Below are 48,799 nucleotides of genomic sequence, written 5' to 3' on the forward strand. Positions count from 1 at the left end.
GAGGCCCAGGGAACCCCCTCCTTCCCCTGGTCGTCGAGGGCTGGGGGGGCCCGGGAAATTGGGGGGGTCCGTCCTTGGGAACCACCCCCTCGACCGCCCCCCTCGCCGCTTGTCCGTCGCTACGCGCGCCGCATCGCCGCTGTGACCTCCTCGGCGCCGGCGGCCAGCAGTTCACGGATCTCCGGGCGGTGGTGGCCGGTCGCCCACTCCGCGATCCGGATCATCTTGTCCGCCGTCGGATTGATGTGGTGGGTGTCGGGGTCGTTGAAGCCCAGCGCGGGCAGCATCCAGTCCGACTCGCGCACCCGCTGCTCCAGCACCGCCGCGGCCTCCTCGGCCGTGGTGCGCCCCGCGTCCACGGCCTCGCACAGCTCGGTGAGCTCGTCGAAGGCCTCCTTGTAGAAGTCGAGCGGACACCACAGGCCGGGGTACGGGGTGTCGTCCAGCGCCTGGCAGTGGGTGTCGTCGCCGGTCTCCTTGGTCTTCGTCAGCGCGTTGAGGATGCGCTTGCCGCCGATCACGCTGGCCGAGGCCCAGATCCGGAACACCGAGTTCCACAGCGGGTAGTGCGAGAAGGAGATGAAGGAGTTGTTGACCAGCTTGTCGTTCCAGTCCAGCAGGCCCTGCTCCAGCCGCTCCACGTACCCGAAGCGCTCGACCGCGAAGTCGTCCTCGCGCAGCGCCGCCATCAGCCGCCAGGACAGCGCGTTGATGATCTCGCAGGTGTTGGACAGTCCGCGGGAGAACAGCGGGTCGATGAAGCCGGCCGCGTGCGACATCAGGCACCAGCGCTCGCCGACCGTGCTGGTCGAGGAGTACTGCATCCGGTCCGTCCGGACCCACTCGCGCACGCTGCGGGCGCCCTTCAACTGCCGCTGCACCGCCGGGAAGCGCTCCACGTGGGACCAGAACTCCTCCTCGGCCGTCAGGTCCGGCCGGGCGGGGTACTTCCGCTCGTCGAGCTGGATGCCCACGCTGCACAGCGGGTTGGTGGCACCCGGGTGGTTGTTGAACGGGATGACCCACATCCAGCCGCGCTCGAAGATGTGGTGCATGGTCCCGTCGTTCCACGGCACCGGCGGCCGCAGCTCGGCGGGCGTGTCCACGTGGTCGTCGATCGCGTCCACCCCGACCATGTGGGTGAAGATCGAGCGGGCGTGGTGCTTGAGCCGGCTGGGCTCCTCGCGCAGCCCCAGCTGCCCGGCCAGCGGCGAGCGGAAGCCGCTGGCGTCGACCAGGTAGCGGGCCCGGACCGTGCTGCCGTCCGCACCGGTCACGGTGACCCCGGTGTCGTCGAACTCGATGTTCTCCACCCGGAAGTACTGCCGCGCGTCGCAGCCGTAGCGCACGGCGGCGTGGAACATGTACGCGTCGGTGTCCTGCCGGAAGAAGTGGGCCGCGTTGCCGACGATCGCGGGGATGCGGAACTGGCTGGTCTCGTGCGGGTCCGGCTCCTGGCCGTCCTGGTGGAACATGAAGCCGAAGTTGCTCTTCTGCCCGTGCGCGCTGCTGACGTTGGCCAGGACGTCCTGGAAGCTCGCCAGGTTGGCGATCTCCGGCACGCCGTACCGGTCCGAGATCAGCCGCAGGACCACCAGCGTCTGCCCGATGGTCGACTCGCCGACGGCGAACCGGGGATGGTGGGCGCCGTCGAGCAGCATCACCCGGAAGCCGTGCTTGGCGAGGATCGAGCCGAGCATGGTGCCCGACAGGCCGCTGCCGATGATGGCGACGTCGTACGGCTGTCCCGTCCGTGCCGTCCGCCCGGTCTGCTGTCCCTGGTCTGTGGTCATGTCGAACTCCCTTCCTGTCAGGCCGACTTGACGCCGATGGCGAAGTGGTCGCGGGTGATGGTGTCGGAAGCGGTGATCCGGTCGACGGTGAAGCCGGCCTCCACCAGGTACGCGCGGGCCTCCTGGAGCGAGTAGGCCCCGGCCTCGTCCCGGATCATGGTGTGGTTGATCCGCTGCAGGAGGACCTCAGGGTCCCGCTCGTCCGGGTCGATCATGGCGTCGTACAGCACCACCAGCCCGCCCGGACGCACCGCCTTGTGGGCGCGGCGCAGCAGTTCCCTGCGGTCGGCCACCGGCCAGTCCGGCAGGACGTGGCCGAAGACCACCACGTCCGCCTCCGGCAGGTCGGTGGCGAAGAAGTCACCGCCGTGGAAGGCGACCCGCCCGGCCGTGCCGGCCTCGGCCACCAGCTCGTCGAAGAGCGGGCGCAGCGCCGGCAGGTCGAAGACCGCGCCGCGCAGGTGCGGGTGGGCGGTGGCGATCCGCGAGGCGACGTTGCCGCGCCCGCCGCCGACGTCCACGAAGGAGGTGTACCGGCTCCAGTCGATCTCGCGCGCCAGCTCGTCGGCGGTGAAACCGTTGTGAGCGTCCATGTGCAGCATGATCTGCCTGGCGCGGTCGAGGTCCTCGTACTGCTTGGGGTAGGCCAGCTGGCCCTGCGCGGCCACCGCCGACTTGGCCCTGCCGTCGCGCAGCGCGTCGGTCAGCTGCGCCCAGGCGTGGTAGTGCAGCCGGGCGTGCTGGCGGGCGGTGCCGCCCAGGTAGGTGCCGCCGGGGAGCAGGAACTCGCGGGCGAGCTCCGAGGTCCGGTAGTGCCCGTCCCGCTCGTCGAGCAGTCCGAGGCCGACCAGGGCGTCCAGGAAGTCCTTGAACAGCCGGTGCCGCACGTCCAGTTCGGCGCGGATCCGGTCGACGTCGGCGGAGCGGTCGGCGAGCAGCTCGAAGAGGCCGAGCTCGACCGCGCTCTGCAGCGCCTTGGCCTGGAAGTAGGCGGTGTTGAGTGCGACGATCCGGCGCGCGCGGGCGGCGGCGCTCTCGGTGGTCGATGTCATCGTGCGTCCCCTCTCGGTGAGTTGGTGAGGTTCAGGCCGCCGGGCCGAACCAGGTGGCGGCGGCGTGGTGGAGCCCGTCGTGGCGGGCCGGGTCACCGGCCCAGGCCACGTAGCCGTCCGGGCGGATCAGGTAGGCGGTGGCCGGCTCCGGCCCGGCCCCTTCGGCGGTCAGGGTGTCCACCCGGTCCGCCCAGGCGGCCAGCGGCGAGCCGGCCGGGGCCGGCTCGGGGAGCAGCAGCAGGCCGCGGGCCCCGGCGAAGCAGTCGCTGATCCGCCGCGGGCCGTCGGCGGTGAGCAGCTCGGCGTCCGGCATCCGCCGGCCGACCAGCGGGTGGTCGCCGGTGCGGTAGGTGACGTCGAAGCCGGAGAGCAGGCCGGCGATGTACCGGTTGGTGTCGGACAGGGCCATCAGCTCGCGGAAGGTCTGGCGCAACGCGTCGTACCGGGGGTCCGGGTCGATCAGGACGGCCTGGGTGCGGGTGTTGCGCACCACGCCGTCGGCGACCGGGCGGCGCTCGCTCTCGTAGCTGTCCAGCAGGTCCTCGGTGCCCTGGCCGCGGACCATGGCGGCGAGCTTCCAGCCGAGGTTGACGGCGTCCTGGACGCCGAGGTTGAGGCCCTGGCCGCCGGCCGGCAGATGGATGTGCGCCGCGTCGCCGGCCAGCAGGACGCGGCCGTTCCGGTAGGCGTCGGCCAGCCGGGAGACGTCGGTGAGCCGGGACAGCCAGGTGACGTCGTCCATCCCGTGGTCGCTGCCGGTGTGCTCGATCAGCGCGGCGCGCATCTCCTCCTCGGTGACCGGCGCGTTGCGGTCGGGGAACGGCTCGCCGAACCAGGCGATCGTCGCCCGGTAGACGCCCGGCCGGTGCTGGAACGCCCCGAACCAGGAGCGCCGCCCGGGGTTGAGCAGGCCCACCGGGCGCATCGGCCCGAGGCCCTCGCCGCGCGGCAGCTCGCCGTTGAAGCGCATGTCGCCGATGAGCGCGTACATGTGCGGGTCCTGGCCGGTGAACCCGATTCCGGCCCGCTTGCGGACGGTGCTGCCGCCGCCGTCGCAGCCCACGAGGTAGCGGGCCCGCAGCGGGCCGGTGCCGGTCTCGACGGTCACCCCGCCCTCGTCCTGGGCGAAGCCGGTGACGGCCGCGCCGCGCACGATCCGTACGCCGAGCTCGTGGGCCCGCTCGGCGAGCAGTTCCTCGGTGCGCAGCTGGGGCACCAGCAGCACGTACGGGTGGCGGGTGTCGAACTCCTCGAACCGCATCGGCACGCCCAGGCTGGCGAAGTTGCCGCCCTGGAGCATGCCCGCGCCCTCCTTGAAGCGGTCCAGCAGCCCGCGCAGTTCGAGCAGTTCCACGGTGCGGCCCTGCATGCCCATGGCCTTGGAGTGCTTCTCCGGTTCCGCGCGGCGCTCGACCACCACCGTCCGGGCTCCGCCCAGCGCCAGTTCACAGGCGAGCATCAGGCCGGTCGGCCCCGCCCCCGCCACCACCACATCGCAGTCCAACACGACCTCCGCTCTCGGTCCGGCACGACGGGCTCACGCTGTCAGCCGGACTTCGAGCCGGAATCCAGCGGCGGTCGCCGCCCGGGCGGCCGGCACCAAGGCGGCTCGAAGCGAGGTGCCTACCGTCGGCGGGGACCTGACCCACCGACAGAGGACAGTCATGCCATTCACCGCGAACGAGGCCGCGTACCTGGCCTCGCAGTCGCTCGCCCGTCTGGCCACCGTGGACGGCCGCGGGCAGCCGCACGTCGTCCCCCTGGGCTTCCACCACAACGCCGAGCTCGGCACCGTCGACGTGACCGGGCGCGGCATGGCCCGCAGCCTCAAGTACCGCCACGTCCAGGCGCATCCGCGGGTCTCGCTGGTGGTGGACGACGTGGTGGACGCGGAGCGCTGGGTCGTCCGCGGGATCGAGATCCGGGGCACCGCGGTGGCGCTGCCCAGCGGCGGCAAGGAGATCCTGCCGCACGTCGACGACGAGCTGATCCGGATCACCCCGGAGCGGATCGTCTCCTGGGGCATCGACTCCGACTGCCAGGCGCCGCCGCTGGCCCGCAGCGTCGTCGGGAACGGGGCGGGGGCATGATCGAGCGGCTGCCGAAGTTCCCCTGGGACGTCCTGTTCCCCTACCGCAAGCGCGCGGCCGCCCACCCGGACGGGCTGGTCAACCTGGCGCTCGGCGACCCGGTCGACCCGACCCCGCCCGCCGTCCGCGCGGCCCTCGCCGCCGCGGCCGACGCGCCCGGCTACCCGTCCACCGAGGGCACGCCCGCACTCCGGGCGGCCGCCGCGGCGTGGCTGCTGCGCCGCGAGGGGGTGACCGTCGAGCCGGACGCCGTGATCCCGGCCGTCGGCACCAAGGAGCTGATCGCCTGGCTGCCCACCATGCTGGGCCTGGGCCCGGGCGACGTCGTCCTCGTCCCCGAACTCGCCTTCCCCACCTACGAGGTGAGCGCCCGGCTGGCCGGCGCGACGCTGGTCCGGACGGACTCGCCGCTGAACTACGACGGCCCCGCCCCCCGGGTGCTCTGGCTGAACTCGCCGTCCAACCCGGAGGGCCGGGTGCTGGGCACCGCCGACCTGGGCGCGATCGTCGAGTGGGCGCGCGAGCGGGGCACCCTGGTGGTGAACGACGAGTGCTACCTGGACCACGTCTGGGAGGGCGAGACCCGCTCGGTGCTGCACCCCGAGGTCAGCGGCGGCAGCCACCGGGGCGTGCTGGCCGTGCACTCGCTGTCCAAGCGCTCCAACCTGGCCGGCTACCGGGCGGGCTTCGCCGCCGGTGACCCGGACGTCATCGCGACGCTGCTGGAGGTGCGCAAGCACGCCGGCCACATGGTGCCCGCCCCGATTCAGGCCGCGATGGCGGCCGCGTTCGGGGACGACTCCCACCTGGCGCGGCAGCGCGAGCACTACGCCCGGCGGCGTGAGCTGCTGCGCAAGGCGCTGGTGGACGCCGGGTTCCGGATCGAGCACTCGGCGGGTGCGCTGTTCCTCTGGGCGACCAGGGACGAGCCGTGCTGGACGACCGTCGGCGCGCTGGCCGATCTCGGCATCCTGGTGGCGCCCGGGGAGTTCTACGGTGCGGCGGGCGCGCGGCACGTGCGGGTTGCCGTCACCGAGACCGACGAGCGGGTCGAGCAGGCGGTGAAGCGGCTCGCCGAGGGCTGCTGACGCGCTGCCCCGATGTCCGATGTCCGATGTCCGATGCCCCGTCGGCCGTGTGCCGGCGGGGCGTCGTGGTGTCCGGGTGCGGTGCCGCCCGGGCGCCGCGCTGTTCGGGTGGTCCGGTGGACGCGCGGGAACCGCCAACGGCCGCCGGCCCCGAACTCGTCCGGGGCCGACGGCCGTTGGGGATGGAGGGCCGGTCAGCCGGTCCGCTCCGGCACCACGCTCTCGACCAGGTGCAGGTAGGAGTTGACCGGACGGACCTCGGCCCGGGTCAGGCCCGCCTCCTCGACCAGCGAGACCAGGCCGGCCCGCGTGTGCTTGCGGCCACCGACGTTGAGCAGCAGCAGCAGGTCCATGGCGGTGGTGAACCTCAGCTCCGGGCTGCCGTCCACCAGGTTCTCGACCACGATGACCCGGCTGCCCGGCGCGGCCGCCCGTACGACGTTGCGCAGCGTCAGGACGGTGCTCTCGTCGTCCCACTCCAGGATGTTCTTCAGCAGGTACACGTCGGCCGCGACCGGGATCTCCCGACGGCAGTCGCCGGCCAGCAGCGTCGCGCGCCCGGCGAGCGCACCGCCCGGCCGCAGCCGCGGGTCGGCGCCGGCCACCACGTCGGGCAGGTCCAGCAGGGTGCCGCGCAGCCCGGGGTTGCGCTCCAGGAGCGTGGCCAGGACGTGCCCCTGGCCGCCGGCGATGTCCACCACCGTGCCGACGCCGCTCAGGTCCAGCCGGTCGGCCAGCGAGAGGGCGGAGAGCCGGCTGGACTGGGTCATCGCCCGGTCGAAGACCGCCGCCGACTCCGGCGAGTGCTCGTGCAGGTGGTCGAAGAAGTCCATCCCGTGCAGCTCGGAGAAGACCGCCTTGCCGGTGCGCACCGCCTCGTCGAGGTGCCCCCACAGCTCCCAGGTCCATGGCTCGGTGCCCCAGAGCACCATGTCCTTGAGGCTGCGCGGGGTGTCCTCGCGCAGCAGCCGGGAGGCGTCGGTGTGCGCGTACCGGCCGTCCGGCTGCTCGGCGAAGATGCCGTAGCAGGTGAGCGCGCGCAGCAGGCGCCGCAGGGTGTCCGGGTCCGCGTTCACGGCCTGGGCCAGCTCGGCCGCGCCGGCGGGCTCCTCGGTGAGCGCGTCGGCCAGGCCCAGCCGGGCCGCCGCCCGGACGGAGGCCGCGCCGGCCGCGCTCAGTGCGAGCTCGCGCAGCCGGATCACCGGCTGAGGGATGATGTCGCCGCTCGTCGTCATGGTCTGCTCCTCGTCCTCTGGGGTCAGGCGCCGTGCTGCGCGATCAGGTCGAACGGGGCCGGCTCGGCCTGGGCGAGGCCCATCACCTTGCCGACCCGCGAGCGGAACTCCGGGGAGGCGGTCGCCGCCTTGTGCGAGGCCACGTCGTCCCACTCGGCGGTCTCGACGTACACCGAGGCGTCCGCCGCCGACCGGTACAGCCGGTGCGAGCGGAACCCGGGCCGGGTGCTCATGAAGTCGCTGATCTCACCGACGAGCGTCTCGAACTCGGCGACGTCCCCGGTGACGGTGAAGCGGTTGATGAAGGTGAACACGGTTGTCCTCCGGTGATGGTGCGGGTGGTGCGGGTCAGATGGAGCGGAACAGCCGGTCGCGCAGCTCGCGCCGCTGGACCTTGCCGGTGGGGGAGCGCGGAATGTCCTCCACCAGCCGCAGCTGCCGCAGGTGCTCGTAGTAGGGGAGCCGCGCGTTGGCGAACTCGGCCAGCGCGGCCGGGTCGACGCCCTCGCCGCGCGGCACGACGAGCCCGACGGCGACCGCACCGCTCAGCTCGTCGGGATGGTCGAAGACCACGCAGTCGGCGACGGCCGGATGGCGCATCAGCACCCGCTCGATCTCGGTCGGCGACACCAGCCAGTTGTCGCACTTGAAGACGTCCTTGATCCGGTCGACGACGAACAGCCGGCCCGCCTCGTCGATCCGGCCGACGTCGCCGGTGCGGAACCAGCCGTCCGCGTCGACGGCGTCGGCGGGCGCGTCGCCCAGGTAGCCCAGCATCAGCTGCGGCCCCTTGACCTGGATCTCGCCGCGCTCGCCGATCGGCAGCACCGTGCCGGTGCGCACGTCGACGATCCGGCAGGCCGTCCCGGCCACCGGCGGCCCGCTGGAGCCGACGGTCGGCCCCTCCGGCAGGTCGAAGTGGGTCGATGGGGAGGTCTCGGCGAGGCCGTAGCCCTGGACCACCGGGACACCGAAGTGCTCCGACAGGGCCACCGTCGTCCGGGGCGGCAGCGCCGAGCCACCGGACAGCACCGCGCGCAGCGACGGGATCCGGAAGCCGGGCAGGCGTTCGTCCCCGGCGAGCCGGGACAGCCGCACCGGCAGGCTGTACAGGTGCGAGGCCCGCCAGGTGCGGGCCAGCCCCACCAGCGCCTCCCGGTCCTCCTCGGGGTGGAGCACGTGCGTCGCGCCGGCGGCGAGTGCGGTGTTGAGGTGCATGAGGTGGAACGAGGGCAGGTTGTTGAGCGAGACGGAGTCCGCCGCCAGCCGGTGGGCGTGCGCCGACTGCGCGGCGTTCACCAGCAGGTTGCGGTGGCTCAGCCGCACCGTCTTCGGCGCGCCCGTGGTGCCGCTGGTGAACTGCAGACAGGCGGTCTCCACCACCTCGCCGGCCGGGACGGCGGCCCGCTCCAGCCCGCCCAGGACGGGCGTGCCGTCACCGGCGTCGGCCGTCACCACGAGCCGCCGCAGCAGTGGCAGCCGGGGGCGCAGCGCCGTGATCCGCCGGTGCATCCGGGGTGACAGCACGGCCGCCCGCGCCCCGCAGGAGTTGAGGACGTGCACCAGGGTGTCGTCCGGGACGAGCGGGTTGAACATGGCGCTGGTGTTCCCGGAGCGTGAGACGCCCAGGAACGTGACCGCGAACTCGACGGTCAGCTCGGCGGCGACGGCGATCACCGTGCCGGGGCCGCCGAAGGCGCCGCGCAGCGCCTCGGCGCACTCGGTCGCCCGCTGGTCCAGGCCCGCGTAGTCGAGCACCAGGCCGTCGGCGACCAGGGCGGGGTGGTTCGGGGTCCGTCCGGCGGCGCGCCGGAGCAGGTCGTCGATCCGGGGCCCGCCGATCAGCTCGGCCACGCCGTCCAGGGGCGGACCGGAGGTCGTACTGTCCCGTGGGAGGTCCACGGTGGCCTCCTCTCAGGCGGGCAGGTCGTCCCGGTACACCTGGCGGTGCCGGATCCTCAGCTCTCCGGCCACCCGCACCAGCCGGTCCTCGCAGCTGCAGCTCAGATGCACCGCGGCCGAGCCGCCCTGGGGCGTCGCGACGATCAGGGCGTACGTCCTGGCCAGCACGGTGCCGTCCGGCTGCTCGTCGACCTCCAGCATCCCGAGCCAGTGCCGGTGCCGGACCCCGGCGGCGGCCAGGCGCTCCGCGGCCTCCCGCGCGCCCTGCTCGATGGCGCTGCGCCCCTCCTGCGGATGCGGGCGGGCGTTGGCGGCGAACACGCCGTCCTCGGTGAAGGTCGCGGCCCACTCGGTGACCTCGCCCTCGTCCAGATGGCGCATCTGCCGCCCGTAGAAGTGCTGGACCTCCTCGTAGAGCGATCCGGTCATGCTCCGGGCCTCCTCGATCAGTTGGGTGGTTGGGCAGCGCCGACGCTCCCACCCCCGTTTCGAATCCCGTTGGAGCCCGCGGCGTGCCGGGCCCGCTCGAAGCGCAGTCGAAGCCGGCCGGGCAGGGTCGGGCCAGGGCTCGGAGGACGGGCCCGGGATTCGCGAGCGAGACAGGAGATCGATGCGATGAGCACGGTGACAACCGGCGAGGTCGCCCTGGTGACCGGGGCGACCAGCGGAATCGGACTGGCCAGCGCTGTCCGGCTGGCCCGGCGCGGGCTGCGCGTCTTCATCTGCGCCCGCACCCCGCAGGCCGTGGCCGAGACGGTCACCCGGCTGCGCGGCGAGGGCCTGGAGGTGGACGGCCTGGCGGCCGACGTCCGCTCCCAGGAGGACGTCACGAAGGCGGTACGGGCCGCGGTGGACCGCTTCGGCCCGATCGGCGTGCTCGTCAACAACGCCGGACGCAACGGCGGCGGCGTCACGTCCACCATCACCGACGAGCTCTGGCAGGACGTGATCGAGACCAACCTCACCAGCGTCTTCCGGGTCACCCGCGAGGTGCTCACCACCGGCGGCATGGAGGCGGCCGGCCACGGGCGGATCATCACCGTCGCGTCCACCGGCGGCAAGCAGGGCGTCCCGCTCGGGGCCCCGTACTCGGCCTCGAAGGCCGGCGTCATCGGCTTCACCAAGGCGCTCGCCAAGGAACTCGCCGCCACCGGAACCACCGTCAACGCGGTCTGCCCGGGCTACGTCGAGACCCCGATGGCCGTCCGGGTGCGCCAGGCGTACGCCGGCACCTGGGAGACCACCGAGGAGGACGTGCTCGCGCGGTTCGAGCAGAAGATCCCGCTCGGCCGCTACTCCACCGCCGAGGAGGTGGCCGGCATGGTCGACTACCTGACCACGCCTGCCGCCGCCTCCATCACCGCGCAGGCGATCAACGTCTGCGGCGGCCTCGGCATCTACTGAGCCGCATCCCACTCACCCCGCAGACGGAAGGCCGGTCCGCCACATGACCACCACCCAGCACACCACGCACGAGATCGACATCGAGGCCCCCGCCGACGTCGTCCACGCCGTCATCGCCGACGCCGAGGCCTGGCCCCGGCGTTTCACGCCCACCCTGCACGTCGAGCGCACGGAGCTCGCACCCGGCGCCGAGCGTCTGCGGATCTGGGCCCGGGCCAACGGCGAGGTCAAGCAGTGGACCTCCCGCCGCGACCTCGACGCCGACCGCCGCCGGATCAGCTTCCGCCAGGAGGTCTCCTCGCCCCCGGTCGCCTCGATGGCGGGGGAGTGGCAGGTCACCGAGCGCCCCGGCGGCGCCACCCTCACCCTCACCCACGAGTTCAGCGCGCTCGACGGCGACCCGCAGGGACTGCGCTGGATCACCGAGGCGACCGACCGCAACAGCCGCAGCGAACTCGGCAACATCAAGTCCCTCGCCGAACGCTGGACCCAACTCGCCGACCTGGAATTCGAGTTCGAGGACTCGGTGCTGGTCGACGCCGCCCCGGACACGGTCTACGACTTCCTCCACGACGCCGCCGCCTGGCCCACCCGGCTGCCCCACGTCGCCCGGCTCGACCTGCGCGAGGAAGCCGGCGGCATCCAGCACATGGTGATGGACACCCGCACCGCCGACGGCTCCGAGCACACCACCGAGTCCGTCCGGATCTGCTTCCCGGACACCGACATCACCTACAAGCAGCTGCGCACCCCCTCCATGATGGCCGCGCACACCGGCCGCTGGACCGTCGAGCCGACCGAGCACGGCGTGCGGGTCACCTCCTGGCACGCCGTCGTCCTCAACCCGCAGGCCATCCCCGCCGTCCTCGGCCCGGACGCCACCACCGCCACCGCCCGCCGCTTCATCCGCGAGGCCGCCGGCGGCAACAGCCGCGCGACCCTCGGGCTCGCCAAGCGGTTCGCCGAGGAACGCCGTGGCTGACCCCGCCCCGGCCGTCCTGATCGCCGGAGCCGGCCCGGTCGGCCTCACCGCGGCGCACGAACTCGCCCGGCGCGGCGTACCGGTCCGGCTGATCGACGCCGCCTCCGGCCCGGCGACCAGCAGTCGCGCCCTGGCGGTGCACGCCCGGACCATGGAGGTGCTCGACCAGATGGGGGCCGTCGACAGGCTACTGCCCCTGGGCCGACGGATCACCCACTTCACCATGCACCGCCGCGGCCGCACCCTCGTCCGCTTCGACACCAACTACCGCTCTCTGCCAACCCGTTACCCATTCAGCCTGATGGTGGACCAGGTGGTCACCGAGCAGGTGCTGCGCGAGCGCGTCGCCGAACTCGGCGTCACCGTCGAATGGGGCGTCGAACTGACCGCCCTGCACCCCGAGGCCGACGCCGCGCTCGTCACCCTCCGCCATGCCGACGGGCGCACCGAGGAGACCCGGGTGCCCTGGCTGATCGGCGCCGACGGCGGCCGCAGCACCGTGCGCAAGCAGCTCGGCATGCGCCTGATCGGCGACGCCTCCCAGGTCTGGCTCAACGCCGACGTCACCCTCGACGCCGACCTGCCGCCGGACAGCAACCACCTGCTGCACACCGACCCCGGTACCCTGCTGCTCGTCCCGTTCCCCGAACCCGGCAAGTGGCGCGTGGTGGACACCGTCGACACCGATGGAGCCGACGACCCCGAGCTGGTGCGGAGCCGCCTGGCCGGCAAGATCGGCCGGGCACTCGGCCGCCCCGTCGAGGTCGGTACCCCCACCTGGCTCTCCGTCTTCACCGTCCAGCAGCGCCAGATCACCCGGATGCGCGAGGGCCGCTGCTTCCTGGCCGGAGACGCCGCCCACGTGCACAGCCCGGCCTCCGGGCAGGGCATGAACAGCGGCATCCAGGACGCCTACAACCTCGCCTGGAAACTCGCCGACGTGATCCGCGGCCACGCCGGACCGGCACTCCTCGACAGCTACGACGCCGAGCGCGTCCCGACCGGAGCCGTCCTGCTCCGTTCCACCCGGACGGCCACCGCCCTGGTCTCGCTGCGCACCGCCCTGGCCCCGGCCCTGCTCACCGTCGGCACCGCCGCACTGCGCCGGATACCGCCGCTGCGGCGCACGGTCGAGGGCCGGATGATCCGCGGCTTCTGCGGGCTCGCCCTGGCCTACCCCGACAGCCCGCTCACCCGGCCTGACCCGGCGTCGGCCGGCCGCCTCGCCCCCGGCGACCGGGTGGGCTGCGACGCGGCGACCGCGGCCGGGCACCCCGGCTGGTCCGCACTCTGCGCCGAACTCGCCGACCCCCGCTGGACGTTGCTCGCCACCCCGGCCGCCGCCGGGCAGACCGGGCACCGGGAGGCACTCGCCCGGGTGGAACGGCTGCTCGGCGCGGCCGTCTCCGTCCACACGGTCGCCGACCCCGGCGGCCCGGGCGACCTGCCCGACCCCGACGGCATGCTGCGCCGCGAACTCGGCCTGGCACCGGGCGAGTTCCTGCTGATCAGGCCGGACGGCCACCTCGCCGCGCGGGACCGCGGGCCGGACCGCTACCTCGACGTCCTCCGGGCCTGCGACCTGCTGCCGGAAGGAGCCGCGCATGCGCATCATTGATCTCTCCTCGAAGATCGACGGCAGCGCCGGGGAGATCGTGCTGCTGCACACGGGCGCCGACCAACGCGCGGGGACGCCCGAGTACTTCACCCGATTCGCGGGCCTGGACGGGGAGGCGACGAACCTCCTGCTCGACCTCGGGGTGCGGCTCATCGGGACGGACGCCTTCGGACTGGACGCTCCGTTCACGCACATGCTCTCCGAGTTCCGGCGCACCGGGGACCATTCCGTGCTGTGGCCCGCGCATTTCGCGGGGCGTCAGCGGGAATACGGCCAGATCGAGCGATTGGCCGATCCCGGCGCGCTGCCCGTGCCGGCCGGATTCACCGTGCAGGCATTCCCGGTCACAATCGCGGGGGCGGGGGCGGGTTGGACGCGAGCGGTGGCGCTGCTCGACTGAACCGCGGAATCGCGGTGACGGCCGAGGGCCCGACCACTGGAGCAGTGGTCGGGCCCTCGTGGCGTTCCGTCAGATCCGGCCGAACGCCCGCAGCATGTACTCCTTGCGGTCCGCCGGGTTGAGGTCGGTGCGGCGCCGGCTCGGCACCGGGCCGACGGCCGGCTGGAAGCTGTGGAACCGTGTCACCAGCACGCCCTCGCCCTGGCTCAGCCCCGGCAGCCGCTGCTCGAACTCCTGCACGGTGCGGGCCGGAATGGTCCCCTCCACCAGGCAGCTGCTGCCCTGCCCCCGGGTCGTCTCCGGGGTCGCACCGCACTCCACCAGGTTCAGCAGGACGGTGCTGGCACTCTCGGCCGGCACCTCCAGCTCGAACCGGTTGACCGGCTCGAAGACCTGCGTGCCCGCCTGCTTGAGCGCGTTCATCAGCACCAGCGGGGTGAGCTTGCGGAAGTCACCCGCCGCACTGACCGGGCTGGCGAACCCGGAGTGGGTCAGCGTCACCAGGATGTCCAGCACCTCCCAGCCGTTCAGCCCCTGCTGCAGGGTCGCCCGGGCGGCCTCCTCGACGGCCTTGTGGAAGGCGTGCGGCAGCGAGCCGAGCTCCACCGACCGGCGGAAGACGATCCCCGAGCCCGGCTCCCCGGGTTCGACCCGCAGGCCGATCGTGGCCCAGAAGAAGGTCTTGCTCCGGTAGTCGATCTCCTCCACCGACTCGCCGACCCCGATCGGGCGTTCGACGCAGATGATCCGGGTGCCCTCGAAGACCACGTCCAGCTTGTAGTCGTCGGCGAGGGTCGCCGCGATGACCTCCTTCTGCACCTCGCCGTAGAGCGAGACGGAGATCTCCTGCTCCTCGTCGTCCTTGCGGACGTTGATGAACGGATCCTGGTCGGCCAACTGCAGCAGCGCGTCGTAGAGTTCGGGCATCGCACCGGGCCGGGCCGGCCGGATCACGGTCTCCAGGCTCGGCGGCGCGAACAGGTGCTCGCCGTCCAGCCCCTCGCCGGAACCGAGCTGGTCGCCGATCCGGATGCCCTTGAGCCCCCAGACCTTGGCGATGTCACCCGCCCGGGCCTGCTCCTCCACCACCGCGGAGCCCCGGTCGAACACCTCGACCACGGTGGTCCGGCAGGGCAGTTCGACGACCGCGCCGTGCTGGTCGCGCCGGAAGACGGACACCTTCGACCGCGGCCCCAGCGTGCCCGTCCGCAGCCGCACGTAGGCGACCTTCTCGCCCGCCCAGCCGCGTTCGATCTTGAACACGGTGCCGTGGAGCGTGCCGTCGGCGCCGCCGTGATTGACCGGAAACAGCCTGGTGATCCCGTCGACGAGTGCGCCGATGCCGGCGTCGGCCACGGCCGAGCCGAAGAACACCGGGTGGACCTGTGCCCGGCGGGCCTGCCGGGCCAGTTCCTCGGTGTAGTCCCGTGCGGTCAGGGACGCCTCGTCGTCGAGGTAGCGGAGCAGGAAGTCGTCGCTGTGCCCGGCCAGGATGTCGGCCAGTTCGGAGGCGAACTCCGGATCGTCCGGCCCGATGGTCCGGGTGATCGCGCGTGCCTCGGGCGTGCCGAGCCCTTCGACCCTGGTCAGCGGCACGACGGTGGTCGAGAGCTCGGAGCGGATCTCGTCCAGCAGATCGGCGTACCGGGCGCCCATGCGGTCGATCTTGTTGACGAAGAGGATCACCGGCATGCGCATCTTGACCAGCGTGCGCATCAGCAGCCGGGTCTGCGCCTGCACGCCTTCCACGGCCGAGACGACGAGCACCACGCCGTCGAGCACGCCGAGGGCCCGTTCCACCTCGGAGATGAAGTCCGGGTGGCCGGGAGTGTCGATGAGATTGACCTTCACGTCGCCGACGGTGAAGGACACCACCGCGGAACGGATGGTGATGCCGCGCTGGCGTTCGAGTTCGTGCGAGTCGGTCTGGGTGTCGCCGCGGTCGACGCTGCCGACGCGGTCGATGACGCCGGCGGTGTGCAGCAGTCGCTCGGTCAGGCTGGTCTTACCGGCGTCGACATGCGCCAGGATTCCGATGTTCACGCTTGACAAGACGGAGTTCCCCTAGTTCTTCGGTCTTCGTACGGATAACCGGAGCAACGCGGATCTTTCGGGGCACGTCCTTCTCCTTGCGTGTCTGGCGGCGGCACGTCCTGATGGTCCAACCGGCCCTAGTCTAACAGAACTTGACGGATAGGCAGCCGATCGGCGGGGGTCGATCGGCGGGGGGTGTTTCCCTCGGGACAGTCCGGCTGGCCGATCTGGAAATGCGCAGGTGCCACCTGGGAAATGCGGCGCTGCCACCTTGTACGGACTCCTCTTGAGGCCCGCCGGAAGCCCGGATATACCTGGGTTCGAGGAAATGTCCGGCCGACATCGGAGGCATGATGAAGTTCAACATCCTGGGCCCGCTGGAAGTCCTCGACCGGGGAATTCCGTGCACCCCGAGCGCGCTGAAGGTCCGCTGGACGCTGGCGATCCTGCTGATGAGCGCGAACCGGATCGTCGACCTCGGCCTCATCATCGAGGAGATCTGGGGCGGCAGCCCGCCGCGGACAGTGGTCACCACCGCACAGACCTACATCTACCAACTGCGCAAGCTCTGTCGCCCCCAGGGGCGTGACGTCATCCTCACCAAGGCCCCCGGCTACGTGCTGCTGCTGGGGGAGGAGGAGCTCGACGCCCAGGAGTTCGAGCGCCTGCACACCGAAGGGGACCGCCTGCTGGCCGCCGGCCACCCCGAGGCCGCCGCGGAACGGCTGCGGCAGGCGCTGGGCCTGTGGCGGGGCGCCGCGCTGGCCGACATCCCGGTGGGCGGCGTGCTCGCCGGCCACGTCGCGGTCCTGGAGGAGATGCGCCTGCGCGCCCTGGAGCACCGCATCCTGGCCGACCGGCAACTCGGCCGCCATCGCGAACTCATACCGGAGCTGAGGCTGTTGACGCTCCACCAGCCGCTCAACGAGTGGTACCACGAACAGCTCATGCTCGCTCTCGACGCCGCCGGGCGCCGCAGCGAGGCGCTGCACGTCTATCGCACGCTCTACCGCAGGCTCGACGAGGACCTCGGGATCACCCCGTCGCGGCCGGTGCGGGACCTGCACAACGAGCTGCTGAGCGGCACCGGGCCCGCGCGGCAGCAGTTCCGGACGGCTGCCGCGCAGGCGGTGGAGCAGGGCCTGCGGGCCCGGTCGGCCTAGGGCAGGGCCTCAGTGCGACCGGGCCGGTCTTCCTGCGGTCGGGCCGGTCCTCCTGCGGTCGGGCCGGTCTTCCTGTGGTCGGGCCCACTGCCCGGGCCCGCTGGTCGAACCTGCTGGTCAGGCGGGCCCGGTCAGGCCCGGTGGCCCGCCGGCACCAGCATGGCGGCGGCTCGGGCCTTGTTGACGGCGTCGATCCGGGAGACCGCGTTGAGCTTGACGAAGACGTTCCGGAGATGGCGTTTGACCGTCCCGGGCGAGATGCAGAGCCGCCCGGCGATGTCCGAGTTGCTCAGTCCGTTCGCGACCAGCCCCATGACCTCGCGCTCCCGGCCGGAGAGCTGCCCGCCGCGCTGGCCGGCCATCCAGCCGAGGCCGGAGCGCGAGGCCATGATGTACACCCGCTCCCGGTCGGCGGTCAGGCCCCGGATCACCGGGCACAGGCACTCGCCGGCGGCGTCCTCCGTCAGGTAGGCGCTCACCCCGGAGTTGAGGTACATCTCCATCTCGCCCGGGTGTTCCTGGCGGCTCAGCACGACCACCCGGGCGCCCCGGTCGAGCAGCCGCCCGAGGGCCCGTTCGGTGTGGGCCGCCGACTCGCCCGCCCCGTACACCACGACGTCCACCCGCTGCCCCGCCAGGACCTCCAGCGCCTCGTCCACGTCGCCCACGGCGGCGTGGAGGGCGAGGTCGCTCTCGGCGGACAGCAACGCCCGGAGCCCCGTGCGCAGCAGGACGTTTCCCTCGACGACCAGAACCGTCGGACGGGTGTTGACAGGTGACACGATTGACCCCCGGTGGCGATAGGCACGAACGACCGACGAGCGGAGCGACCCCGGTCTGCCGGTCAATACGGCGCGATGGACGCTCCGGGCCCTGAAACGGGTGGCGGAAAGGCGATTCCCCTTCTCCGGATATCGACTCGGAGCGTCCGCGGCCCGGCGACGGGCGGCGGAACGACCGCGCCGAAGCCCTCCGGCGGCATGGTGGGCCGTGAACGAATTACGGACGGTTCCGACGGCCGGGCCGGTCTCGGTATTCCGGTGCCGGGTGGGACGATATCCGGTCGGGCGGGGCCCGCACCCCGCCGCTCGGCGGGGGCGGCCTGGGGCGCTCGTGAACGCGGCGGTGACCGTCGTGAACTGCACTGTTGTCAAGCCGCCGGCCGCAGGGGCGGCGCGGACCGGCGTGGCCGTGCCCGGAGACGGGCGCGGGACCTGTGGCCGGCCGGGGAAAGCAGCCATTCGTAGTCCTCCGGTGTGGGGGTCGATGGATGTTCGCGTTCGGGAGTAAATGGCGCGTCCGAGCGGTTTTTGGACTACCCCGCGCACGGCCGGACGTGGGATGACACCTCGCCGGCCGTGTCCGCAGCCGGTCGATCGAGCCCGCCGTGGAGGTGGCTCGATTTGACCGTGCGGGCTGAGGAGAACCTAACCTGATTCTTACTTTCGGCCCAAGGGCGGTTTTTCGCCGCGCGAACGCGACTAGATCACGGGACGATCTCGCCGGCCGTGCACGAAGGCGTGGCCCGCAGGAGCATGCCGGCCACCGGTGTTCGGCGACCCCGGCACCGGGGAAGGCGAGAACGAACGGTCGCCGGAGGGCCGGCGGCGCCCCCGCCCGGCGGCCCGAAACGATCGTGCCCACCACCGGCCGCACCGTCCCGCGCGGCGAGCCCGGTGAGCTGTGCACCCGCGGCTACTCCGTCATGCCCGGCTCATGCTCGGCTACTGGGACGAGCCCGAGCGCACCGCGGACGCCGTGGACGCGTACTGCGCCGGGCGGCCGGCCCACGTCGAGGTCCCGCGCTACGTGCACGTGGTCGAGGAGTTCCCGATGACGGTCACCGGCAAGATCCGCACGGTCGAGATGCGCGAACAGGCGCTCCGCATCCCCGGCCCCTGACCCGCCCGAACGCCGACGGCCCGCCCCCTGCCCCGGGGACGGGCCGCCACCGTTCGCTGCTCGCGCCTCAGTACCGGGCGCCCCACTCCCGGTCGGTGGAGACGATCTCGCGGCCCAGCGGCATCAGCGAGATCGGGATCATCTTGAGGTTGGCCCAGCCGAAGGGGATCCCGATGATCGACAGGAACAGCGGGATGCTGGTGATCAGGTGCCCCAGCGCCAGCCACCACCCCGCGAACACCAGCCAGATCACATTGCCGACGCAGGACGCGGCCCCGGCGTCCGGCCGTTCGACGGCGGTCCGCCCGAACGGCCACAGGATGAAGCCGGCGATCCGGAACGAGGCAATGCCGAAGGGGATGGTGATGACGAGTACGCAGCAGATGATTCCGGCGAGCACGTAGGCGAGAGCCATCCAAATGCCGCAGAAAATCAACCAGATGACATTGAGGATGAATTTCACTGCGCTCATGCTCGGTACCTTCTCATGGCTGGTGGTGTTGAAGTACGACCCTGCCATGCCCGCCGGCGAGCGTGTCTACGCCCTTAGGGGTGGATCCTCAGGGATCGATCCGGGTTGCCGAGCCGGAGATGGGCGCTTGGGCGCTCCTTCGGGCTCACCGCCCGCCGAGGACGGCCAGGTGCCCGACAGCCGACGTCGAAAGACTGTCGAGTATTGCCTCCCCCCTTCGTTGCGGTGCCGAGTGAAGGCGAGCCGATGATGCCGCCCTCGGCCTCGAAGCGTCCGGTCGGGCCGCCGACCACCTTGGAGCGGCCGGGCCGGTACTCCTCCAGGAAGAGCACACAGTTCTCGGACACGGTGAACAGCGGGTCGTCCTTGATCTGGTGGGTGGACGGCGTTGTCCACGACGCCGCCGGACGCTCCCCGGCGGGTCACGCCCGGCAGGGCCCGGCAGTTGGGCTACATCCAGCTGGCACGTGCGGGGACCTGGTCAGGTACGTCAGGGCTGCGGGGTCGGGTCCGTGCGCCCCGGAAAGGTGTACACCGCCTTGACAATGTCGGAGATCAGGTAACTGCCGTCCGGCTGGCGTTGGAGCTGTAGACGCGCAATCGGAAATTCCCTGGGTGTCTGGTGCCAGCCGTTGTCCGCCGCATAGGCGCAGACGATGCTTGCTTCCAGCCTGACCAGGTCGCCGGTGAGCTCATGCGGGTCGGTGTGGCCCTCCTGGGGTCCCACGGTCGCGTTCATGACCACGGACCAGCCTCGCCGTGCGGTCACCTCGGCGGGCCAGGCCGCGCTGTCTCCCGTGCACGCGTTCAGCCCTCCGCCGGCAGCTGCCAGTTCGGGTGTCAGATATCTGCGGGCCCTGTTCAGAACTGCCGCCGGCCCGGTGTCTCCGCGGGCCACGTCGAAGCTCCCCGAGGTGACCACCCAGGCCGTCGCGACGGACTCCGCGTCGTGCTGGTCGACCGTCAGCGGCGGGGTTTGAGCGACAGGGCGCTCCTTGGGTGGCACCGGCGGCTCCTTCATGGGATCGCCTCCCGGTACGGAGGAGAAGGTGTAGCCGGCCGGAGCGACGGCCACTGCGGTGCCCGGGATTTCCGTCTCGTCCTCGTCGAAGCACGGGTTGCAACGGACGCGTTCACCGGCGCCCGCGCGGTAGTCGGTCTCCCAGCCTCTCCCGAGGGTGTTCAGCACGGTGCCGCGTTCCATCCGCACTCCGGAGATGTGGAACGGGCGGTCGCCGTCCTTGAGCGTCCAGGTGTGATGCTTGCCGTCGAGGGTGCCCTCGACCGTGAGCACGTAGTCGTAGCTGTGCCGGGTCGCGAGCACGGTCAGGCTGATGATCTCCGGCTTCTGGTTCTCCAGGTAGAGGTACTTGTCGGTGAAGTACGGGGCGAAGGACACCGGCCCGTTCGCCGCGATCAGCGCGATGGGGTCGGTGGCGTCCAGGTCGACGCCCATGTCGATCTTCTTGCCTTCCCCCTGGCCGGTGCAGTCCACGACCGTGCCGGGCACCGGGTCGTAGGGCCGGCCCACGACCGTCGCCCGCACCTGCTCGATCGCCACGGTGTGGCCGGCGCCGACCATCGAGACCGAGAGCGACGAGGCACCCACGTCCGTGCCGCCCTGCGCGTGCGACCAGGCTCTGGCGGCACCGCAGTCGGTGACGACGGGCAGCTCGGTCGGCATGACGGTCTTCGGGACGATGGCGGTCGTGTTGGCATCGCCGTGTTCGGGGTCGTAGCGGGCGCTGAGCCCGGGCCCGCTGTTCCCGTCCGTTCCGTGCAGCGCCCAGTACGTCGTGCCGGCGACCAGCAGTGCCAGGACGCATGCCACGACCACCAGCAGGCGAGGGCGGGGGCGCAGGCCCGCCAGCATGGAGACGACGCCGCCCATGAACACGTTTCCGTGGATGGTGCTGTGGCTGATCTCGTTCCGCGTGTCACGCTGATCGCCCAATCCACCCACCCCGTCCGCCCGATCCGCGTCAACCACAGTGCAGCCCCCAACGAGCAAAGGGAAGACCCCGTCCGGGGCCTGCGGTGTTTCAGCGGACAGCACCGGCCCCGGTGGCTGCCGGTCCTCGCGGATCTCGAAGGTCATTGCACTCTCCGACTGGGGCGTTGCAACGATCCCCAGAACTCGAGCCCGTGTCGGCGAGGGGCTTTCGTCGCCGAACCGTGGACGGCGCCCTGGTCGGCCACCATGTTCACTGAGCCCCCGGTCTGCTCCCTGGTGACTGGCGGATGACGACGAAGCGCTGCCCGCGGTGACGTCGACCCGCAATGCCTGTGCCGATCAGGTTCATGCAAGGAATGAACGTGTTGATGCCTCATGGCGGTCACCTTCGGTCATGGCAGGATTCTCGACCGATGGCGATACGGGGAGCAGGGGCGTGGCAAGTCCGGTGATCCCGCGAGTTCGCTGGTCAGGCAATGCCCGGGAGACCGAGCGGGCGGGTGAAGGGCTGGTAGGGCGCGGATTGTTCACCGGTCTCGACAGCGCCGAAGAGAACGTCAGACGTGCCCGCGCAGCCGGACCAGGACCGTGTCGCCGGGCAGTGAGGCGAGGTAGGCCTCACTGCCCGGCCACACGGTGGGCCCCGGCCGTTCGTGGGGGCACTGGCTCGGGTCGCAGGTGGCGTGCACAGCGTTGCTGCCACCCTCCAGCCACCAGCCGTCGAGGGTGAGCACGTCAGTGCTCGGCGGGTACGGCGAGGTGAGCCGGCGGATGTAGGCGTCGCGGTCGCCGTCGTGGGTGATGACGGGGTGTTCCGAGGGGTTGGGGAAGCTCAGGTTGCCCCGGCGGAGGCTGTGGGGGTGGTCGAGGAACGCCCTCAATCCGCTCGGCGACCTGCGCTGCCCACTCCATCCGGCCATGCCCGGAGTGAGCAGTGGCGGGAGCTGGTCCCGGCAGGGGGTCAGTGCGCGTCGCGGCAGCCGCCGGTGGGGGTGCAGAGGGTGAGGGTGAGCGGGCGGCCGGTCGGGGGGATCCGGTAGTGGTAGGTCGCGAAGGTGACGAGGGTGCCGGCGCCGAGGTCGAGGGTGCGGCGGCGGACGGGGCTGACCAGGTGGTCGGGGTCGCCGGAGACGGTGATGTCGCCGACCTGGCCGCGGTAGGCCGTGAAGGCGTAGGAGTCCACGCCCGCTGTGGTGTCGGCGGGCATGGGGGTGCGGGGCAGGAGGTCCGCGATCGCGGCGTACCAGACGGTGGTGGGCGTCACGCCCGCGTGGTTGACGACGGCGTAGCAGACGTCGAGGTTGTCCGGCAGCCAGAGGGCCACGGCTCGGGCCTGCCCGTCGGTGTCGAGGACCACCATGGTCGTCAGGGTCGGCTTCGGGCACTGCGGCGGCAGGTTGAGCCCGCCCACGAGGTCCGCGATCCACTGGGCGGAGGGCGGGGCGGCCTCGGGGAGCGGTACCGGGTGGCGGAAGGTGCCGGGGTCGAGGGCCGGGTCGCAGGCGGTGGCCGGGCCGAGGGCCGTCACCAGTGCCAGTGTCGAACAGAGCGCCCCGAGGCGGCGTCGCATCGTGTCCCCTCCTCCTCCCGGTACGACGGGTGGGCCCCAGGATGCGCCCGGTTCCGGGCGGCGACAAGGTTCTGGGCGGCGACAAGGCTGTGGGCCGCCCCGGAGTCCTGCCGCCGCCCGGAACCGCGTGGGTCAGGCCGGGCGGGGGAGGTAGGCCAGGCCGTGGGCGCCGGGCTCGGCCTGCTTGGGGACGGTGAGGCGGGTGACGGGGGTCAGGGTGTCGAGGTCGATGACGTCGACGGTGGAGGAGACGACGGAGGCGACGTACCCGATCCGGCCGTCGGGGGAGGAGGTGATGGTCAGCGGGAACTCCCCGATCTCGACGGAGCCGAGCTCCCGGTGGGTGGCGGCGGAGAAGACGGTCAGGCGCCCCGGGGTCTGGTGGCCGAGTGGAGAGCCGGGGCCGGCGGTGGCGTGGATCTCGCCGGCCAGGAGGCGGCCGCTGCTGGTCAGGTGGACCGGCAGGACGGCGGAGCCGGTGGGCAGCACGTCGACCACGGAGGTCGTACGGGTGTCCAGGACGCGGATGCCGGGCACGGCGTCGGGCTTCCCGGCGAAGCCGAGGTAGGGCCCGCCGACGTACACCCGGGCGCCGTCGGCGGAGACGGCCAGGCCCTCGCTGCCGGGGACGGCGACCTTGGCGGTCAGCGTGCCGCGGTCGAGGTCGACCACGGAGACGTACGGGGCCTCCTTGTTGGTGGCGTAACCGGTGCGCCCGTCCGGGGAGATGGCGAACCAGTGCGGGCCCGGGGCGTCGGTGTCGATCCGGCCGAGCGGGCGGCGGGTCGCGGTGTCGACGACGACCACGCCGCCGGGGCGGTCCGCCGAGGCCTCGACGCTGACGTAGAGCCGGCCGCGGACCGGGTCCAGGGCCAGGCCGTGCGGGCCGTGCTCGGGGGCGAGGTCGATCACCTCGACGATGGTGCGGGTGTCGGCGTCGATGACGGTCAGTTCGGTGCTGTGGCCGTCGTGGGCGTTGTAGTAGCCGGCGCGGTACGCACTGGTGCACCAGAGCAGGCGCTGCGTCGGGTCGAAGCACAGCTCGTGCGGCTGGGCCGGGACTTCGACGGTGTCGAGCAGGGCGTCGGTGCCGGCGTCGAAGAAGGAGACGGTCGGGCCGCTCTGGCTGACGACGGCGAGGACGTCGCCGGCGAGGTGCGCGCGGGCGTCGAGGTGGGCACGGGGGTCGAGGTCGGCGCGGGTGTCGAGGGGGGTGTTCGGCACGGGAACTCCTGGTATCCGGTCGGGGTGTCGCTGCGGCCGTTGTGGCCGCTGTGTCCCGATGTCCTTCGGGAACGGTTCCACTGTGCTCGCCCGAGGCCGCTCGAACCATGCAAGGATCGGCATCGGATCATTGCCCGGCCCGCAAAAGTGCAGCTCAGGAGCGATCGATGGACCTCAACCTGCTGCGGGCGCTGGACGCCCTGCTCCAGGAGAACAGCGTGACCCGGGCCGCCGAGCGGCTCGGCACCTCGCCGGCGGCGGCGAGCCGGATGCTGGCCCGGCTGCGCCGCGCGGTCGGCGACCCGCTGCTGGTACGGGCCGGGCAGGGGCTGGTGCCGACCCCGCGGGCGCTCGAACTGCGCGAGGAGGTGGCGGAGTTGCTGCGGGGGTGCGACAACGTGCTGCGGCCCGGGGCGGGTTTCGACCCGGTGCACCTGGAGCGGACCTTCACGGTACAGAGCACGGACGCGGTGCTGGTCCGGGCGGCCGGCCGGCTGACCGGGCGGATCCGGGCCGAGGCCCCGGGCGTGGACGTGCGGTTCCTGCCGGAGTCGCTGGAGGGCGGACCGGGCCTGCGCCAGGGGCAGGTGGACGTCGAGGTCGGCGTGCTGGGGCAGTTGGATCCGGAGATCCGTACCCGGTCGCTGGTGACCGCGCCGGTGGCCGGTGTGGCGCGGGCCGGGCACCCGCTGTTCGAGGGGCGGATCACCGCGCGGCGGTTCGCCGCCGCCGACCACATCGGCGTCTCGCGGCGCGGCAAGCGGCTCGGGCCGATCGACGCGGCGCTGGCCGAGCGCGGCCTGCGCCGCCGGGTCGCGGTGGTGGTGCCCAGCCACACCGCCGCGATGCTGCTGGCCCGGGACTCCGACCTGGTGACGCTCGGGGTCGCGGACTGGCTGCCGGAGGCCTTCGAGGCGCTGGGCCTGCGCACCTTTCCGATCCCGCTCGAACTCCCGCCGCTGGAGCTGGGGATGGCCTGGCATCCGCGCAACTCGGTCGATCCGGCGCACCGTTGGTTCCGCGCGCACCTGGCGGCGGCGGTGCGGCAGGGGCAGGGGCAGGGGCAGGGGCAGGAGTAGCAGCGGGAGCAGGGGCAGGAGTAGGAGCAGGGGCAGGGGCCGCAGCCGCTGAAACGGCTGCGGCCCCGGATCGCCCGTGAGGCCGAGGGGCCGAGGGGCTGAGGGGCCGAGGGGACGGCCGCGTCACTTGCCCGCGATGACCTGCCCCATCGCGGCCAGCGTCGGCGAGCCGTTGTTCCAGTAGTCGGAGTGTCCCGCGTCCGGGTCGGTGGGCAGGATGTTCGCGCCGAACTCGGGAGTGGTGGTCTGGCGGCCGTGGATCAGGTGGTGGTCGCCGTCACCGAAGCCGAAGTCGGACTTGACGTTGTCCCAGGCGTTGTCCGCCAGCCCGCCCGGGTCGATGGCGCTCGCCATGCCGATCATGTCGGCCTGGCTCTGCGCCGCGTACACGTGCGACGGGTCGATGCGGAGGTCCTTGGCGGAGTCGACGCCGGCGCCGGGGCTGGCGATGAGGACGACGTTGTCGACCGGGAGCCCGTGGTCCTTCATGGTGTAGCCGATCGTCGTGGTGCCGTAACTGTGCCCGAGGATCGTGTTGTTGGCGATGGTCCCGTTGTGGGTGGCGTGCAGTCCGTTCTCGAAGCCGACCAGCTTGTTCTCGGCGTCCTTCGCGTACTGGTCGTCGGCGGCCTCGGGGACGAGGTTCTGCGGGGCGTCGTAGCCGATCCAGCTGATCGACGAGGTGGTCCGGCCGGTACCGGCGGCGTCGGCCGCGGCGACCATCGCGTCCGAGCGGCTGATGTCGCCGTCGACCTTGCCGAGTCGGGCGCCGGTGCCGGGGACGTACGTCGACACGTTGTCGGCGGTGTCCGGGTTGTTGATCGCGACGATGGCGTGGCCCTTGCCGTTGGTGTCGAAGCCCAGCAGGAACGCGGGCGGGTGGGCCGCGTCGACCTGGGTGCCCAGCCGGCCCTGGATCGCGTTGATGCCGTTCATCTTCTCGGTGAGGTCGTCGTGCTGCTGCTTCCAGAGCTTGTGCGCCGGGCTGTCGTAGGCCCCGTACGGCGTCGCCACCGTCGAGTCCGGCTCGGGGCCGAGCGCGTCGAGCTGGTGCTGGATGTCCGTCTTGGCCCGGGCGAGGTTGATCCGGTTGGCCTGGTCGCGGCCGGTGGCGGGGATGCCGTCGAGGTTCCCGATCTGGTCGGGGTGGTTGAGGATCATCCGGTGCTGCTGCTCGTCGGTGAGGCTGTTCCACCAGGCCTGGACGCTGTTCGGGTCGGTGCCGGCGCCGGGGACCTGCTCCAGGGCGTTGGCGGCGGCCGTGTCGTTGGTGGCGACGGTGGAGTCGAGGCCGGTGCCGTTGGTCGCGTTGGTGGTCAGGTGGGCCAGCCGGCTGCTGATCGTCCGGTCGGCGTGGTCGGCCTCGGTGAGGGCGGCGCTGATCCGGTCCCGGATGTCCTTGGCGTGCTCCGGGGCGCCGTGCCCGGCGAAGGTGAGGGAGTCGGGGTTGTTGTCCCAGGTGATGCCGCCGTCGGGGGCGACGGTGAGGCCCTGGGCCTTGGCGTCGTCGAGGGCGCTGATCAGGTGGGCCTGGGCGGCTGCGAAGCCTTCGGAGGCGTCGTGCAGGGCCCGGCCGATCAGGCCGATCTCCTGTTGGGCGGCCTGGAGTTCGTCGTGCAGCGCCTGCATCCGGGTCTGGGCGTGGCCGCCGGCCGTGCCGGTCCACTCGGAGCGGTTCAGCCGGTCGACGACCTCGTGCTGCCAGTTCTCCACGTGCTGTCCGAAGGCGGTGGAGAGGGTGTCGAAGGCCGTCTTGGCGATGGCGAGGTTGCCGAAGTCGGCGTCGTGGAGCGTCTTGATGTCCATCGGTTACTCCGCCGCTCTCGCGCTGCGGGGCTTGACCGGGCCGGGGACGACGACGGTGCCGAACGGGTCCGGCTCGGTGGTGGTCGGGACCGGGGTGTCCGGGTGGATCATGTTGGTGTGGATGTCCTGCTCGACCTGTCGGTAGTAGGTCGCCGAGGTGCCGAGCTTGGTGCCGAAGTCGCCCATGTCGCCGCCGAGCCGGTCCAGCAGGGTCTTCCAGCTGCTGCCGCAGGTGGTCAACGCGGCGGCGGTGAGCCAGCCTTGCAGGGTGCCGGCGGCCTGGCTGCACGGCTCGGTGATCTTCGCGGTCTCGCCGGGTATGAGACCGCCGATGTGCTGCGCGCTCTGTCCGCAGCCGTCCAGCTCGGACGGTTTGACCTTGAACGCCAAACCCGCGTCGGGTTCTGCCATTTCTTCGTTCCCCCGTCAGTTCCGGACCGTGGCCGGACCGGTGGCCGGACGGTTGCCGGGCCGGTCCGAGCGACAACTGACGACGCATGCTAGCGGATCGTCGAGAACGGAAAAGGGGTTTGACCAGGGCGTGTGCGAAGGGGCCGCACCTCGGTAAAGGTGCGGCCCCGAAGGAGAGTTGGGCTACTTGGCCGGAGTGCCGTCGGGCCAGACGCAGGGCGAGCTGACCTGGAGGGTGAGATCGTGACCGGACTCGGAGGTTCCGTTCAGGATCGCAAGGAACTGGTTCTGCGGGTTCCTCAGCCGGATCCAGTCGACCTTGGAGCCGGTCGGCTCCGGCACGGCCCGGAAGCCCTGCCCGGTCAGGTAGTCGCGGAAGGCGCTCACCGTCCGGGACTTGGCATCCGACGGTACGTCACCGAGGTCGCGGACCCGGCTGGTCTGCTTGCGGCCGTGCGGGCCGATGTCGTTGGCGTCGCACTCCAGATCGCTGAACGCGGGCGGCGACGACACCGGCTGGACCGGCAGCCGGGCCTGGACGGCGGCGAGATAGCCGTCGATCTGCGTCTTCGCCTGGTCCAGGGTGATGGTGGGCTGCGCGCGCTCCTGGAGGGTGTCGGCCCCGCAGGCGCTCAGGGCGGTGACGGTGACCGCCAGCAGGGCGGCGGCGGAGAGCCGCCTGATCAGCGGGAAATCCTTAGTGGCGCTCATGAGTTGGGCTTTCCGGCGATGACCTGGCCCATGGCGGCCAGGGTGGGTGAGCCGTTGTTCCAGTAGTCGGAGTGACCGGCGTCGGGGTCGACGGGCATGACGTTCGCACCGAACTCCGGGACGGTGGTCTGCCGGCCGTACATCAGGTGGTGGTCGCCGTCGCCGAAGCCGAAGTCGGTCTTGATGTTGTCCCAGAGGTTGTCCCCCGCCCCGCCGGGGTCGGTGGCGGCGGCCCAGCCGATCGCGTCGGCGGGGCTCTGCGCGGCGTACACGTGGGAGGGGTCGATCCGCAGGTCCTTGGCGTTCTCGACACCGGCGCCGGGGCTGGCGATCAGGACGGCGTTGTCGACCGGGAGGCCGTGGTCGCGCATGGTGTAGCCGACGACCGTGGTGCCGTAACTGTGGGCCAGGATGGTGTTGTTCCCGATCTTCCCGTCGTGGGTGGCGTGCAGCCCGTTCTCGAAGCCGACCAGCTTGTCCTCCGCGTTCTTCGCGTAGGTGTCGTCAGCGGCCTCGGGGATGATGTTCTGGGGCGCGTCGTAGCCGACCCAGGTGATCGACGAGGTGGTCTTGCCGGTGCCCGCGGCGTTGGCGGAGGCGACCATCGCGTCCGAGCGGTTGATGTCGCTGTTGATGCTGCCGAGCCGGGCGCCGGTGCCGGGGACGTACGTCGACACGTTGTCGGCCGTGTCGGGGTTGTTGACCGCGACGATGGCGTGGCCCTTGCCGTTGGTGTCGAAGCCCATCAGGAAGGTCGGCGGGTGCTGGCCGTCGACCGGCGTGTTCAGCCGGCTCTCGATGGCGTTGATGCCGTTCATCTTGTCCGCCAGCTCGTCGTGCTTCTGCTGCCAGTCCGTGTAGGCGGGGTTCGGGCGGATGAACCTGCCGGTGCCCACGGTCGCCGCCGGCGCGGGGCCGAGCGCGTCGATCTGGTGCTGGACGTCCTGCTTGCCGCGGGCCAGGTTGATCCGGTTGGCCTCGTCCCGGCCGGTGACGGGGATGCCGTCGAGGTTCCCGATCTGGTCCGGGTGGTTGAGGATCAACCGGTGCTGCTGCTCGTCGGTCAGTCCGTTCCACCAGGCCTTGACACTGTTCGGGTCGGTGCCGGCGGCGGGGATCTGGCCGAGGGCGTCCGCGGCGGCCTGGTCGGCCTTCGCGGTGGCGGAGTCCAGGCCGGTACCGTTGGTGGCGTTGGTGGCCAGGTGGCCGAGCCGGGAGTTGATGGTCTGGTCGGCGTGGTCGGCCTCGTTGAGGGCGGCGGTGATCCGGGCCTGGATCTGCTTGGCCTGCGACTCGGCGTCCGTGCCCGCGAAATCGGGGGAGTTGGGGTCCTTCTCCCAGGTGATCCCGCCGTCCGCGGCGACGGTCAGCTTGTGGGTCCTGGCGTCGTCCAGGGCGTTGATCAGGTGGGCCTGGGCGGCCGCGAAGCCGTCGTAGGCGTCCTGCAAGGCCCGGCTGACCAGGCCGAGTTCCTGCTTGGCGGCCTGGAGTTCGGTGCCCAGGTTCGAGATCCGGGTGTTGGCGTGCCCGGCGGCGGTCCCGGTCCACTCGGAGTGGTTCAGCCGGTCGACGACCTCGTGCTGCCAGTTCTCGATGTGCTGGCCGAAGGCGGTGGCCAGGGTGTCGAAGGCGTTCTTGGCGCTGGTGATGCCGATGACGTCGGCGTCGTGCAGGGTCTTGATGTCCATCGCTACTCGGCCGCCTTCGCGCTGCGCGGCTTGACCGGGCCGGGGACCACGGTGGTGTCGAAGGGGTCCGGCTCCGGCGCGTTCGAGACGGGCGCGTTCGGGTTGCGCATGCTGTTGTGGGCGTTCTGCTCGGCCTGCCGGTAGTAGGTGGCCGAGGTGCCGAGCTTGGTGCCGACGTCACCCATGTCGCCGCCGAGCTTGTCCAGCAGGGTCTTCCAGTTGGTGCTGCAACTGGTGATCGCGCCGGCGGTGAGGAAGCCCTTGAGGCCGCCGGCCGCCTGGCTGCACGGATCGGTGATCTTCGCGGTCTCGCCCGGTATCAGCCCGCCGATGTGCTGGGCGCTCTGCCCGCAGCCGTCCAGCTCGCCCGGCTTGACCTTGAACTCCAGGCCCGCGTCAGGTTCTGCCATTTCTTCGTTCCCCCGTCAGTTCCGGACCAGTCGCTGGGCGGTCCGTGATGATCGAACTGACGACGCATGCTAGCGGATTCTTAACACACAACCCGACGAACGTGGACCTCTCGGACGCGAAGGGGCCGCACCCCTTGGGAGGTGCGGCCCCGAACGAGATCCGGGCTCAGGCCGGTGGCGTGCCGTCGGGCCAGACGCAGGGGGAGCTCACCCGGAGGGAGAGGTCGTGACTGGAGTCGGAGACCCCGTCCAGGGTGGCCAGGAAGCCGTCCTTGGGGCTCCTCAGCCTGATCCAGTCGGAACGTGAACCGGCGGCGTCCGGATCCGGCTCGAAGCCGCGGCCGGTCAGGAACTCGCGGAAGGCCTTTGCGGCCTCGGCCTTGCGCTCGGGAGGGACGTCGCCGAAGTCGTACTCCCGGCGACTCTGCGTCCGGCCGTGCGGGCCGATGTCGTTGGCGTCGCACTCCAGGTCGCTGAAATCCCCGGGGCTCTTCGCCGGTTTGACCGGCAGCGCGGCCAGGGTGTCCGCGAGGTAGCCGTCGATCTGCTTCTTGGCCGCATCGAGCGTGATCGTGGGTTTCGACCGCTCCTGCACGGTGTTCGCCCCGCAGGCGTTCAGAGCCGGTACGGCGGCCAGCACTGCGGCGGCGGCGATGACCCGCCTGATCAGGAGGGCGTGTGCGCTGCTGTTCATGAGACCGGCTTCCCGGCGATGACCGCGCCCATGGCCGGCAAGGTGGGGGAGTCATCGTTCCAGTAGTCGGAGTGGTCGCCCTTGGGGTTGGTGGGCAGGATGTGTGCGCCGAACTCGGGGACGGTGGTCTGCCGACCGTGGATCATGTGATTGTCGGTGTCGACCCCTCCGACGTGCACGCCGTTGGCGTCCACGCCGGAGTAGTAGTTCCCTACACCCCATATCTCCGCGTAGTAGTCGCGGATGTTCTTCGCCATCCCCTTGGGGTCGGCGGCATCGGCCCAGCCGATGGAGTCGCCTTCGCTCTGCGCCGCGTACACGTGGGACGGGTCGATCCCCAGGTCCCCGGCGTGTTCGACCCCGGCGCCGGGGCTGGCGATCAGGACGACGTTGTCCACCGGGAGACCCTTGTCGCGCATGGCGTAGCCGACGGTCGTGGTGCCGTAGCTGTGGGCCAGGACCGTGTTGTTATCGATCTTTCCGTCGTGGGTGGCGTGCAGCCCGAGCTCGAAGCTGCGCAGTTTGTCCTCGGCGTTCTTCGTGTACGTATCGTCCGCAGCCTCGGGGATGATGCTCTGCGGCGCGTCGTAGCCGACCCAGGTGATCGATGAGGTGGTGCGAGGATCCCCGGCCTTCTGGTTGGCCTTGTCGGCCGAGGCGACCATCAGGTCCGACCGTTCGATGTCGCTGTTGATGCTGCCGAGCCGGGCGCCGGTGCCGGGGACGTAGGTCGACACGTTGTTCGCCGTGTCGGGGTTGTTGACCGCGATGATGGCGTGGCCGTGGCCGTTGGTGTCGAAGCCCAGCAGGAAGGCCGGCGGGTCCTTCTTCTGCAATCGGCTCTCGATGCTCTCGATGCCGCGCTTCTTGTCCTCCAGCTCGGCGCGCTTCTTCTTCCACGCCGTGTAGTCGGGATTCTCGACGGGCCCGCCGTTGGTCTCCGCAACGCTCAGCATCTTCTTCGGTTCGGGGCCGAGGCCGTCGAGCTGGCGCTGGATGTCCTCCTTGCCCTTGCGCAGGTTGATCAGGTTGGCGTCGTTCCGGGCAGTTGCGGGGATGCCGTCGAGGTTGCCGATCTTGTCGTGCTCGGTCTGGATCATGTGCTGCTGCTGGGCGTCGGTCAGGCCGTTCCACCAGGCCTTGACGCTGTTCGGGTCGGTGCCGGCCGGGGGTACCTGACTGAGGGCGTCCGCGGCGGCTTGGTCGGCCTTCGCGATGGCGGAGTCGAGGCCGGTGCCGTTGGTGGCGTTGGTGGCGAGGTGGCCGAGCCGGGCGTTGATGGTCTGGTCGGTGTGGTCGGCCTCGCTGAGGGCGTTGGCGATCCGCTTGCTGATCTCCTTGGCCGTGGCCTCCGCCTTGTCCCCGGCGTAGTTGGGGGAGTTGGGGTCCTTGTCCCAGGTGATCCCGCCGTCCGGGGCGACGGTCATCTTGTTCTTCTTGGCGTCGTCCAGGGCGCTGATCAGGTGGGACTGCGCCGCCGCGATGCCTTCGGCGGCGTCGGCGAGGGCCTTGCTGATCAGGCCGAGTTCCTGCTTGGCGGCCTGGAGTTCGGTGCCCAGGTTCGAGATCCGGGTGTTGGCGTGCCCGGCGGCGGTCCCGGTCCACTCGGAGTGGTTCAGCCGGTCGACGACCTCGTGCTGCCAGTTCTCGATGTGCTGGCCGAAGGCGGAGAAGAGCGTGTCGTAGGCGTTCTTCGCGGTGGTGATGTTGTTGATGTTGGCGTCGTAGAGGGTCTTGATGTCCATCGCTACTCGGCCGCCTTCGCGCTGCGCGGCTTGACCGGGCCGGGGACGACGGTGGTGTCGAAGGGATCCGGCTCCGATCCGTTCGACGCGGGGGCGTTGGGGTTGCGCATGCTGTTGTGGGCGTTCTGCTCGGCCTGGCGGTAGTAGGTGGCCGAGGTGCCGAGCTTCGTGCCGACGTCGCCCATGTCGCCGCCTAGCTTGTCCAGCAGGGTCTTCCAGTTCGTGCCGCAGTCCTTGAGGGCAGATGCCATCTGCCAGCCCTGGAGGGTGCCGGCAGCTTGATTCGACGGCTCGGTGATCTTTGCCGTCTCCCCCGGTATCAGACTCCCGATGTGCTGCGCGCTCTGGCCGCAGCCGTCCAGTTCGCCAGGCTTGACCTTGAACTCCAAGCCCGCGTCAGGAACTGCCATGCATGCCCCCCATGCAGTTGGACTGGCCATCGGCCGGTCCATGTGTTCGAAAACTAAAGGCGTATGCTAACGGATTCCGTGCGAGGGAAATTCGATGGCCGTACGGAGATGGCGTGGCGGTCTCCCGACCACCGGTCGGATACCCTGCGGGGGTAAGCGGACACGGTGGGGGCGGAGCGGGAGGCGGGGCGTGAAGGTGCAGCAGCGGCCGTACGGCGCCCCGCTGCCCGGGGTGCTGCGGCTGGTGCTGCTCGCCGCGCTGCTGCTCGGCATCGTGACGATGCACACGCTCGGGCACCCGAGCGGTGGACACGGCGGGCACGGCGGGTCGGAGGGGCACGGGCCCCGGGTGACGGCGGTCCAGCAGCTGCCGGAACACCACGGGCCGAGCGCCGGTCCCGTGAGCGCCCATTCCGCGACCGCCGATTCCGTGAGCGCCCATTCCGCGACCGTCGACGGGATGGACCCGATGACGGTCTGTCTCGCCGTGCTGGCCGGCTGGACACTGGTGCTGCTGCTCGCCGGTCCGCTGCTGCGCCGTAGCGGTGACGCCGCCGCCGAGGTGCGGGCCCGGTTGTTGCGGGCCGTCCGCGCGCTGCCGCCGCCCGGGGGTGGGCGGGTCCTCCTCAGCAGACTTTCGGTGCTGCGTCAGTAGGCGCGTGCCGGTCGTTCCGTGCCCGCGCGCACTACTGCGTGCCCGCGCACGGAACGGCTGACGCGCCGTCCTGTACGTCCACACCACCCCTGCACGAGGTGCACTCCGTCATGCGCACACCCACCCGTCGTACCGTCCTCGGCGCCGCGCTCGCCGCCGCCGGGAGCGGCCTGATCGCCGCCTGCTCCTCCGGGTCCTCCGATCCGATGAAGGGCATGGACCACTCGTCCATGAACCGCGCCGCGCCGGGCGGCCCCGCCGGCTTCGTCGCCCCGAACGGCCCCGAGGTCGCCGCCGCCGAGGCGCGGCGCAGGCCCGGACCCCAGCGCAAGGTCGCGCTCACCGCCACCGAGACCACCCTCGACCTGGGCGGACGCACCGTCCGCAGCTGGGCCTACGGCGACCGCCTGCCCGGCCAGGAGGTGCGCGCCACCGTCGGCGACACCCTCGCCCTCACCCTCGCCAACCACCTGCCGCAGCCCACTTCGCTGCACTGGCACGGCCTCGCGCTGCGCAACGACATGGACGGCGTGCCGGGCCTGACCCAGGACCCGGTCCGGGCGGGGGCCTCCTTCGACTACCGCTTCGCCCTCTCCCACCCCGGCACCTACTGGTTCCACCCGCACTCCGGTGTCCAGCAGGACCGCGGCCTGTACGCCCCGCTGATCGTCGAGGACCCGAAGGAGCCGCTGCGCTACGACAAGGAGTGGGTGGTCGTCCTGGACGACTGGGTGGACGGGGTGGACGGCAGTACCCCGGACGCCGTCCTCGCCGAACTCGCCAAGGGCATGGGAGCCATGGGCGACATGGGCGACATGGGCGACATGGGAGCGATGGGAGCCACGGGCGGCACGGGAGCCACGGGCGGAATGGACCACTCGGGGCACGGCATGCCGGCCGCAGGCGCGGGCACGGGCCCGGGCACGGGGAGCGCCCCCGCCGGAGCCGCCGGCCCGTCCCGGATGCTGATGGGCGCCGCCAGCCCGCTGCTCGGCGGCGACGCGGGCGACGTCGCCTACCCCTTCCACCTGGTCAACGGCCGCCTGGCGACCGCCCCCGAGACCTTCACCGCCAAGCCCGGCGACCGGATCCGGATCCGGCTGATCAACGCGGGCGGCGACACCGCCTACCGGGTCGCCCTCGGCGGCCACGAGCTGACCGTCACCCACACCGACGGCTTCCCGGTCGAACCCGCCACCACCCAGGCCCTGTTGCTCGGCATGGGCGAGCGCTACGACGTGCTGGTCACGGCCGAGGACGGCGCCTTCCCGCTGACCGCCCTGGCCGAGGGCAAGAACGCCGCCGCGCTGGCCGTGCTGCGCACCGGTGGCGGCGCCGCGCCGGACGCCTCGACCCGCCCCGCCGAACTGGACGGCCGGCTGCTGACCGCCGGGCAGTTGAAGGCCGACCCGGGCGTCCGGCTGCCGGACAGGGCGCCGGACCGCACGGTGGTGCTGGAGCTCACCGGCGGCATGGCGAAGGCCGACTGGGCGTTCAACGGCCGCAGGTACGACCCGGCGCAGCGCCACCCGGTCGCGGCCGGGGAGCGGGTGCGACTGGAGTTCCGCAACAGCACCGCCATGTGGCACCCCGTCCACCTGCACGGACACAGCTTCGCGCTGGGCGCCGGCGGCCCGCGCAAGGACACCGCGATCGTGCTGCCGGGCACGACCCTGGCGGTGGACTTCGACGCCGACAACCCGGGCCTGTGGATGGTGCACTGCCACAACGTGTACCACGCGGAGACCGGCATGATGACGGTTCTCGGTTACCGCGCGTAACCCCGTCCGGTCCGTGAGACGCCGGGGCGGGGTGGTCCACCGCCCCGCCCCGGTGCCGACCCCGACCCGCCCGGTCACCCGTCCCGACCTGCGAAGCCATGACGTTTTCTTAACGCGGGCCGATGACGTCTCCTTAACGCCGGTCGCATAGCCTGGCGCACTGCCGTCGCCCGACGGCGCTTTTACGGGGTCTTTAAACAAGAGGTGCAAGGTGGTTTCGTCGGGTTCGACGGAGACGACGACGGAGGCCCCGTCGTCGGCGCGAATACGGCTCCGCAGCTGGCTCCTGGAGGACATGTCTCCGGAGAAGGCCGCCAGGGACGCCGCCGCGAAGGCGCAGCAGGACGGCGCGGAGCCGGGGGACTCCGCCGCCGAGGCCGGTCACGCTGCGCACACGGGCCAGCCGTGGTGGCGCGTGATGTGCCTGACCGGTCTGGACTACTTCTCGACGCTCGGCTACCAGCCGGGCATCGCCGCGCTCGCGGCCGGACTGCTGTCGCCGATCGCCACGATCGTGCTGGTGCTGGTCACCCTGCTGGGCGCGCTGCCGGTCTACCGGCGGGTGGCCCAGGAGAGCCCGCGCGGTGAGGGCTCGATCGCGATGCTGGAGCGGCTGCTGTCGTTCTGGAAGGGCAAGCTGTTCGTCCTCGCGCTGCTCGGCTTCGCGGCGACGGACTTCATCATCACGATCACCCTCTCCGCCGCCGACGCCAGCGCCCACCTGGTGGAGAACCCGCACCTGACCGGTGCCCTCGGCGGCAAGCAGATGGTGATCACGCTGATCCTGGTCGCCCTGCTCGGTGCCGTCTTCCTCAAGGGTTTCAGCGAGGCGATCGGCCTGGCGGTCGGGCTGGTCGGGGTCTACCTGGCGCTCAACGTGGTGGTCGTGGCGGTCGGCATCTGGAAGATCATCCAGGCGCCGCACGTCGTCACCGACTGGTCCAACGCGCTCACCACCCAGCACGGCAACGTCTTCGTGATGATCGGCGTCGCGCTCGTCGTCTTCCCGAAGCTCGCGCTCGGCATGTCCGGCTTCGAGACCGGTGTCGCCGTGATGCCGCACATCAAGGGCGACGCGGACGACACCGAGGCGAACCCGGTCGGCCGGATCCGCGGCACCCGCAAGCTGCTCACCACCGCCGCCGTGATCATGAGCACCTTCCTGATCGCGACCAGCTTCATCTGCACCCTGCTCATCCCGGCCAAGGAGTTCGAGAGCGGCGGCCAGGCCAACGGCCGCGCCCTGGCGTTCCTGGCGCACGAGTACCTCGGCGGCGCCTTCGGCAGCGTCTACGACCTGTCGACCATCGCCATCCTGTGGTTCGCCGGCGCCTCCGCCATGGCGGGCATGCTCAACCTGCTGCCCCGCTACCTCCCGCGCTACGGCATGGCCCCGCACTGGGCTCGCGCCGTGCGCCCGATGGTGATCGTGCTGACCGTCGTCGGCTTCCTGATCACCTGGCTGTTCGACGCCAGCGTCGACGCCCAGGGCGGCGCGTACGCCACCGGCGTGCTGGTGCTGATCAGCTCGGCGGCCATCGCCGTCACCATCGCCGCCTACAAGAAGCGCCAGCGCGGCTGGACGGTCGCCTTCGGGGTCATCGCCGCGGTCTTCCTGTACACCACCGTGGTGAACACCATGGAGCGCCCGGACGGTGTCAAGATCGGTGCCTGCTTCATCGCCGGCATCATCCTGGTGTCGCTGCTCTCCCGCCTCAAGCGGGCCTTCGAGCTGCGCGTCACGGACGTGCTGCTGGACGAGACGGCCGAGCGGTTCATCCGCGACTACGCCCACCGCCCGCTGCGCCTGATCGCCAACGAGCCGACCAACCGGGACGTCGCCGAGTACCGCGACAAGATCCGGCAGATCCGCGCCGACAACGACATCCCCGGTGAGGACGACCTGGTCTTCGTCGAGGTGACCGTCCGGGACGCCTCGGACTTCGAGTCCGAGCTGACCGTCCGCGGCCAGGTGCTGCACGGCCGGTACCGGGTGCTCACCCTGGAGAGCTCCAGCATCCCGAACGCGATCGCCGCCCTGGCGCTCACCGTCCGGGACCGCACCGGGCAGCGGCCGCACCTGTACTTCGAGTGGACCGAGGGGCACCCCTTCGCCCAGTTCCTGCGCTTCATCCTGTTCGGTCAGGGCGAGGTCGCGCCGGTCACCCGCGAGGTGCTGCGCGAGGCGGAGCCGGACCGGACGAAGCGTCCGCGGGTCCACGTCGGCTGACGCCGCCGCTTCCGCCCGCAGCGCGACGGCCCGCCCGGTCCAGTCAGGACCGGGCGGGCCGTCGGCGTTCGGGAGAGCACTCGGGAGTGCGTTCGGGAGAGCAGTCAGGAGGGGATCAGGAGGGCAGTCCGGAGGGGAGCCGCAGGACCAGGCCGGGCTGGATGAGGTCCGGGTCCTCGCCGACGGTGTCGCGGTTGAGCGCGTACAGCGCCGGCCAGCCGCCGGGGACGCGCAGGACGTCGGCGAGCTGGTCCAGGGTGTCGTCCTCGCGGACGGTCCACCGGCCGTCCACCGCCGAGCCGGGGGCGGGCGGCGGCAGGACGGCGTCGCGCCCGTGGTCGCGGGTGGCCTCGGCGGCCTCCTCGTCGCGGGTCCGGTCGTGGGACCGGTCGTGAGTCCGGTCGTGGGTCCGGTCGCGATCGTCGTCGCGCCCCTGGGCGGCGGTCCCGTGGGCGTGGCCGCCCAGGGCGCGGGCACCGCAGACCGGCCAGGGGGCGAGGCCGCGCCGCTCGGCCAGGTGCTGGGCGACGGCCATCTGATCCGCGCGGCTGGCCAGGTCGGCGCGCGGGGCGAAGGCCAGGCCGCCGTTCTCCCGCCAGGTGGGCTGGTCGAACTGGAGGCCGCCGAAGTAGCCGTTGCCGGTGTTGATGTGCCAGTTGCCGCTGCTCTCGCAGTCCGCCACCCGCTCCCAGTCGTACCGGCCGCCGTCCGTCCTCCCGCCCGGGTCGGCCCCGCGGTCGCCGCCCGGGGGTGCGGCGTGGGCCGCGGGGGCGGCGAGGGCCACGGCGAGGGCGCAGAGCGCGGTGGGAACGAGGCGGCGGAGGCGCGGGGTGGGAGGCATGGGCGGCTCTCAGGTCCGGGGACAGGGCGTGCACCACCCGGAGGCGGTGCGTTCCAACCGACGCACGCCGAGTGGGGCGCGTCGGCGCCGACACGACCGGGAGGTCACCCGCTCGGCCGTCCCGCACCACCCCCACGGCCCGCGGCCATCCGGCCGCACCCCCGCCTCGGGGGCCGACTCCCGGAGTGGCCGGGGACACCACCCGGCGGACTCGACGAAGCGGGACGGACGGACGATGCCGATCGGTCAGGACACCGCACGGGCCGCCCGGTGACGCGCTGTTCGTCGGCGCGGTGGCGGTGCACCGAGCAGCTGGTCCGGACCAGCGTTCAACTGCCGTTCGCCGTCAGCACGGTTGGTGGTGGCATGGACGTACCGTCCGGCTGGGAGCCTCCTCGGCGTTTCTCGGAGCTCAGGAGGCGGCAGTGGCACATTCCCCGGCACAACCCCAGGCGCAACCCCCGGCGCAACCTTCGCGCAGGACGGTCCTGCGGACGGGTACGGCGGCCGGCGCGCTCGTCGCGCTGCCCGCGTCCACCCTGCTGTGGACCCAGCCGGCCGTCGCCGGCACCCCCGGACCGGAGCAGATCCACCTCCAGTGGGGCGACGAACCCTCCCGCGAGATGACCGTCTCCTGGGCGACCGGCGCCTCCGTGAAGCGCCCCCGGGTGCGGATCGGCACCCCGCGCGGCGGCGCCGGCCGCAGCGTCGACGCGAGCAGCCGCAGCTACGTCGACGGCCTCAACAAGGTCGAGACCTTCACCCACCACGCCCGCCTCGACGGGCTGCGCCCCGACACCACCTACGTGTACGAGGTGCTGCACGACGGCGCCCAGCCCGTCCGCGGCACCTTCCGCACCGCCCCCGCCCGCGGGCGCGCCGCCTTCCGCTTCACCAGCTTCGGCGACCTCGGCACCGGCGACAACGTGTTCGCGAAGTCCTCCATCCACGGCGCCGCCGCCGTCCGGCAGGTCGAACAGTTCAACCCGCTGTTCCACCTCCTCAACGGCGACCTCGCCTACGCCAACAACAACCCGCAGCTCCAGCCGCAGGCCTGGAACGCGTTCATGAACAACCTGTCCAAGTCCGCCGCCGGCCGCCCCTGGATGCCCGCCCCCGGCAACCACGAGGTCGAGGCGGGCGGCGGCGACCTCGGGTACGCCTCCTACCTGACCCGCTTCGAACTGCCCGACAACGGCACCCGCGACCACTGCGGCAACTGGTACAGCTTCCAGGTCGGTTCGGTGCTGTTCATCAGTCTCGACGGCAACGAGATCGCCGTCGAGGACGACGCCAGCCTCGACCCCGCCACCGGGCAGTCCATCTACATCAGCGGCTACAGCGAGGGCGCCCAACTCCGCTGGCTGGAACGGGTCCTGTCACGCGCCCGGCACGGCAGCGCGGTCGACTGGATCGTCGTCAACCTGCACCAGTTCGCGGTGTCCTCCTCCGCCGCCAGCCACGGCGGCGACATGGGCATCCGGGAGAACCTGCTGCCGCTGCTCGACCGCTACTCCGTCGACCTCGTGCTGGCCGGCCACGACCACGACTACGAGCGCACCCACCCCGTCCGCGGCACCGAACCGGGCGGGCTGCTCACCCCCGCCGTCGTCGACGACGACCTGCGGCAGATCGACACCTCCGAGGGCACCGTCCACCTCATCCTCGGCGGCGGCGGCACCGCCGGCCACGACGACGTCTACCTGCCCGCCGACGCGGACGGCGTCCGGCAGGCCAGCGTCCGCACCCAGCGGCTCACCTTCAAGGCCGACCCGGACGCCAAGGAGAAGGCCCACTGGTCCGCGGTCACCGACCCCGACACCAAGTACCCGTACGGCGTCGCCGTCTTCGACGTCGACCCGGGCCGGTACCCCGGCGACCGCACCACCATCACCGTCTCCTACTACCACTCCGTCCCGGCCACCGCCGCCAACCCGCTCCCGGCACCCGTCCTGTACGACCGCTTCACCCTCTACCGCGACCGCAGCGACGGCTGGGGCGAGGACGAGAACGACGACGAGCAGGGCGAGCGCGCGAGCGCCGCCCGGCGCTAGCCGCTCCTCTCAGCAGGCCCGGCGCGCTGGTCCAGCGCGGCGGGCCGAGTCACGCCGTGGCGCGCACCAGCTGCCAGCCAAAGGTCCGCGCTGCGTTGATGAGGAGGGTGGGATGAGCGGTCCCAGCACGTGGCGGACGAACTCCGTGGACTCCTCCTGGCCCTCGGCAGGACCGCCCCCGCCCCCAACGGGTTCTGGGAGACCCGGCGCGGTCAGGGGCTCTTCGTTGCGGTGTCGGAGACGACGCGAACCGCGTCGGGCAGCAGGTGCAGCTCATAGGGTGTGTAGCAGTCCGACATCTCGCTTCCGACCACAGCGCCGCACCGACAGGCCCGGTTGGGCGGCCCGTCGCCTGGGGCTCCGCAGCATCCGGGTGGTCCACCCGGTGTCATATGCCAGGTGAGGCCGGGCGCGTCCTGGGGGTGCAGGACGAAGGTGTTCCGGGGCCCAGCCGAAAGGACCACTACTCCGTCGGCGTCGCTGATGCACGGGCCGCCCGGATAGGCGGGCGGGAACTCGTCCTGGTTCTCAGCGGGCACGAACGGCGGCCCGTGTGGCTCCGGGTCGACGGCGTACCGGCCGGGAGCCACGGTAGGGGAGGCCTGCCGCCGACCGTTCACGAGCACCCCATCGAACAGATGCCGAGGGGGATGGGCCGGAAGGGGTTCGAGGGCGGCTGTGAGAGCCTCACCGCAGGCAGCGCAATGAAAGGTCGTCATCGCCGTCTGTTTACAACATCGGCTCTTGGATCACAACGTGTTATCTCCGCTCGGGGAAGTGCCTCCCCCCGCTCAGGAAGGCGGCGGGGCCGACTTCCTGAGCGGGGGGAGGTCAGGCAGCCGCGGGTCGGTCGATGGCGGCGGTTTCCGGTGGGGCGAGCCAGACCAGGCGTGCGGTGATGCCGGGCCGACGGGCGAAGTGGCGCAGGGCTCGGTCAGCAGAGGGGAGGGTCATGCGGGCCCGCCCGTCGAGGCTGATCACATGCGTCGGGCCGGTGTGTTCGGCGAGCCCCCAGGCCACCACCCACCCGTCGCGGCGGTCCGGACGTTGCCCGGGACCAGCTGGAATATCTGCTGACCGTGAGCGAGTACCCGCACATCGACCTGCGGGTGATCCCGTTCGGCACCGGCAGCTTCCCGGGCTCTGGTGCCGGGATCGTGTACTTCGCCGCCGAAGTCCCACGGTTGGACAGTGTGCAGGTCGACGGGGACCGGTTCGAATTCATTGACACCGAACCGCAGCTGATCAAGTATCGAGCCGTGTTGGACCGGTTGGAGGCGAGCGCGCTCAAGCCTGACGCTTCCCGCGACCTTATCCGCCGTATCGCCCAGAGCATTTGAGACGGGAACCATCGTGGCCGATCAGAGCTGGCAGAAGTCCACATTCAGCGGCGACACCGCCAACTGCATCTACCTTGCCGACGTCTCCGGCGACGGCATCTGGATCCGTGAGAGCGATGTCCCTGGCACCATCATCTCAATCTCGCCCGATGTGCTCCGGGCCCTCCTGCTCGGCGTCAAGGCAGGGGAGTTCGACCACCTGACGGCCTAGGCGGGGGTCGGGGCGATCATGAAGGGGGATAGAAGGGCTCTGCCCTTGGCGAATCTGCGGCGGGCAGAGAAACGGCGTCCGGGGTCGGTCCGGGGGTGAGAGTGGAGGGGACGGCAGCTCCGCCTCGACCAGGAGGACCAGATGACTCCATTCGCCACCGTGCTCGCGCCGCGCGCGGAGGAGGGTGATACCCGGCCCGGCCCCTTCGACGACCACCTCGCCGCCCAACTGCTGGCCCAGCGCATCGTGTTGCTCGGTACCCAGGTCGACGACGTGTCGGCGAACCGGGTGTGCGCGCAGTTGCTGTTGCTGTCCGCGGAGGACCCGCGCAGCGACATCGGCCTGTACATCAACAGCCCCGGCGGGTCGGTCACGGCCGGGCTGGCCATCTACGACACCATGCGGCTGATCCCCAACGACGTCTCGACGTTGGCGATGGGGTTCGCGGCGAGCATGGGGCAGTTCCTGCTCACCACGGGGGCGCGCGGCAAGCGGTTCGCGCTGCCGAACGCGCGGATCATGATGCACCAGCCGTCGGCGGGCATCGGCGGTACGACCGCGGACATCGAGATCCAGGCGGAGAACCTGGAGTACACCAAGCGCGCCATCGAGCGGATCACCGCCGAGCACACCGGGCAGAGCGAGGAGACCATCGCCCGGGACGGCGACCGGGACCGCTGGTTCACGGCCGAACAGGCCAAGGAGTACGGGCTCGTGGACCGGGTGGTGGAGTCGGTCGCCGACATCCGCCCGGCCGCGTCCCGACGACGGATGGGGTTGTGACATGGGGTCGTACACGGTTCCGTACGTGATCGAGCGGACCGCGCAGGGCGAGCGGTCCTACGACGTGTTCAGCCGGCTGCTGAACGAGCGGATCATCTTCCTCGGCACCGAGATCGACGACGGGGTCGCGAACGTGGTCATCGCGCAGCTCCTGCACCTGGAGTCGGAGAACCCGGAGCGGGAGATCTCGATCTACCTCAACTCGCCCGGGGGGTCGTTCACTTCGCTGATGGCGATCTACGACACGATGACCTTCGTGCAGGCGCCGATCTCCACGTTCTGCGTCGGGCAGGCGGCGTCGACGGCGGCGGTGCTGCTGGCCGGCGGGGATCCCGGGCGGCGGTTCGTGCTCCAGCACGCGCGGGTGCTGCTCGGCCAGCCGGCCAGCGGCGGGCAGCGTGGGACGGTCTCGGACCTCAGCCTCGCGGCCAAGGAGATGGTGCGCATCCGCGCGCAGGTGGAGGAGGTGCTGTCCCGGCACACGCGGCACGACGTGGCGACGCTGCGGGCGGACATGGACCGGGACAAGGTGCTCAGCGCCGAGGAGGCGGTCGCGTACGGGCTGGCGGACGAGGTGCTGAGCCGGCGGATCGCGTTCAACTGAGCCCGGGCGGCGGCCGGTACCACGGGGGAGTACCGGCCGCCGGTGCGGTCAGGCCGCCATGCAGAGCCCGTCGTACTGCGCCGTGGGCGCGGTGCGGCCGTGGCTCACCCGGCCGTGGCCGATTCGGCTCCGGGTGTGCCGGGTCAGCTCGTCCTGGGCGAGCGAGAGCAGGTCGCCGAGGCCGAGCCCGAGGGCCTTGGCGGCGGCGGCGAGTACCTCGGAGGAGGCCTCCTTGCGGCCGCGCTCCAGCTCGGACAGGTACGGCATGGAGATCCGGGCGCTCTCCGCCACGTCCTTCAACGTCCGTTCCTGGGACAGCCGTTCGCGCCGCAGTACGTCGCCGACGAGGTCGCGCCACAGCGGCTCCTTCGGCGCGGGCGGCTGCGGGGCGCGTTCCGGCCGGTGGGCGCGACCGGACTCGCCGTGGCCGGACGCGCCGTGGCCGGACTCGCCGCGTCCGGACTCGCTGCGGCCGGGCGGCGTGGCCTGCGGGCGCAGTGGGATGACGCGGGCTTCGTTCGGGGCATGAGTGCTCACCCCTCCAGCCTAGGGATCCCGGGCGCGGGGGGAAGGGCGCGGCGTTCTGCCCTGGGTGAAGCCGAGTGGGGCCGGGTGAAGCCGGGTGGGGCCAGGGGCGGGGGGCCGGGTGGAGCCGGCCGGGGCCAGGGCGTGCGTCAGCCGGGGAGGACCCGGCCGAGGTGGTAGCGGAGCACGGCGGTGGCGTCCTCCGCCGTCCGCTGGTCGAGCAGCACGCTGAGGCCGAGGCCGGCCGAGACCGCCAGCAGGACGACGGCCTCCTGGCGCGGGTCGGCGGCCCCGGCGGCGGCGAGTCGGTCGGCGAGGAAGGCCTCCATCTCGTCGGGGGCGGCGAGGAAGGGCTGTCCGCCGAGGGCCGGGTCGGTGACGGAGAGGACGGCGTACTCGGTGTAGATGAGGTGGAACGCGCGGCTCTCCTCGTCGGTGGGGACGGCTTCGAGCAGGACCGCCTCGATGACGGCGCGCGGGTCGCCGCCCGCGCCGTCGGCGATGACGCGGTGCCGGACGCGCTCGCCCATCCGGGTGGCGAGGCGGGTCATGGCGGCGAGGAGCAGCTGTTCCTTGGTGTCGAAGTAGTACTGGACCAGCCGTACGGAGACGCCGGCCTCGGTCGCCACCGAGCGCATGGTGACGGAGTGGAGGCCGCTGCTCGCCGCCGAGCGGAGCAGGGCGTCGATGATGTGGGCCCGTCGCTCCTCGTGGTCCACCAGCTTGGGCATCGGGTTCCTTCCGGATGTTTTTGTGGTACAACCATACCATCAAAACCGGGAGGGATCATGACCAGGACCAGCGTCGGCCACTTCACCAGCGAGGCGGCGAAGGCGAAGTTCCTCGAGGCGTACGACCGGGCGATGGAGCTGTGGCCCGGCCCGCGGCAGGAGTTCGACGTCGAGACCGGGTACGGCAGCGTGCACGTCCACCGCTACGGCGCGCGGACCGGCGAGCCGATCGTGCTGCTGCACGGCCACGCCGGGCACCCGTCCAACTGGTACCCGCAGATCGCGGCGCTCGGCGCGCACCACCCGGTGTACGCCGTCGACACCCTGGACGACCCCGGCCGCAGCGTGCAGCGCGCCGTCGCGCCCGGGTCGGCGGAGAACGCGGAGTGGCTGGGGGAGGTGCTGGCGGGGCTCGGGCTGGAGCGGGTGCACCTGGTGGGGGTCTCGTACGGCGGCTGGCTGGCGCTCAACCAGGCGATCCACGCGCCGGAGCGGCTCGCCTCCGTCACCTCGCTGGACCCGGGCGGCATCGAGAAGGTCCCCGCGCGGTTCTACGCCCACATGATCGGCGGGCTGTTCGGCATGCTCGCGCCGCGGCCGCTGCGCCCCGCGGTCGGGCGGCTGCTGGCCAACCCGGCGCTCAGTGCGCCGCGCGAGATGATCGCCCCGTTGATGCTCGCGATGCGCAGCTACAAGCCAGGCAGCCGGCCGCCGGCCCGGCCGTTCACGGACGGGGAGTTGGGGTCGATCGGGCTGCCGGTGCTGGTGCTGGTGGGCCGGCGCAGCGCGCTGCTGCGGCCGCGTCAGGTGGTGGAGCGGGTGACGGCGCTGATCCCGGGCGTGCGGGCCGAGATCCTCGAACGGGCGGGCCACGGGCTCAACCTGGAGCAGCCCGAGACGGTCAACGAGCGCTTGCTGGCCTTCGTCGGTTCGGTCGGACGGGGGCGGGAGACGGCGTAGCGGACGGCGGTCGACCGGGGTGGCGAGGGTGCCGGGTACGACGAGGCCCGCGACGGGCGCGGCAGGGCGGGCGGATCCGGTGACGGTGTGAGACCTTCCGTCAACTGTCGGCCAGGTGTAACTTCTCCGCCACCCGGCTACCGGTCGGTAGCCATCTGGCTGCCCGACAGTCGCCGACGTCGGAGTTGTCCAGACTTCTCGGAGGCCACCCGTGTCACCCGTCACCCGCCGCACCTTCCTCGGCTCGGCCGCCGCCCTCGGCGCCGCCATCGGACTGGACACGGCCCTGCCCGGCGCGGTGCCGGGCGCGCAGGCCGCCACGAACGCCACGACCGGCAGCACCGGCAGCACGGGGACGATCCGGGACGTCAAGCACGTCGTGGTGCTCATGCAGGAGAACCGCAGCTTCGACCACTACTTCGGCACCCTGAGGGGCGTGCGCGGTTTCGGCGACCGCACCGCCCTGCAGATCGCGGGCGGCACCAGCGTGTTCAACCAGCCGAACGGCAGCGGACGGCAGTACCCCTGGCAGCTCAGCAGGACGAACACCTGGTGGTGGGGCGTCAGCGCCGAGCAGCTCGCACAGTGCGACGGCTCGCTCGACCACTCCTGGTCCACCCAGCACCAGGCCTGGAACAACGGGAGGATGGACTCCTGGATCGCCGCCAAGGGCTCGGACAGAACCATGGGCTTCATGGCCCGCGAGGACATACCGTTCCACTACGCGCTGGCCGACGCCTACACCGTCTGCGACGCGTACCACTGCTCCATCCTCTCGGCCACCGGCCCCAACCGCACCTACCTGTGGTCCGGCACGATCGACCCGGCCGGCACCGCGGGCGGACCGGCCTACGACGGCGGCTCCGAGTCGGGCCTGCGCTGGCAGACCTACGCCGAGGCCCTGCAGAACGCGGGCGTCAGCTGGAAGGTCTACCAGAACGCCAACGACAACTTCGGCGACAACGGCCTCGCCTACTTCAACCAGTTCACCGGTGCGCCGAGTTCGAGCCCGCTCGCCCAGTGCGGCATGGGCTCGGTGCCCGCCGGCACCGGCTCGACCCCGGACGACATCGCCGCCGCGATCCGGGCCGACGCGCTCGCCGGCACCCTGCCCCGGGTCTCCTGGGTGGTGGCCAACCAGCTGTTCTCCGAGCACCCGGACGGCCCGCCGGAGAACGGCGCGCACTTCGTCAACCTGGTGCTGCAGGCCCTGGCGGCCGACCCGGACGTCTTCGACTCCACCGTCCTGTTCCTCAACTACGACGAGAACGACGGCTTCTTCGACCACGTGCCCCCGCCCTCGGCCCCGGCCGGCACCGCCGGCGAGTTCTGCCAGGGCACGGCGATCGGCCTCGGCTTCCGCGTCCCGATGATCGTGGTCTCGCCGTGGAGCCGCGGCGGCTGGGTCGACTCCCGGGTCTACGACCACACCAGCGTCATCCGCTTCCTGGAGACCTGGACCGCCGCCCTGGGCACCCCCGCCGTCTGCCCCAACATCAGCACCTGGCGCCGCCAGGTCTGCGGCGACCTCACCGGCGCCTTCGACTTCGCCAACCCGGTCCGCGGTGTGCCCGCGCTGCCCGACACCAGCGCCACCATCAGCCAGGCCACCGCCAATCTCCAGATCAACCCGAGCCCCGGCACCAACTCCATGCCCGTCCAGGAGCCCGGCACCAAACCCGCCCGCGCGCTGCCCTACCAGCCCAACGCCTGGGTGGACCGGATCGAGTCCGCTGCCGACGGCCGGACCCTGCTCTGGATCGACCTGGCCAACCAGGGCCCGCAGGCCACCGCCTGGGCGCACTACTCGATCCACGCCAACGCCTACCGCACCGAAGGCCCCCGGCAGTACACCGTCGCCCCGTACGACGCCGGCACCGGCACCGACGGCAGCGCCCGCGACTCCTTCGACATCGGCGCCGGCTCCGGCAACGGGCAGTACGACCTCACCGTGCTCGGCCCCAACCGCACCCTGCGCCGGTTCGCCGGCAACGCGACCACCGCGGGCCGCACCGCCGAGGCCACCACCTCCTACGCGCCGGCGCCGGACACCGGCCGGCCGGCGCTCTGGTTCGCCATGACCAACACCGGCACCGGCGCGGTGACCTTCACCATCACGGCCACCAACTACCGGACCGGCAGCTGGACCTACCAGGTCGCCCCGGGGGCCACGGTCAGGGACTACTTCAACGCCGTCACCGTCGCGCAGGGCTGGTACGACTTCACCGTGACCGTCAGCAGCGACCCCGCCTGGAGCCGCCGCGCCACCGGCCACCTGGAGACCGGCGCCGCCAGCGTCACCGGCTGACTGCCCCGGCTGACCGCCCGGCTGCTGGTGCCGTACCTGCTGTGCTCGGCGCTGACCTGGGCGGTGTGGCTGCGGCGACGGCGGTGACGCCGTGCTGCCGGCGGGTCGTCGTCGGGGCGTCGCCAGGTCGTCGCCGGGTCGTCGTCGGAGCGTCGCCGGGTCGTTCGTACGACGATCGGACGACCCGGCGCGCGGGCGGGCGGAGCGGCGGTTAGCGTCAGCCGCACCACGCCCCACACCCCCGGAGGTTGCAGTGCAGCGGTGGATCGTCCTGACGGTACTGACCACGGCCCTCACCGGCCTCGCCGCCCCGGCCCAGGCCGCCGCCCCGTTGGCGGCCCCGGCCGAGGATGCGGCCATTACCACTGTCACCCTCGGTGACGTCGTGATCGACCCGAAGGTCCCCAGCCGGGCCCGGGTCGACGTCAGCTACCTGTGCTCGGTCGCCGACGAGGCCCGCTCGCTCACCGTCTCCCTCGAACAGCAGGACCCGGAGGACTCCTCCTCCAAGGCCTTCGGCTCCAGCCGCACCCCGGAGGCCGACATCGTCTGCGACGGCACCGTGCAGCAGCGGCAGCTGCTCGTCCAGTCCAAGACCGTCAACTGGATCCCCGGCGCGGACGCCGTCCTCATCGCCACCGTCTCCAACATCGGCGCCACCCCGTCCGCCGCCGCCGACTCCCGCCGGGTGAAACTCGCCGTCGGCTGATTGCCCTACGCTCGTTGCCCTGCACGTGAGGGAGGGCACGAGTGGTCAGTGAAGCGTCGAACTCGATGAGCGGGGTCTCCGTCGGCGGACCGGCCGTACAGGCCGGGCACATCGAGAACCTGTACCTGGGTGGGGGGGGGGGGGGGGGGGGAGGGGGGGGGGGGGGAGAGGGGGGGGGGGGGGGGGAGAAGATATACCCCGGCAACTTCCGCCGCAAGGTCATCTCCGTC

The 48,799-nt window shown here is 71.8% G+C and carries 42 protein-coding genes and 3 pseudogenes; 20 read left to right on the forward strand and 25 right to left on the reverse strand.

The window, feature by feature from the left end; genetic code table 11:
* Window positions 1–119: 119 nt before the first annotated feature.
* Genes ACZ58X_RS27810 through ACZ58X_RS27820 form a run of 3 tightly spaced genes read right to left on the reverse strand, consistent with a single transcriptional unit; the run spans window position 120 to window position 4,352 of the window.
* On the reverse strand, window positions 120–1,793 hold the full coding sequence (locus tag ACZ58X_RS27810) for an NAD(P)/FAD-dependent oxidoreductase (protein ID WP_470336321.1): 1,674 nt from the start codon (window positions 1,791–1,793) through the stop codon (window positions 120–122).
* Between the two features lie 17 nt (window positions 1,794–1,810).
* Window positions 1,811–2,845 (reverse strand): methyltransferase, encoded by a 1,035-nt coding sequence (locus ACZ58X_RS27815; RefSeq protein ID WP_470336322.1) that lies wholly within the window; start codon window positions 2,843–2,845, stop codon window positions 1,811–1,813.
* 31 nt (window positions 2,846–2,876) lie between these two features.
* Complete coding sequence (locus ACZ58X_RS27820) at window positions 2,877–4,352, reverse strand: FAD-dependent monooxygenase (RefSeq protein ID WP_470336323.1); 1,476 nt, start codon at window positions 4,350–4,352, stop codon at window positions 2,877–2,879.
* A gap of 157 nt (window positions 4,353–4,509) precedes the next feature.
* Here ACZ58X_RS27820 and ACZ58X_RS27825 point away from each other — a divergent pair, with 157 nt between their 5' ends.
* Window positions 4,510–4,935, forward strand: a complete 426-nt coding sequence (locus ACZ58X_RS27825) for a PPOX class F420-dependent oxidoreductase (protein ID WP_470336324.1) — start codon at window positions 4,510–4,512, stop codon at window positions 4,933–4,935.
* Window positions 4,932–6,023 carry a succinyldiaminopimelate transaminase gene (gene dapC, locus ACZ58X_RS27830; RefSeq protein ID WP_470336325.1) on the forward strand — a complete coding sequence of 364 codons (1,092 nt, stop codon included), beginning with the start codon at window positions 4,932–4,934 and terminating at the stop codon, window positions 6,021–6,023. The genes ACZ58X_RS27825 and dapC overlap by 4 nt, the downstream gene beginning before the upstream one ends.
* A gap of 194 nt (window positions 6,024–6,217) precedes the next feature.
* Here the strand turns inward: dapC and ACZ58X_RS27835 are convergent, their stop codons facing one another.
* The 4 genes from ACZ58X_RS27835 to ACZ58X_RS27850 are packed head-to-tail and all read right to left on the reverse strand — an operon-like array spanning window position 6,218 to window position 9,589.
* Window positions 6,218–7,258 carry a methyltransferase gene (locus ACZ58X_RS27835; protein WP_470336326.1) on the reverse strand — a complete coding sequence of 347 codons (1,041 nt, stop codon included), beginning with the start codon at window positions 7,256–7,258 and terminating at the stop codon, window positions 6,218–6,220.
* A 23-nt stretch (window positions 7,259–7,281) separates the two neighbouring features.
* Window positions 7,282–7,572 carry an antibiotic biosynthesis monooxygenase family protein gene (locus ACZ58X_RS27840; protein WP_470336327.1) on the reverse strand — a complete coding sequence of 97 codons (291 nt, stop codon included), beginning with the start codon at window positions 7,570–7,572 and terminating at the stop codon, window positions 7,282–7,284.
* A gap of 34 nt (window positions 7,573–7,606) precedes the next feature.
* Window positions 7,607–9,160 carry a class I adenylate-forming enzyme family protein gene (locus tag ACZ58X_RS27845; protein ID WP_470336328.1) on the reverse strand — a complete coding sequence of 518 codons (1,554 nt, stop codon included), beginning with the start codon at window positions 9,158–9,160 and terminating at the stop codon, window positions 7,607–7,609.
* Between the two features lie 12 nt (window positions 9,161–9,172).
* Window positions 9,173–9,589 (reverse strand): nuclear transport factor 2 family protein, encoded by a 417-nt coding sequence (locus ACZ58X_RS27850; RefSeq protein ID WP_470336329.1) that lies wholly within the window; start codon window positions 9,587–9,589, stop codon window positions 9,173–9,175.
* Window positions 9,590–9,775: 186 nt separating this feature from the next.
* On the opposite strand from ACZ58X_RS27850, the gene ACZ58X_RS27855 reads away from it, so the two are divergent.
* The 4 genes and pseudogenes from ACZ58X_RS27855 to ACZ58X_RS27870 all read left to right on the forward strand — a co-directional run.
* A complete protein-coding gene (locus tag ACZ58X_RS27855; protein WP_470336330.1) occupies window positions 9,776–10,564 on the forward strand; it encodes an SDR family NAD(P)-dependent oxidoreductase in 789 nt (262 codons plus the stop codon).
* A gap of 43 nt (window positions 10,565–10,607) precedes the next feature.
* Window positions 10,608–11,546 (forward strand): aromatase/cyclase, encoded by a 939-nt coding sequence (locus tag ACZ58X_RS27860; protein ID WP_470336331.1) that lies wholly within the window; start codon window positions 10,608–10,610, stop codon window positions 11,544–11,546.
* Window positions 11,539–13,164, forward strand: coding sequence for an FAD-dependent oxidoreductase (locus ACZ58X_RS27865; protein ID WP_470336332.1), 1,626 nt, complete (start codon window positions 11,539–11,541; stop codon window positions 13,162–13,164). Before ACZ58X_RS27860 ends, ACZ58X_RS27865 begins: the two co-directional genes overlap by 8 nt.
* 31 nt (window positions 13,165–13,195) lie before the next feature.
* Window positions 13,196–13,564, forward strand: a pseudogene (locus ACZ58X_RS27870) (cyclase family protein); the annotation flags it as partial.
* 69 nt (window positions 13,565–13,633) lie between these two features.
* Here the strand turns inward: ACZ58X_RS27870 and ACZ58X_RS27875 are convergent.
* Complete coding sequence (locus ACZ58X_RS27875; RefSeq protein WP_470336333.1) at window positions 13,634–15,616, reverse strand: GTP-binding protein; 1,983 nt, start codon at window positions 15,614–15,616, stop codon at window positions 13,634–13,636.
* A 335-nt stretch (window positions 15,617–15,951) separates the two neighbouring features.
* On the opposite strand from ACZ58X_RS27875, the gene ACZ58X_RS27880 reads away from it, so the two are divergent.
* Window positions 15,952–16,761, forward strand: a complete 810-nt coding sequence (locus ACZ58X_RS27880) for an AfsR/SARP family transcriptional regulator (protein ID WP_470336334.1) — start codon at window positions 15,952–15,954, stop codon at window positions 16,759–16,761.
* Window positions 16,762–16,892: 131 nt separating this feature from the next.
* Here ACZ58X_RS27880 and ACZ58X_RS27885 read toward each other — a convergent pair whose 3' ends face one another.
* Complete coding sequence (locus tag ACZ58X_RS27885) at window positions 16,893–17,543, reverse strand: response regulator transcription factor (RefSeq protein WP_470336335.1); 651 nt, start codon at window positions 17,541–17,543, stop codon at window positions 16,893–16,895.
* Window positions 17,544–18,388: 845 nt separating this feature from the next.
* On the opposite strand from ACZ58X_RS27885, the pseudogene ACZ58X_RS27890 reads away from it, so the two are divergent.
* Window positions 18,389–18,663: pseudogene (locus tag ACZ58X_RS27890) on the forward strand (hypothetical protein); the annotation flags it as partial.
* Between the two features lie 67 nt (window positions 18,664–18,730).
* Here the strand turns inward: ACZ58X_RS27890 and ACZ58X_RS27895 are convergent.
* The 5 genes from ACZ58X_RS27895 to ACZ58X_RS27915 all read right to left on the reverse strand — a co-directional run bounded on the left by ACZ58X_RS27895 (window position 18,731) and on the right by ACZ58X_RS27915 (window position 23,883).
* Entirely contained in the window at window positions 18,731–19,126 is a 396-nt protein-coding gene (locus ACZ58X_RS27895) for a YccF domain-containing protein (protein WP_470336336.1), read from the reverse strand.
* A 499-nt stretch (window positions 19,127–19,625) separates the two neighbouring features.
* A complete protein-coding gene (locus tag ACZ58X_RS27900; RefSeq protein ID WP_470336337.1) occupies window positions 19,626–21,233 on the reverse strand; it encodes a hypothetical protein in 1,608 nt (535 codons plus the stop codon).
* A 413-nt stretch (window positions 21,234–21,646) separates the two neighbouring features.
* Window positions 21,647–22,009: a hypothetical protein gene (locus ACZ58X_RS27905; RefSeq protein WP_470336338.1), complete on the reverse strand. Its 363-nt coding sequence runs from the start codon at window positions 22,007–22,009 to the stop codon at window positions 21,647–21,649.
* A 41-nt stretch (window positions 22,010–22,050) separates the two neighbouring features.
* Window positions 22,051–22,659 carry a hypothetical protein gene (locus ACZ58X_RS27910; protein WP_470336339.1) on the reverse strand — a complete coding sequence of 203 codons (609 nt, stop codon included), beginning with the start codon at window positions 22,657–22,659 and terminating at the stop codon, window positions 22,051–22,053.
* Window positions 22,660–22,791: 132 nt separating this feature from the next.
* Window positions 22,792–23,883: a YncE family protein gene (locus tag ACZ58X_RS27915; protein ID WP_470336340.1), complete on the reverse strand. Its 1,092-nt coding sequence runs from the start codon at window positions 23,881–23,883 to the stop codon at window positions 22,792–22,794.
* 167 nt (window positions 23,884–24,050) lie between these two features.
* Between ACZ58X_RS27915 and ACZ58X_RS27920 the strand changes: the two genes are divergently transcribed.
* On the forward strand, window positions 24,051–24,962 hold the full coding sequence (locus tag ACZ58X_RS27920; protein ID WP_470336341.1) for a LysR family transcriptional regulator: 912 nt from the start codon (window positions 24,051–24,053) through the stop codon (window positions 24,960–24,962).
* A gap of 123 nt (window positions 24,963–25,085) precedes the next feature.
* Here ACZ58X_RS27920 and ACZ58X_RS27925 read toward each other — a convergent pair whose 3' ends face one another.
* The 8 genes from ACZ58X_RS27925 to ACZ58X_RS27960 form a co-directional block, all read right to left on the reverse strand.
* Window positions 25,086–26,768 (reverse strand): alpha/beta hydrolase, encoded by a 1,683-nt coding sequence (locus tag ACZ58X_RS27925; RefSeq protein ID WP_470336342.1) that lies wholly within the window; start codon window positions 26,766–26,768, stop codon window positions 25,086–25,088.
* Window positions 26,769–26,771: 3 nt separating this feature from the next.
* Window positions 26,772–27,179: a hypothetical protein gene (locus ACZ58X_RS27930; RefSeq protein WP_470336343.1), complete on the reverse strand. Its 408-nt coding sequence runs from the start codon at window positions 27,177–27,179 to the stop codon at window positions 26,772–26,774.
* Between the two features lie 183 nt (window positions 27,180–27,362).
* The gene (locus ACZ58X_RS27935) at window positions 27,363–27,890 is read right to left on the reverse strand and encodes a hypothetical protein (RefSeq protein ID WP_470336344.1); all 528 of its coding nucleotides are present in this window, start codon (window positions 27,888–27,890) and stop codon (window positions 27,363–27,365) included.
* Window positions 27,887–29,578: an alpha/beta hydrolase gene (locus ACZ58X_RS27940; protein ID WP_470336345.1), complete on the reverse strand. Its 1,692-nt coding sequence runs from the start codon at window positions 29,576–29,578 to the stop codon at window positions 27,887–27,889. Before ACZ58X_RS27940 ends, ACZ58X_RS27935 begins: the two co-directional genes overlap by 4 nt.
* A gap of 2 nt (window positions 29,579–29,580) precedes the next feature.
* On the reverse strand, window positions 29,581–29,988 hold the full coding sequence (locus ACZ58X_RS27945) for a hypothetical protein (RefSeq protein WP_470336346.1): 408 nt from the start codon (window positions 29,986–29,988) through the stop codon (window positions 29,581–29,583).
* 166 nt (window positions 29,989–30,154) lie between these two features.
* Window positions 30,155–30,682 (reverse strand): hypothetical protein, encoded by a 528-nt coding sequence (locus tag ACZ58X_RS27950; RefSeq protein ID WP_470336347.1) that lies wholly within the window; start codon window positions 30,680–30,682, stop codon window positions 30,155–30,157.
* On the reverse strand, window positions 30,679–32,427 hold the full coding sequence (locus ACZ58X_RS27955) for an alpha/beta hydrolase (RefSeq protein ID WP_470336348.1): 1,749 nt from the start codon (window positions 32,425–32,427) through the stop codon (window positions 30,679–30,681). The genes ACZ58X_RS27950 and ACZ58X_RS27955 overlap by 4 nt, the downstream gene beginning before the upstream one ends.
* Before the next feature lie 2 nt (window positions 32,428–32,429).
* A complete protein-coding gene (locus ACZ58X_RS27960) occupies window positions 32,430–32,837 on the reverse strand; it encodes a hypothetical protein (protein ID WP_470336349.1) in 408 nt (135 codons plus the stop codon).
* A 190-nt stretch (window positions 32,838–33,027) separates the two neighbouring features.
* On the opposite strand from ACZ58X_RS27960, the gene ACZ58X_RS27965 reads away from it, so the two are divergent.
* The 3 genes from ACZ58X_RS27965 (at window position 33,028) to ACZ58X_RS27975 (ending at window position 37,503) form a co-directional block, all read left to right on the forward strand.
* Entirely contained in the window at window positions 33,028–33,492 is a 465-nt protein-coding gene (locus ACZ58X_RS27965) for a DUF6153 family protein (RefSeq protein ID WP_470336350.1), read from the forward strand.
* Between the two features lie 110 nt (window positions 33,493–33,602).
* On the forward strand, window positions 33,603–35,273 hold the full coding sequence (locus tag ACZ58X_RS27970; protein WP_470336351.1) for a multicopper oxidase family protein: 1,671 nt from the start codon (window positions 33,603–33,605) through the stop codon (window positions 35,271–35,273).
* 295 nt (window positions 35,274–35,568) lie between these two features.
* Entirely contained in the window at window positions 35,569–37,503 is a 1,935-nt protein-coding gene (locus ACZ58X_RS27975) for an APC family permease (protein ID WP_470336352.1), read from the forward strand.
* 115 nt (window positions 37,504–37,618) lie between these two features.
* Here the strand turns inward: ACZ58X_RS27975 and ACZ58X_RS27980 are convergent, their stop codons facing one another.
* Window positions 37,619–38,344: a transglycosylase family protein gene (locus ACZ58X_RS27980; RefSeq protein ID WP_470336353.1), complete on the reverse strand. Its 726-nt coding sequence runs from the start codon at window positions 38,342–38,344 to the stop codon at window positions 37,619–37,621.
* 425 nt (window positions 38,345–38,769) lie between these two features.
* Here ACZ58X_RS27980 and ACZ58X_RS27985 point away from each other — a divergent pair, with 425 nt between their 5' ends.
* From ACZ58X_RS27985 to ACZ58X_RS28005, 5 genes and pseudogenes are all read left to right on the forward strand, one after another.
* Complete coding sequence (locus tag ACZ58X_RS27985) at window positions 38,770–40,398, forward strand: purple acid phosphatase family protein (protein WP_470336354.1); 1,629 nt, start codon at window positions 38,770–38,772, stop codon at window positions 40,396–40,398.
* Window positions 40,399–41,441: 1,043 nt separating this feature from the next.
* Window positions 41,442–41,738 (forward strand): annotated as a pseudogene (locus ACZ58X_RS27990) (Scr1 family TA system antitoxin-like transcriptional regulator); the annotation flags it as partial.
* Window positions 41,739–41,751: 13 nt separating this feature from the next.
* Entirely contained in the window at window positions 41,752–41,949 is a 198-nt protein-coding gene (locus ACZ58X_RS27995; protein ID WP_470336355.1) for a DUF397 domain-containing protein, read from the forward strand.
* Window positions 41,950–42,090: 141 nt separating this feature from the next.
* The gene (locus ACZ58X_RS28000; protein ID WP_470336356.1) at window positions 42,091–42,732 is read left to right on the forward strand and encodes a ClpP family protease; all 642 of its coding nucleotides are present in this window, start codon (window positions 42,091–42,093) and stop codon (window positions 42,730–42,732) included.
* A gap of 1 nt (window position 42,733) precedes the next feature.
* Complete coding sequence (locus tag ACZ58X_RS28005) at window positions 42,734–43,336, forward strand: ClpP family protease (protein ID WP_470336357.1); 603 nt, start codon at window positions 42,734–42,736, stop codon at window positions 43,334–43,336.
* A 48-nt stretch (window positions 43,337–43,384) separates the two neighbouring features.
* On the opposite strand, the gene ACZ58X_RS28010 is transcribed toward ACZ58X_RS28005, so the two are convergent.
* Together ACZ58X_RS28010 and ACZ58X_RS28015 are read right to left on the reverse strand one after the other, a co-directional pair.
* Window positions 43,385–43,873, reverse strand: coding sequence for a helix-turn-helix domain-containing protein (locus ACZ58X_RS28010; RefSeq protein ID WP_470336358.1), 489 nt, complete (start codon window positions 43,871–43,873; stop codon window positions 43,385–43,387).
* Window positions 43,874–44,010: 137 nt separating this feature from the next.
* Entirely contained in the window at window positions 44,011–44,592 is a 582-nt protein-coding gene (locus ACZ58X_RS28015) for a TetR/AcrR family transcriptional regulator (protein WP_470336359.1), read from the reverse strand.
* Between the two features lie 57 nt (window positions 44,593–44,649).
* On the opposite strand from ACZ58X_RS28015, the gene ACZ58X_RS28020 reads away from it, so the two are divergent.
* From ACZ58X_RS28020 to ACZ58X_RS28030, 3 genes are all read left to right on the forward strand, one after another.
* Entirely contained in the window at window positions 44,650–45,552 is a 903-nt protein-coding gene (locus tag ACZ58X_RS28020; RefSeq protein ID WP_470336360.1) for an alpha/beta fold hydrolase, read from the forward strand.
* 211 nt (window positions 45,553–45,763) lie between these two features.
* Entirely contained in the window at window positions 45,764–47,860 is a 2,097-nt protein-coding gene (locus ACZ58X_RS28025) for a phosphocholine-specific phospholipase C (protein ID WP_470336361.1), read from the forward strand.
* Window positions 47,861–48,113: 253 nt separating this feature from the next.
* Window positions 48,114–48,569: a hypothetical protein gene (locus ACZ58X_RS28030; protein WP_470336362.1), complete on the forward strand. Its 456-nt coding sequence runs from the start codon at window positions 48,114–48,116 to the stop codon at window positions 48,567–48,569.
* Window positions 48,570–48,799 lie beyond the last annotated feature (230 nt).

The organism is Kitasatospora sp. NPDC040550, from assembly GCF_055594965.1.

What these genes read in the sequence shown, in the direction of transcription:
- ACZ58X_RS27825 (WP_470336324.1), top strand. Translation starts at nt 4,510, where the DNA reads ATGCCATTCACCGCGAACGAGGCCGCGTACCTGGCCTCGCAGTCGCTC.
- ACZ58X_RS28020 (WP_470336360.1), top strand. Translation starts at nt 44,650, where the DNA reads ATGACCAGGACCAGCGTCGGCCACTTCACCAGCGAGGCGGCGAAGGCG.
- ACZ58X_RS27950 (WP_470336347.1), bottom strand. Translation starts at nt 30,682, where the DNA reads ATGAACAGCAGCGCACACGCCCTCCTGATCAGGCGGGTCATCGCCGCC.
- ACZ58X_RS27855 (WP_470336330.1), top strand. Translation starts at nt 9,776, where the DNA reads ATGAGCACGGTGACAACCGGCGAGGTCGCCCTGGTGACCGGGGCGACC.
- ACZ58X_RS27880 (WP_470336334.1), top strand. Translation starts at nt 15,952, where the DNA reads ATGAAGTTCAACATCCTGGGCCCGCTGGAAGTCCTCGACCGGGGAATT.
- ACZ58X_RS27815 (WP_470336322.1), bottom strand. Translation starts at nt 2,845, where the DNA reads ATGACATCGACCACCGAGAGCGCCGCCGCCCGCGCGCGCCGGATCGTC.
- ACZ58X_RS27945 (WP_470336346.1), bottom strand. Translation starts at nt 29,988, where the DNA reads ATGGCAGAACCTGACGCGGGCCTGGAGTTCAAGGTCAAGCCGGGCGAG.
- ACZ58X_RS28000 (WP_470336356.1), top strand. Translation starts at nt 42,091, where the DNA reads ATGACTCCATTCGCCACCGTGCTCGCGCCGCGCGCGGAGGAGGGTGAT.
- ACZ58X_RS27935 (WP_470336344.1), bottom strand. Translation starts at nt 27,890, where the DNA reads ATGAGCGCCACTAAGGATTTCCCGCTGATCAGGCGGCTCTCCGCCGCC.
- ACZ58X_RS27930 (WP_470336343.1), bottom strand. Translation starts at nt 27,179, where the DNA reads ATGGCAGAACCCGACGCGGGTTTGGCGTTCAAGGTCAAACCGTCCGAG.
- ACZ58X_RS27905 (WP_470336338.1), bottom strand. Translation starts at nt 22,009, where the DNA reads ATGGCCGGATGGAGTGGGCAGCGCAGGTCGCCGAGCGGATTGAGGGCG.
- ACZ58X_RS28005 (WP_470336357.1), top strand. Translation starts at nt 42,734, where the DNA reads ATGGGGTCGTACACGGTTCCGTACGTGATCGAGCGGACCGCGCAGGGC.
- ACZ58X_RS27860 (WP_470336331.1), top strand. Translation starts at nt 10,608, where the DNA reads ATGACCACCACCCAGCACACCACGCACGAGATCGACATCGAGGCCCCC.
- ACZ58X_RS27940 (WP_470336345.1), bottom strand. Translation starts at nt 29,578, where the DNA reads ATGGACATCAAGACCCTGCACGACGCCGACGTCATCGGCATCACCAGC.
- ACZ58X_RS27925 (WP_470336342.1), bottom strand. Translation starts at nt 26,768, where the DNA reads ATGGACATCAAGACGCTCCACGACGCCGACTTCGGCAACCTCGCCATC.
- ACZ58X_RS28015 (WP_470336359.1), bottom strand. Translation starts at nt 44,592, where the DNA reads ATGCCCAAGCTGGTGGACCACGAGGAGCGACGGGCCCACATCATCGAC.
- ACZ58X_RS27920 (WP_470336341.1), top strand. Translation starts at nt 24,051, where the DNA reads ATGGACCTCAACCTGCTGCGGGCGCTGGACGCCCTGCTCCAGGAGAAC.
- ACZ58X_RS27975 (WP_470336352.1), top strand. Translation starts at nt 35,569, where the DNA reads ATGTCTCCGGAGAAGGCCGCCAGGGACGCCGCCGCGAAGGCGCAGCAG.
- ACZ58X_RS27970 (WP_470336351.1), top strand. Translation starts at nt 33,603, where the DNA reads ATGCGCACACCCACCCGTCGTACCGTCCTCGGCGCCGCGCTCGCCGCC.
- ACZ58X_RS27980 (WP_470336353.1), bottom strand. Translation starts at nt 38,344, where the DNA reads ATGCCTCCCACCCCGCGCCTCCGCCGCCTCGTTCCCACCGCGCTCTGC.
- ACZ58X_RS27810 (WP_470336321.1), bottom strand. Translation starts at nt 1,793, where the DNA reads ATGACCACAGACCAGGGACAGCAGACCGGGCGGACGGCACGGACGGGA.
- ACZ58X_RS27900 (WP_470336337.1), bottom strand. Translation starts at nt 21,233, where the DNA reads ATGACCTTCGAGATCCGCGAGGACCGGCAGCCACCGGGGCCGGTGCTG.
- ACZ58X_RS27955 (WP_470336348.1), bottom strand. Translation starts at nt 32,427, where the DNA reads ATGGACATCAAGACCCTCTACGACGCCAACATCAACAACATCACCACC.
- dapC (WP_470336325.1), top strand. Translation starts at nt 4,932, where the DNA reads ATGATCGAGCGGCTGCCGAAGTTCCCCTGGGACGTCCTGTTCCCCTAC.
- ACZ58X_RS27960 (WP_470336349.1), bottom strand. Translation starts at nt 32,837, where the DNA reads ATGGCAGTTCCTGACGCGGGCTTGGAGTTCAAGGTCAAGCCTGGCGAA.
- ACZ58X_RS27910 (WP_470336339.1), bottom strand. Translation starts at nt 22,659, where the DNA reads ATGCGACGCCGCCTCGGGGCGCTCTGTTCGACACTGGCACTGGTGACG.
- ACZ58X_RS27850 (WP_470336329.1), bottom strand. Translation starts at nt 9,589, where the DNA reads ATGACCGGATCGCTCTACGAGGAGGTCCAGCACTTCTACGGGCGGCAG.
- ACZ58X_RS27835 (WP_470336326.1), bottom strand. Translation starts at nt 7,258, where the DNA reads ATGACGACGAGCGGCGACATCATCCCTCAGCCGGTGATCCGGCTGCGC.